The organism is Marinomonas sp. 63XJN7_9_ISO-PGPR-S23-217 (assembly GCF_056173515.1).
Genome location: NZ_CM149678.1, coordinates 2,006,544 through 2,063,058, shown reverse-complemented (window position 1 = coordinate 2,063,058; position 56,515 = coordinate 2,006,544). Strand labels below are relative to the sequence as shown.

Here is a 56,515-nt window from a genome sequence, read left to right as displayed (position 1 = left end):
GATCGACCACCACCAAAGCGCTCAGGACGACGGTGAAACGCAAGATGCAAGGCTCCAGCAAAGGCGTGCTTCATGGGACCACCCCAGCCCATGCCGAAGAGCAACTCTCCTAAACCAACGATGACGCCTACACTCAGAATCAATGTCAGTAGTACACCGCCAAACCCTTCTGGTAGCACACCTGCCACAGGCAGAGTTAACACAATAAAGGTGAGCGCAAAGGTAATCAGGCTCTTAGGCAAACGCATCCAAGGGCCTTTGGATAAACGCGAAGGCGGATTCAAACGACGCTTGAAAACAAAAAATGCGCCACAAAGCATAAGCACCAAAGCGCCCAACAGTAGCCATGCGACAATTTTTTGCTCTACGTGAAAAACATACACCGCAATGACAAGCACCATAGACAACACAAAGCCGCCCGCTGTCGCAACGTGTGTTCTAGACATGTACTTGTCACGTTCAACAACATGGTGCAAATCGTTAAGGTAACGCCCTGGCATCGCCATCAGGCCAGCAATGAAATTCACTTTTTCAGGCTGCCCTGCGCGCCATAGGCTGATACGGCGCAAGGCACCGATAACGCCAAGTGCCAGAAGCACAACAATCAGAATAGAAGGTAACCAGTCGATAACCATCTTTCACCCTCATCTAGTAAAAGCGGGGGCAGCTTTGCTGCCCCTTGGGTTCAGTTTCAGTTGGTTTAGTTGAGTACGGCTAAACGTTAAAGGTCTTTGCACAAGCGCAGCGCATCATACATGGCGGCGTGTGTGTTGCGTTGAGATACGCAATCCCCCAAACGCCACAAGATCATGCCATCGACTTGTTCAGACAACACGGGCTGAGGCTTAATATCAAACAATGCTTCAACATCAATCTGCCCCTTGTTGTAAGACGCTTCTTTCAGAGCGTAGTACAGCTCTTCATTAGGACGAGTACCGTTCTCAATCACTATTTGATCTACCACGCGCTCTTCTTGCTGACCGGTATATTCGTTCTCAAGTACGGCCACTAAGCTGCTGCCTTCGCGATACACTTTTTCAAGGATCATGTCAGATGTCATGATCACTTCTTTCTCGTATAACGAGCGGTAGTAAGTTGGGAAGGTCGTACCACCGATACCCACACCGGGTTTGATATCATCAGTGACCAGCTCAACCAAAGACCCTTTAGACGCCAAGTAATCCGCCGCCGACATACCCGTGAATTCACAAATAGTGTCGTAAATTAAAACGTTTTTACCGGGTTCGACTTTGCCACTTAGAATGTCCCAAGAAGACACACAAAGACCTTCGGCTGCACCCCACTCTGGGTTTTGCTCAACAAACGGACGACCGCCTGTTGCAAGAATACAGACATCTGGCTTGAACTCTTTAATCAGCTCTTCATCAGCTGAAGTGCCAAGACGCACATCCACACCTAGACGATCCAGCTCCATCACCAACCAACGCGTAATACCTGCAATCTGGTCACGCTGTGGCGCTTTAGAAGCCAAGGTGATTTGACCGCCTAACTCTTCAGCACGCTCAAGTAATGTCACCTTGTGTCCACGTTCTGCCGCAACACGTGCCGCCTCCATACCGCCAGGGCCACCACCGACAACAAGGATATTGCGGATAGGACCGTCAGTCTTCTCGATAATATGAGGCAACCCCATGTACTCACGAGAGGTCGCTGCGTTTTGGATACACAGAACATCAAGACCTTGGTATTGACGATCGATACAGTAGTTTGCCCCCACACATTGACGAATTTGGTCAACCTGATCCATTTTGATCTTCGCGATAAAGTGAGGGTCAGCAATGTGAGCACGTGTCATACCGACAAAATCCACATAACCCGCTTCGATAATACGCTTCGCTTGGTTAGGGTCTTTAATGTTTTGCGCGTGAATAACAGGCACACTCACGACTTCTTTAATGCCCGCTGCCAAATGTAAGAATGGCTCGGGGGGATAGCTCATATTGGGAATAACGTTTGCTAAGGTGTTGTGTGTATCACAACCAGACCCCACCACACCGAAGTAGTCGATAAGACCCGTGTCGTCGTAGTACTTAGCAATTTGCTTCATGTCTTCGTGATTTAGACCATCTGGGTGGAACTCATCCCCCGTGATACGCATACCCACAACAAAATCTGGGCCGACTTCATCACGAACCGCTTTCGCCACTTCAAGACCGAATTTCATACGACCTTCAAATGTGCCGCCCCATTCGTCAGTACGCTTATTCACACGAGGCGACCAGAATTGGTCAACTAAATGTTGGTGAACGGCAGATAATTCAACACCGTCCAAACCACCTTCTTTAGCACGACGTGCCGCTTGCACAAAGTCACCCACAATACGCCAGATTTCTTCCACTTCGATGGTTTTACAGGTTGCACGGTGAACGGGCTCACGAATACCGGATGGCGACATTAAGTTCGGCCAGTTTTCGCCGTCCCAACGGGAACGCCGTCCCATGTGAGTAATCTGAATCATAATCTTGCCGCCGTGCTTGTGCACCGCATCCGCAAGATTTTGGAAATGAGGAATAATACGATCCGTCGATAAGTTGACGGAGCTCCACCAACTTTGAGGGCTATCAATAGACACCACACTGGAACCACCACAAATACACAAGCCACAACCGCCTTTGGCTTTTTCTTCGTAATATTTCACATAACGGTCTGTCGTCATGCCGCCATCAGTCGCATATACCTCCGCGTGAGCCGTACTGACAATACGGTTACGTATGGTCAATTTGTTGATGTTTAATGGCTCAAATAACGCATCATACTGGGACATAACAAGACCCCCGTCCTTATAAAAAATACCAAACTAAAAATCTAAAAAAACACAAGAAAGCGCTCCCTGGTTTTGCGAGCGCATTGGCTGTGAAAATTTACAGAGGAGACACTTCAAAATACCCTACATCGCAGCCTTCTTCTGCGGCGCTTTGTGTTTGGATCGCTTGAGTGCGAATCGTCAACCCCTGACTTTTAGCCACTTGATCTAACGCACCAGCAAACCAGCCAGTAAACATGTAATCCACCTTGCGGTTGACCTTTTTACCGTGGATTTTTTCGTAGTGATAAACAAAAGCGGAATTTTCTAAACGCACTTTTGCAGTGCCTTTTTCAACATCTAACGCCTCTGTGATAAAAAAGCCCCAGCCACGTTGAGATAAGCGTTTCAAATAGTGATGCCACACTTCATCACCCGTAAAACCATGGCACTCGGCTTCTTGTTCACACCAAAAATAGGCGGATTTGTAACCAGCTTTATAGAGGATCTCAGCGTAACGATCAGCACCAATCTCATCCTCTATTCCCATATGGTTATTAACAAAAAAGTGACGTGGCACATACAGCATAGGCAAAGCGTCTGTTGTCCAAACACCGGTTTCATCGTCTACTTGGATGGGCATTTCAGGGGCATGTGAACTCATTTTACTTCCTCATTAAACGGTCTATTTTTTGTAACTTGTCATATCTAACTGAGTTTCGGCGGGTAGCGTGACTATTCGCCCCAGACTTCGCGCAGCAAGTTCACCCAGTTCTCACCCATGATTTTGCAAACTTGGCGCTCACTAAAACCATGTTTTAACAAGGCTTCCGTCAAATTTGGAAACTCACCAACCGTACGAATGCCTTTTGGATTAATGATCTCACCAAAACGTGTCAACCGACGGGCATAGCCCTTGTCATGGGTAAGGTATTCAAAAAAGTCTTCGCCATGGCCTTGAGTAAAATCTGTACCAATGCCAATCGCATCTTCCCCTACGATGTTGTAGATGTATTGAATGGCTTCGACATAATCGTCAACCGTGGCATTCACCCCCGCTTTTAAAAACGGTGTAAACATCGTCACCCCAACAAACCCGCCATTATCGGCAATAAACTTAAGTTCTTCGTCGGAGCGATTGCGTGGGTGTTCTTTCAGACCAGAAGGTAAGCAATGAGAGTAAGCAACCGGCTTTTTAGACTCGATAATGACTTCTTTAGCGGTGTTTGGACCAACATGTGATAAATCACACAGCATGCCGACACGATTCATCTCAGCCACAATTTCGCGACCAAAGCCAGAGAGCCCCCCATCACGCTCGTAGCAGCCAGTACCTACTAGGTTTTGTGTGTTGTAGCACATCTGCACAATGCCCACGCCAAGATCTTTAAAAATCTGCACGTAGCCGATTTGGTCCTCAAAAGCGTTAGCATTTTGAAAACCCATCATCACGCCTGTTTTGCCTTCTTCTTTAGCGCGGTAAATGTCTTTGGTTGTGTAAACCTTGGTCAGCAAATCACTGTTGGTATCAATCAGCTGATTCATCTGGGCAATATTACGTACCGTACCTTCAAAGTTTTCCCAAAAGCACACAGTACAATTAGCGGCCGTCAACTTGCCCTTTGCCATGTCTTCGAACAACTCACGATTCCAATTCGCACAAATCAAACCATCGATCACAATAGCGTTATCATGTAATTCTGCTGCGTTCATTGTTTTTCCTTACCTCTCGGTGTGGGGCTTTTAATCTAGTTATAAGCAATGAACTCAGTGTAATTTCTCGGTTGGTGGGATAGATGGCTGGAAACGACTATAGGTAGACTAAAAGCGACGAATCGCGACAGCCCCCCCTTTCACCCCAATGGGCATCACACATTCCCTCCCTTTATCTTTTTTAAGAGGAAGGTTATGCTTTTTTCTAGGCTACAATCTATGTCTTTTGAAATAAGAGCGTTGCAGCTGAACCCGCAAAATGCGTAAATTTTATGCTATCGCGCTTTTATTTTTACTAAAACATTCTTAGGATAAGCATTCGTTGAAGTAAGATGCTAGGGCATTTCTTGAAATGCATTAAAAATCAGCTACAGACAAGGAGAAAGGAATTAATGTCGAAGACTTATTCATGGCACCAGAAGATTTATTTAGATTAGGCAATGCAACAGGCCCAAGGCTAGATAATATTCGACGGCCAAAGGATGTAGATACAACTGAAATCAACGGTATTCTTGTTGTTATTGCAAATGGTAAAGGTATTTCCCTGTCGACTAAAGACCGTATTGAATCAACACCAATGTCTGGATGGGTTTGGAAAATACCTAAAGGAACATCTGTTCCTGTTGGCCTTAAACTTCTAAATGACCGACCAGGACATTACAGCATAGCCCCAACATCTAATATTCCCTTAGACGAATTCAAAGGACTACTATCAAAATTGGCCCTAAAATGCCAAAAAGTATTTAAAAAGCAGATTGTATTATGACATATATTAAAGAACTTACTATTTCCCTATGCGACTGGGAAACAAGAATTATTCTTGAGTCTATTAACCAAGAAGCCTCGCGCCTAAAGTATATTTGCGAACACTCGAAAGACGAAGATGAAGCAGCAGACGCAGGAAATGATTATTTAGAGGTTATTGGGTTCAAAGAAAGGCTAGAAAAACAAGCAGTAGAGCTGTTTGGCCAACAAATAAAAGATTTTAGCAGAGAAGTTTTATGATTATTCACTCATAGAAACTCCATCTCCATCGACAGACCGCTATAACAAAATACCGTATGTTAGCGTTCTGCCTAAGTAGTACAAAACTAATAGGCTCATGCTACTAAATAAAGGCCGCCAATTACTTGGCGGCCTATCTGGTCGTCCCTGAATAATTTTCAACCTATTGAAATGCAATGTATTTTGTATAATGCTAAGGACTAAAATCTCGCCAATAATGGCGCTTTAGCCCTAAAAAGTTGCAGAATCAGTGAGTTTTTATGAAGCCTCGTCAAACAAAGCAAGATCCGCAGAAGGATTTATTCCGGCCTCAGCTAATCGATATTATTAACCCCAACCATGCACTCGTTCGGTTGGCTAAAGTGCTGGATTGGGATCGGTTGGATACCGAATTGGGGACGCATTTCGCGACGGTTGGCGCAGCGGCTCTGCCGACTCGCTTGATGGTAGGGCTACTGTATTTACAGCATTTGTATAATTTGTCTGATGAAATGGTCTTAGAGCAATGGCTTGAATCGCCTTACTACCAATACTTTTGCGGCGAAACCTTTTTTCAACATGACTTCCCGTGCCATCCAACCAGTCTTGTTAAATGGCGAAAACGGTTAGGAGAAGAAGGATGTGAATGGCTGCTTACTCAGACAATACAAGCGGGGCTAAAGCTAAAAGTGATCAAGTCTGCGAGTCTAAAGCGTGTGATTGTTGATACCACGGTACAAGAAAAAAACATCACCTTCCCAACCGATGCCAAACTCTACAACAAGGCACGACAGCAACTCACTCAAGTGGCAAAAGACCTCGCTATCACACTAAGACAAACCTATGACAAAGCCTGCCATGAGTTAATGCCAAAGATTGGACGCTATGGGCATGCCAAACAATACAAACGAATGAGAAAGGCGATTAAGCAAGTCAAAGGCTTCTTAGGGCGGGTATTGCGGGACATTGATCGGCAAGTAAAGCGACAAGGATTAACACTTACCCAAAAGCAAGAAGACATTCTCAACCAAGCTTATCGATTACTAAAACAAACGCGTCAGAGTAAAAACAAACTCTACAGCCTGCATGAACCCAATGTGGACTGTATCTCCAAAGGCAAAGCGCATAAACGCTATGAGTTTGGTGTGAAAGCCAGCATAGCTGTGACGGCTAAAGAATCCTTTATTGTGGGCGCAAGAAGCTATCCTAGTAATCCGTATGATGGGCATACCTTGAAAGACCAACTTCAACAAGTGGAAACCCTGACAGGAAAAAAACCGGAAACCTGTTTTGTTGACCGAGGATATAAAGGATCGGGCGTGGAAGACATTAAAGTCTTGGTTACAGGTCAAAAACGCGGTGTACCCAAGAAAGAGAAACGCTGGATGGGAAGACGAAACAGTGTAGAACCTATCATCGGTCATTTAAAATCCGATGGTAAACTCAGACGGTGCTTCTTAAAAGGCATACTAGGCGATGCGATGAACGTGATCTTAAGTGCCTGTGGCCAGAACCTACGTAAGCTACTGAAGTGGCTTTATTGCTCCCCATATTTTGGGGCATTTTTAAGGCGATTATGGTTGAAAATAATTTTTCCAACGGAAAATTCTAAAAATAGCATGGCGCTTCTTGCTTGAAGCGCCATTATTCAGGGGCGACTAAGTAAAAGATCTTTTTCAACGAGAAACGTGTGTCCGAGGTTTTATACAACTCGCTTTAGAGGTGTGAAAAGATATTCTTAACCGACTCTGAAACGCCACAAGATCACACAACTTTGCTTCATCAACATATTTCTTTGAGAAGATCAGGATGCAGTTGATTATAGGTTGGGGTAAAAGAAAAAGTAGCATTTAAAGGAATTAAAAAAAATTTTCACACCCCAATTATACTATTTATACACCAACGAACTCTTTATAGGTAAAATCAACCAGAGGTGTAAATTTAATACCGGTTAAACTGTGGGTATTGTAGGCATTAACAAATGCATCATTACAATAAAACTCCGCACCTCCTAGCTTACTCTTAAAAATAGCTTTTTTATCTACATCATCACTTTTAAAAACAATGCTTTTATAGCCAACAGGAAGCCCATCAAAATAATCCCTTTCACTTAAAATCAAATCTTCTTCACCAAACACAAGAGGATTGAAAAGGTATTTTAAGTCTCCTTCAACATTAATTTTCAAAAACTCACCATACAAAGAAAGTAATTTGAATAATGTATCATGTGCTTTTTCGCTAAAAACAATCAGACCAGCAAGAATATTAATATCAAAGTTGGCCTCCTTAGCATCTAGCAAATAGTTAAAGTGCATCGCCTCAGGCCAAACCTCAGATAAAGTATTATTTTCATGATGTATATTCATCAAATAATGTAATGGATTGATACCACTTCTCATTTTGGGTTTGATTTTTTCCGCGACTTTAAAATAGTCAAAGTCAATTATATCACATACATTTTCATAGTTTCTTGGAACGTAAATCAAAAATCACCATCCTAAGCCTTATTTTTAGGCATCATTACATTCTGTGGCATTGTTCCCATTTTAATCTTTAATTTAACTTGTCTCAACAAATTCACATATTGGGTTTTATTAACTTGAACTCTTAATGTATCCGATATCCACAACTCATAGTTATGTCTATGTAGACGTCGATGGGAAATAGTATCAGCCGTTGCCCAATCAAAATCTTTACCCTTCTCAGTACCATATAACCACACCCCATTCATAGGATCATTGATCCCTATTCCATGAGCATGTAATTGTAAGCGAGCTCTAAGCAGAGGCATTGCTACGAAACGACCTTTTCCTGGAATTATATGATGAGCTTCATGCTTAACTGTCGGCTTAGGCTCTCCAATCGCAGTCAAAAATCTAGCAAGTTTAGTAGTTGGATGGTGATTTTCTTTAAATAAAGTTTCTTCATCCGATAATTCGTTAGCAGCTCTGTACGCGTCTAAAGATTCTTGTATCACAGTAATAGACTCCAACCTCTTACGCTCTTTTTCAAGATGATTATAGTCTTGATTTAATCTATTAATGACTTCTGCATCTTTCGAACCTTTCAGTTTTGCTTTTTTGTCATAAAAAGCTTTGGCTTTTAGCTCATAATTGTAAATAGCCATTTCTAGAGGAGTAGGATTAGATGGGCGATCAGGTTGAGGATAGATAGTGAATGGTTGCAAAGTAATCTCCTCAAGATAGCAGTTTACCAGCTAGTCCTTCCGTTCAAACTCAGTGGCTTAGAACCGCCAGTCTACTCCACCCTGATGAATTAAGTCCCTTCCACAAGAGGCCAGAATGGGACGATTCTTTTGGTTACAATCAATGATTTTGAAACGCCATAGCATCTCGCCAAACAGCGGCGTTGCCACATTTAGGCCGCCTTCTCTATAATGTTTGCTATTCCAACAATCCATGCAGTTTTACAAGGCGGTATTAGATGCAGGTTATGTCGTTTTTTTCTAAGGTGATACTGGTGGTGATGTTGGTCGCCATCTCAGGTTGCAGTTCATCTCCAACAGGGCGTAAGCAGTTTGCGGTGTTACCTGATAGCGAGATGAATAAAATGGGAGTAGCATCTTTTTCATCTATGAAACAAGAAACACCAGCTTCTTCTAATGCAAAACTCAACCAAGAAGTGCAGTGCGTTGCAGACACCATCATTGCAGTTTTACCCGCCCCGTACCGCAATCAAAAATGGGAAGTGGTATTATTTAACGATAAGCAGGTTAATGCATTTGCCTTACCGGGTTATAAAATTGGGGTATACACAGGGCTACTGAAAGTTGCGAAAAACCCATCCCAATTAGCTGCAGTCATTGGTCATGAGATCGGCCATGTGATAGCAAGACACAGTAATGAACGAGTATCAACACAACTCGTCACGAGCCAATTATTATCCTTAGGCTATCAAGTCAGTGGTGAAGAATCCGCCGAGAAAACAGCACTTTTCCAAGCCTTAGGTATTGGGGCGCAAATCGGTATCATTTTGCCGTTTAGCCGAACACAAGAATCAGAAGCGGATTTACTCGGCTTACAATACATGGCAAAAGCGGGGTTTGATCCGAGAGAAAGCGTTAAATTATGGCAAAACATGAGTAAAGGCAGTACCAGTCAAACACCTGAATTATTATCGACCCACCCTGCCAATGCTTCTCGTATTCAACACTTACGAAACAATATGCCTAACAACCTCGCCATTTATGAAGCCTTGGTCGCGAAACATAAACAGGCGCAATGCAGCGCATAGAAAAGGCCGCCAATTGCTTGGCGGCCTATCTGGTTTCGCTGGTCATAATACGCCCCTTTTATCTACCTTGTTTGGCTTTCAAAAACGACACCAGTTCGTTTTCCTTGATGACCTCTATCTGCTTACCCCGCCGGATAGAGAGGCTCGCTGTTTTGGCTTCTTGCGCGCCAATGATAATGATATTGGGGATTTTCAGCTCAAAGCCGCGTTTAATTTTACGACCAACAGAATGCTCACCAAACTCACATAAAACGTTGATATCTTGTTGCTCTAGGTTGACGCGTATTTGATTAGCGTAGTCTAAGACGGAATCATCCACTGTCACTAATGCAACGGGTTGTGGATGCACCCATTCAGGCAATACACCTTGCGACACTTCTAGCAGTATGCCGATCCATCGTTCTATCGAGCCATATACTGCTTGGTGCAAAATAATGGGGCGTTCCACTTCGCCTTGGTCATTATTGAATTCTAGGGCAAAGCGCTCTGGCAAATTGAAGTCCAATTGGACCGTTCCACATTGCCAAATTCTTCCCATGGCGTCTTGTAATGCTAGCTCTATTTTCGGCCCATAAAACGCCCCCTCACCGACTTGGATTTCATAGGGTACCTTTTCTGCCTGACAAGCCGACTTAAGTATCTCCTCCGCGCGGCGCCAAGTCGCCTCATCACCTAGAGCCTGCTCTGGTTGAGTGGAGATCTTCACCTCTAAGGCTTGATAACCGTAGTCGTTATAAATTTGTTTAGCGCGCTTAAGAAATAAGCATATTTCTTGTTTAGCCTGAGACCAAGCACAAAAAACATGGGCATCGTCTTGAGTAAACTGTCGTAAACGTAGGCTACCATTTAACGACCCAGACGATTCATTACGATGCACTAAACCAAATTCAAACAGCCTAAGTGGTAAATCTCGGTAGCTGTGTACACCTCGTTTATACATCAGTATATGAGCAGGACAAGACATCGGTTTCAACGCATATTCTTGATCACCGTTTTGCTCGCCACCAAAGAACATATCGTCTGCATACATAGCCATATGACCTGAAACCTGCCACAGGGACTTTTTCATAAGCTGAGGCGTACGCACTTCTTTAAAACCATATTGGCGATAACAGCGTCGCATAGTAAGCGTTCATTCTACGCCGTTATTTCATCCCATCTTTTTGCACTCTAAACTGGACTCCGTTTTCATCTCATCACCGATAACGGAGTCCAACCCATGACCAAACCCTATACCCGTCGTTCTTCTTCTGAATGGCAACAAATCATTGACGATCAAGCCGAGTCTGGCTTATCCGCCCCTCAATACTGCGAACAGCATCAGGTGAGTTACGCCAGTTTTAGTAAATGGCGTCAGCATTTTTCGGGAACTAAAGCCTCGCCAGATTCTAGTCACTCAGACTTTATCGATCTCAGTCAGGTGCCCACTCTCTCAGGTACTGGACGTTGGAACATTACCTTGTGTTTAGGTGATGGTGTTGAGCTTCGATTGAGTCGTGACTGATGTTCCTGCCCGATCCCAATGCTAAAATTTGGTTGCATACCCAACCCACAGATATGCGTAAATCCTATCGTGGCTTATTAGGGCTGATCAAACAACACCTCAAAGAAAACCCACTCATCGGGTATTTTGTCTTCATTAACCGGCGCAAAACCCAGATGAAAATCCTCTATTTTGACACCTCTGGTTATTGCATTTGGTGTAAACGACTGTCGCAGGGGCAGTTCAATTATGCGTCATCAGAAAACGCTAAACACGCCCTAAGTGTGATTGAATTGCAGCACCTCTTAGCGGGCATAAAAGTCGAAAAATATCGTCAATTTAAACGCTACAAGCGAGCATCATGACAAGTTGGATGGTATAATCCAACCCCATGAATGACGCCACTTACCGACCTATTTTACCCTTCAAAAACATCGACTTGCTTCACACGAATGAGGTCGAAAAACTGCGTGCTGAAAACGAAGCTATGTCTTCAAGAATCCGCCAATACGAAGCGGAAGTGCACATGCTAAAGCGTGAGTTATTTGGGCCGAAAAGCGAACGTCGTACCTTACTCACACCAGATCAACAAGCCCTCGCTGATATCGTGGGTCCGATGTCAGCCGAACCAACCCGCGTAGAAGAAGAGTCTATCGTTGAGAAGGACAAACCTGAGTCTGCCAATGTTCGTGGCAAAGCGCCCAAGTTTCGTAAAGGCAATGAAATTAACATCACCGGATTGCGTTTTGATGAGTCTATACCGGTTCGTGAAAAGGTTATCTTAGCGGACGAATTACAAGGCCCCAATGCGCACGAATACGAAGAAGTCGGCTTCAAAGACGTCAGCCGCATCGTACAAAAAACCAGTGCCTATGAAGTCGTCATCACCAAACGTCAGGTGGTGAAGCACAAAACCAGTAAACAGCTCATTACCGCGCCACAGCCGGATCTGATTTTTGACAGTTCCCTCGCGGATGTGAGTTTTATCGTTGGCTTACTGGTTAATAAGTTCTTGTATCACTTACCCCTTTATCGTCAACACCAACAGCTTAGCGCTTCCGGCATCACCCTCAGTCGTGCAACGCTCACAAACCTCACCAAACGCGGGATCGAACTGTTACGACCCATTGTGGTAGAGCAACTGATTAGTGTGCTGGACAGCAAGGTACTGGCCATGGATGAGACACCGATAAAAGCCACCCGCCAGCCTGGGGTAGGCAACCAACCCGGCAAAATGAAGCAAGCGTATTTTTGGCCCATCTATGGCGAGCAGGACGAAGTGGTGTTTACCTTCTCCCAAAGCCGTGGCATGAAACACATCCAAGACTTACTGGATCATGTTTGGCAGGGTACCTTACTGACCGATGGTTATGCCGCTTACAGTCGTTACGAAGCCACCTCACCGGAGGTCACTCATGCTCAGTGTTGGGTGCACATGCGTCGTCAGCTACTGAAAGCCGAAATGGAAGAAACCGAGGCCGTCACCCACGCGCTGAACCTGATTGCCGCCTTGTACCAGTACGAAAGCCATATCAAACAGAAAGGTTGGTCAGATGAGAAAAAACAAGATTACCGAGTGCAACACAGTAAGCCCTTAGTGGATCAATTTTTTGCCTTCTGCGAAGAACAAACCCAACGGGCTGACCTATTACCAGACGATACCTGGATGAAAGCGTTGAACTACACCTTAAAGCGCAAACGCCAACTGATGGTCTTTTTGGAAAATCCAAACGTTGCCATGGACACCAACCACCTAGAGCGAGAGATAAGACCCATCCCAATGGGTAAGAAGAATTGGCTCTTCTGTTGGACAGAACTGGGCGCCGAACATGTCGGCATCATCCAAAGCTTGATCAGCACCTGCAAGCTGCACGACATCGACCCCAACGTCTACCTGACGGATGTCCTACAACGAGTCAGCCAGCATCCAGCCAAAGACATCGCGGACTTAACACCAATACGATGGAAGCAACTGTTCGCAGACAACCCGTTGAAATCGCCCTTACTCTGAGTCAGTGGCTATCAATGATAGCCCTAGAATGAACGCTTACGCTTTAACAGGCGAACTTCCGCTTCATATTGGCGGATAGTGACAGACATGGCCTCGACTTCGGCACGTAACTTATCGACCTCATTCGTGTGAAGCAAGTCGATGTTTTTAAACGGTAAAATAGGTCGATAAGAGGCATCATTCATAGGGTTGGATTATACCATCCAACTTGTCATGATGCTCGCTTGTAGCGTTTAAATTGACGATATTTTTCGACTTTTATACCCGCCAACAGATGCTGTAATTCCAGTGTACTGAGGGCGTATTTATCGTTCGCTGATTCTTGGTAATGGAACTGACCTTGAGCCAAGCGTTTGCACCAAATGCAGTAACCCGAGGTGTCAAAATAGAGAATTTTCATCTGCGTTTTGCGTCGATTAATGAACACAAAATACCCGATGAGTGGGTTCTCTTTGAGGTGTTGTTTGATCAGCCCTAATAAGCCACGATAGGATTTACGCATATCAGTGGGTTGGGTATGCAACCAAATTTTAGCATTGGGATCGGGCAGGAACATCAGTCACGACTCAATCGAAGCTCAACACCATCGCCTAAACACAAGGTAATGTTCCAACGTCCAGTACCTGAGAGAGTGGGCACCTGACTGAGATCGATAAAGTCTGAGTGACTAGAATCTGGCGATGCTTTAGTTCCCGAAAAATGCTGACGCCATTTACTAAAACTGGCGTAACTCACCTGATGCTGTTCGCAGTATTGAGGGGCGGATAAGCCAGACTTGGTTTGATCATTAATGATTTGTTGCCATTCAGAGGAAGAGCGGCGGATATAAGGCTTGGTCATGGGTTGGACTCCGTTATCGGTGATGAGATGAAAACGGAGTCCAGTTTAGAGTGCGAAAAGATGGGATGAAATAACGGCGTAGAATGAACGCTTACGTCGCATATGTTCTTGTATCTTTTGGAACAAATGCCAGCCATTCGGGTGCCAAAAAAGCATTCCGGGGGCTTGCTGTTCTGAGTGAAATAGATCGAGCTGTTCTGCTAGTTCGCGATGAGTTTTCATTTCTTTCTCCTAATGAAAGACATTGAGTGAAAAACTCTGAGCGAATAACAAGAAATAGACATTAAAAAAGCCCTCTGGCAATTCGCTCAGAGGGCTTTTTTAATCAAACAGCAACTACCCTCCAAACAACCTTGTGGTCGTGGTGGTAGCGGTGTTGCCTTTGAAAAAACAAAATAATCGGTTCATAACCAATATTTTTATCACTTAAACGTCATGATGACAACAACTAAAAATAAATGGTACCGATCCGTCTAGAAGCTCAGCCCGAGTTCCTTTAACGCTAACTCACATTGCTCTGCATTTTTAAATTGTATGGCTGACATACCAACCGCTTCAGCCCCTTCTACGTTATAGGACATATCATCGATAAAAACGGTTTCAGAGGCTGTTAAGTCATATTGACACAACAATAACTGGTAAATTTCTGCTTGAGGCTTCATAACACCAATATTAGCTGATACAACGACACCATCAAATTCTGACCAAAAATCATAAGTCGACTGTAGATACTCCACCGTCTTAACCACATTATCGGTGAGTGCGTAAACACCATAGCCTGCCGCTTTCACACGTTTCAGCAAATCGACGGATCCAAACAACAAAATCTGGGAGTGTTTGACATAATAAAACAGTCGCTCACACTCTAACTCAGACAACCCCATGGACGCCTGATATTGATGCTTGTTCTGCTTCAGTCACTAGTCCTTTATTCAGGTCCGCCCAGATACGACTATGGAAAAGGTCTTTTGCATACTGCTCCAGATCTTCCATGTCACCGAAAGTCAACCTTACTACCTCGATAGGAGACCAACGAACCATCACATTGCCTATATCAAACACGACGTTCTTAACGTTGCCTAGTTGCATCTATTCACCTTCGTCATATTGGCACAGCCGTATAGCAGCCCATCATAGAAAAACCAATCTTACTGAGGATTTTATCGAGACGTTATGTCAAAAAAATGACTTTTTATTTTCTTTAAACCATCGACTATTCACCGTGAGTACTAATGTCACTTTAGAATAAAATTTTGTACCAGCATGACGAATGGAATACTCTTTAATCTAAATCGCATTCTCTTGATATTCATATAAATCGTTCATTTTTTATAATTATTAATTTTTGCGCATATCAGTCTATTTTATAACGCTGAATTTAAGGTTAGCTCTTGTATATCGATTATACCCACTTCCCTGTTAAGTAAACGTTTATATTTAATTAATTCGTCTTTAGGGATAACGGGGACTTCGATGCCTTGATAGCATAATGGTATTGATTTAGAAAAATCTATTTCCAACCTGTGCCACGAGCCATCGACGGCAGATTGAATTTGAGTCTCCTGAGATAAGCCAATTTCTATTTTTTGTGAATGATAGATTAGCTGAAAATACTCTAAATCCCAGCCATATTCAGTGTAGCGCATTAAAGGCTTTGCAAGATATGAAGAAACCCTAGTTAACAGTTTGTTGGCGTCTGAATTACGGATATACAAGTCAATATCGGCAACCTCTCGACTGCCGCCGTGAATGGTTGCCGCCAAACCTCCAACAATCTGGTAGTCGATACCTTCTGACTACAATATTCCCTTAAGCCAACTCAAAACGTTTTTCACTCTATCACTTATCTAGAGACCTTATTCATCTGATGGTAAAAACGTCTGATATACAAACTGGCTAAAGCCCTCAGTTAGCTTTTTTGTATGCCAACCATTGAAAAGTGATGACTTGCAATATTGAAACCTTCACGTAAATAAAACTTATGTGCGGGAAAACGCTGAACACCAGAATCTAAGTGAATTTGTCCACAACCATTTTCCAAAGCATAGGATTTGAACCAATCCATTAAAAACTTACCCACACCACGGGAACGAAACTCAGTGTTGGTAACCAAATCTTCGATGTAAATATGTTTACCCCACGCGAGTTTTTCACCAACGCTGAACCCAGCGACAGCCAACACACCCTCTGATGATTTAACATAGACGACTTGATAGCCATTCGATTGCTGTTTGTCGATTTGAGCAGACAAAGAATCGACATTATAAGTCGTACGAAGTTGTAACAACACTTCCAGTACGGATGCATAATCAGAGTTTTTCTCTAAAAGTTGGACTTCCACTTTTTCTCCCTTTAACAGCTAGATGGAATAAATGAGTATGTTAACGGCTCAATAACACAGGCTCGTATGATTCAACATATCATACTTTTCTTGAATGCAAGAAAGTGGATTTGGGCGTTTTGAACACTAATAAGATGCCCATCACAGTCGTTACAGACTACTCAGCGATAAATTGCCATGGGGCAAACGTGTTTATTCATAAGGCCAAAGCTTGTTATACAGGTAGTCTGAGACCTTTGCACGATGTCACGAGCGACGCCAAGACGCGGCAAAAACAGACGAGAAAGCGGAGTTTATAGCGATAAATGAGCATTTTGAGTCTGTTTTTAACAAAGTATTGGCAAGCACAGTAGTCGTGCAAAAGTCTCAGTCTATATCTTACCAATGACCTTAACGAGTATCAGTTGAACAAATCACCGCTTCATACATCAAGTAACAAGAGAGTATTAGAAGCGCCAATAGGTTCGAGATAATACGATAAGAACGGGGAAAATCTCCAAACGACCAAAGATCATCGCAACACACATCAACCATTTTGCTGGATCTGTCAAACCACCAAAACCAGATGCCGTCTCACCATAGCCAAACCCCATATTATTGATACAGGCAGCGACTGTGCCAAATGCAGTGGGTAAGTCGTACCCCATTGCGACTAATCCCCATATAAAGGCGCAAGAAAAGAAAATAAAGAGAAAGAACAACCCCCATACCGACTGAATTACCCTATCGGAGACAGAGTCACCCCCAACCTTGATTTGATAAACAGCATTTGGATGGATCAACTGATCGATTTCTCTTGAACCTTGGCGGTACAGGAGGAGAAAACGCATTGCCTTGATACCACCACAAGTAGAGCCAACACAACCGCCAAAAAAACTCGCCCCCATAAGTAGCAACACAACTTGAGCAGGCCAATGGGGGAAATTCGCCGCCCCTAGTCCATTATCCGTCATAATGGACACAGCTTGGAAAAACCCATGAACAAGCGAGTCTTTAGCATCAAACGTGCCTGTTCGGTACAACTCAAGACACACAATACTGACTATAATAAATAAGACTAAAATAAAAAAACGGACTTCCGAATTTTTAAAAATAGGCTTAAAGCTGCGATTCAAAATAACGATATAATAAAGAGAAAAGTTAAGTGCCGCTAAAATGGAAAACACGCCGCCCACTATCTCAATCGGTGCGCTATGATAATATCCTAAACTGTCGTCATGGGTAGAGAATCCCCCCAGAGACACTGTCGATAAACTATGACACAAGGCATCAAACCAGTTCATCCCTGCAGCGTAATAGGACAATCCACACAATACAGCCATTGCTGTATAAATCACCCATAAGTTACGAGCGGTATCAGCCAGCCTAGGTGTCAATTTCTCCTCTTTCATAGGGCCAGGCATTTCAGACTGATAAAGCTTTGCTCCCCCTATCCCCAGAAACGGCATGACGGCAACCGCTAAAACGATGATCCCTAGTCCACCAAGAAAGTTGAGTTGAGCACGATAATACAAAATGGACTTAGGCAAAGTATCAATGTGACTAAGAACAGACGCCCCTGTCGTTGTAATGCCTGAGATCCCTTCAAAAAGAGCATCCGTCATTGACAGACCAAGACGACGATCAAGGTACAAGGGCAAGGTACTAATGATAGAAAAGCTAACCCAGAAAATAACAGCAACCATAAAGCCATCTCGGGTTCTTAGGTTCTTATCACCACCATCCGTTGCTTTCCAGCCTATCAAACCAATCGAAAAAGCAATAGCAAACGTAATCAAAAAAGCATGTAGCTCATTTTCTCCGTAGATAAAGCTGATAAGAATGGGAACCAGCATAGAGAGACTATAAAGAAGCACCAAAAAACTGCACAAATGCAATATTGTGCTAAACCTAGAACTATTTCCCATCTACAAACCTGCTCCTGTGAGCCTTTACATTAGTGCGAGCTATAATAAATTTTTAAGGCATAAAATATCTAGAAAAAGAACGAGAATAGCCGTAAAAAAACCGTAAAAAATACCGATAAAGACCTGAGTAAAACGTTAACTCGACTAAAAACACCAAATCCCCCCGCCCTAGCCCCTTGAAGAAAGGGACAGCGACAGCCATCAGTCACCAAGGTCAACGCCTTTTTCGATTCAAACACATCATAAGGTCAGCTGGCCTAAAAGATGTTCGTCCCCTGAGTGCTCCGCTGATCACAATGGCTCCCTGACTATTGCATATTCCGCTGATTCCGGACACCGGTACCGTTTTAATCCGGACACCTTTTTCTCTTCATTTTCTCAGTCTCTAGTTTTACTCCATGTGTCCGGATTGCGCCAGTTTTCTCATCGATTCTCCTCCTAGTTCTATGCGGTGACTGTTGTGGATTAAACGGTCCAGTAAAGCGTCCGCAACCGTGGCATTGCCTATCATGTTGTACCACTCTTTCACTGGCAGTTGACTGATCATGATCGTGCTGCTGGTTTGGTAACGATCTTCTAAAAGCTCTAATAAATGGCCTGCATGATCGGCACTGAGTTTTTCCATCCCCCAGTCATCGAGTATCAGCAGCTGCTTTTTGGCGAGGGCGGCAAGTTGTTTTTGATAGGTGCCGTCTAAGCGGCCAAGGCTGAGGTCATCCAGCAGTCGACTCAGGCGCAGATAGCGAACGCTATAAAGTTGCTCGCACGCCTGTGAGGCAAGGGCGCAGGCAACATAGGTTTTGCCCGCGCCCGTTGGGCCTGTGATGAGGATATTTTGATGCTTTTGCAGGTAACCTCCTGTCAACAGTTCTCCTAGTTGGATGCGCTTTAGTCCACGCCCTTCTTTGTAGAGTAGTTGGCTGGCGCTGGCTTCTACGCGCAGTTTTGCTTGTCGTTTGAGCCGTTCGATTTTGCCATGATTTCTGCCTAGCAGCTCACTGTCAAGGAGCAGTGTGAGACGTTGCTCGAAGTCCAGTTCTCCATAGGTGGTTAACTGTTCTCGTTGTTGTTCTAACGCGGTAACGGCATGACTCAGTCGCAGCATTTTGAGTTGTTCAGTCAGGTGATTCATGTTGTTCTCCTAGTGGTAGCAGTGTGGCCCGCGAACATTGCTGTGCGGGGTGTCGGGTGTCGAGTCAGAAGGAAGAGACAGTGTGCCTTCCCGATGATGATCGAGCAGATTTCGGATAAAGCGCAGAGAAGGTTTGTTGACCAGTAAGGCATCCTGACAGGCTTGCTCTAGGCGGACATCCCCATGTTTGCGCGCGAGACTCAGTATGCCAAGACAGCGACGAGTGGCTTGGGCTGGATGGGCTTTGGACAGGATCTGTTGTTTGATGACGTTTTCGGTGGCGACACCAATCTGCTTGCTCCATCCGATTAAGCGTTCTGGTGACCATTTTTGATGTTGATGATGGCTCGGCATATGTTCCATGTGGGTGCTCAGACCATAGTCTTTTCGGCTGATTGGGTGAGACGAGACGGGCTGACCTTGATGGAAGATTTGTATGATCTGCGACGTCGCTTCCAGCGTCACATATTGACCCACAAGCTGATGCGGTACCGAGTAATAATGCTTTGCGTACTCAATGTGGTAATCCGGTCCCACTTTGGCGCGTTTATGTTCTGTGTAGACATACTTCTGCATCGGTAACGGTTTCAACGCGGGTTTATCGAGGGTGTCAAAAAGGGCTTGGCGACTCACGCCAATCTTTTGCATCGGCCGTTGGTTCAGAGCGTTCATCAGCTCTCGAACCGCATTATTCAGCTCTCTTAGGGTATGGAAGGTGCGATGACGAAGGCGCATCATGATCCAGCGTTCGACAATCAGAACCGCATTTTCGGCCTTGGCTTTGTCTTTGGGTTTATAGGGACGAGCCGGCATAATGGCGGTTTGATAGTGATGCGCTAACTGACGATAACTGTCGTTGAGTTTCGGCTCATAACGATCTGTTTTTGTCACGGCAGCTTTTAAGTTGTCTGGCACCAATAAAGCGGGAACGCCACCGAAGTGTTCAAACGCATTGGCGTGACACTGTAGCCAATGCTCCAGCTTTTGACTTTCGCTGGCTTCAACGTAGGTGTAGTTAGACGCTCCCAGTGTGGCGACAAACACTTGTGAGTGGCGAACGTCGCCCGTTTCCGGATTGACGATCGGGATAGTCGGTCCGCAATAATCAATGAATAACTTGTCACCTGCGGTATGGAGTTGACGCATACTGCGTTTTTGTGTGGCGAGCCAACGACGGAAGTACTCGCAGAACTGGCTGTAGCCATAAGTGCGCTCTTGGTGCTCGGCAACATATTCTTCCCACAACAATTGCTTCGTCGCCCCTTTGCGCTTGAGTTCGATAAAAAAGTACGCAAAGTCCGGCATCACTTTCAGGCGATTAGCCGGTTTTTCTTGATACAGCGCTTTAGACAGATCGGTATCGGAAACGTCACTGGCAAGGGGCCAATAATAGTCACTTTGTTTGAAACGAGTCAGGACATCGGACACGGTAGAGCGGCCGACATTCAAACAAGAAGCAATCTGCCGCGTGGATAAATGGCACTCATGTTTGAGACGCAAAATCTCTTTAATATTGGTCATTGAGGTTCTCTTTCTGGTCATGATCACTTCCTGGCAACGTATTAGGTGTAACCAAGTGTAGTGAGCGATTGATTTAAAAGAGAAAACGAAGGGATTCCGGTGAATCCGGACAGGGTTTACGCTAATCCGGACAGGGATTCCGGGGAAAGCCAAAAAGTGTCCGGTTTAGAGCGTAATAGGTGTCCGGATAAAAACGGAATGGGTGTCCGAGTTATATCGGAATGGGTGTCCGGATTGCTCCGGTATATGCAACTATTTCAGATTTTCCACCATTTGTATTAAAATACTATGAAAAATCAACATATTAAGTGATATTTCGTTCACAGTAATGAGCATTTTATTTGCCAAAGTAAAAATAGCCTGTATCTTTACACTGCTTTTTAGATCTCTCAGCAAGTGCTGGTAGCGATTAGGGTAGGTTTTAATGAATATAGTGTTTCTTGGAACGTCATCCGGTGTTCCTACTAAAACTAGGAATGTGACGGGCATCGCCGTTCGTGAAGGCAAAGGAAGTGGTTGGTATCTTATCGATTGCGGGGAAGGAACATAGCATCAAATTCTGCATACCAATTTGTCGGCCAACTCCTTGCAAGCCATCTTTATCACCCATATTCATGGTGATCACTGCTATGGTCTACCGGGCATTCTCGCAAGCGCGGGAATGAGTGGCCGAAAAGAGCCTTTGAAGATTATTGCACCAAGTGGCGTGAAAGAATGGGTCGAGGCCACGCAACGGCATACCCAGTTATATTTGCCGTTTGCATTAGAGTTCATAGGCTCAGATGATTTACCGTCTGTCGATTTCAGAAACGTACGAGTGGAGACAGAAGCGCTTTCCCATAGAGTACCATCTTATGCCTATAGCTTTACTGAGAAAGATATCAACCCTAGTTTGGACGTTGAGAAGTTGGCGTTACATGGCATCCCTAGAGGCCCACTTTGGGGACAATTAAAAAAGGGGCAGGATATTGAGCATAATGGCAAATTGCTCAGCAGTAACGACTACCTGCTATACGATAAGCACCCACGCAAAATGATTATTGCAGGAGATAATGACCAGCCTGAACGGCTATCGCAATTTAGTCACGGGGCAAACGTGCTTGTTCATGAAGCCACTTATACAAAGGAAATCGCCGAAAAAGCGGGAAATAGCTATGGTCATAGTTATGCTGAGCAGGTAGCGGAATTTGCTCAGCGTACCAATATTCCTAATTTAGTGCTGACACACTTTAGCCCGCGCTACCAATCCAACCCCAACGCCTCCCCCTCCATAGAGGATATTTACCAAGAAGCCAAAGCTTGTTACTCAGGTAAGCTATATCTTGCCAATGACCTTGACGAGTACCAGCTGAACAAATCAGGTGAGTTAAAAAAGGTTTAGGGAAAGCCATGTAACCAATCTATATACGCTTACCCTACCCCCAAGCTGAGATAATTTGAGGCAAAGTAAAATTCATTCAGCCTACTGGTTTGTTATATCCGTCGCCCCGTCGAAATAAAATGCACCCAGTCCATTCGATTTCTTTTTTTCGATTCATTCACGGCTTTCTGATAATCGTAAGGAACTCTAATGTTTTGAACAGACCATTTAGAAGCAATATTTTCGACAATAGAGTACGAGGCATAATGAGAGAAATTTTCCATAGAATGCACGACAGGCTCTTGATCAGTATACGCTTGCAGTCCAACACTGCCAGGATTAACAATCGTTTGGCCACTGCTAAGGTTTACCGCTCTGGGAAGGTGAGTGTGGCCGCAACATACAAGATTAGACGCTTGCCCATCAAGCAAACGTAGTATCTCTTCATCTGAACGAAGCAGAGCATACCCTTTGCTTACATCTTCCAGCAAATAAACTAAATCGCTTTTAGGCGTTCCATGACAAAAATAGATGTCTTCATTCACCTGCATATCAAAAGGCAAAGACTTCATCCAATTTAGAGGCTCTGGCCCCAAGTCTTGCAAAATAAACTGCATTGTTGGGTTTTCTGCAATTTCATCCTGAGTGGATTCATAGATTTGGCGGTCTTGATTGCCGGAAATGGTAAGAAAATCATGCTCCATTAAAAGTTCATAAGTAAATTTTGGCGCAATGGGACCATAAAAAATATCGCCGAGATTGGCTTTGAGGTCTACGGAGCGCTTCTTTACATCTTTGATGACGGCATCCAAGGCAAATACGTTGCTATGAATGTCTGATAAAACGGCAATTCTCATTTACACCTCTGAGAGTACACACCCAAATAAGGGGCAAGTTAATTAGTAGGCTATATTACCTACCCGAAAAACAATCATACTGGTCTTTTTCCTCGACGGAAAAAACTGCTCAATGGTCTTAAGATACAGTTCGGGTTCATTGCCGTGCCATTTTAGACCTTGACACATCATGTAGACCACTTCGCCGCTTTTTCTACATTGATATGCAACACCACATGAAGGTGATTACTCATTACCGCATAGGCACAAACATCGATAGCAAAGACACTGGCTAAGAATAACAAACGCTCTTCAACCCAGCCACGTCGGTGGCTCAAAGCTTGCATCAGACCGGATCTTCTCCACACAAAAACGCCCTACGAACACAACGAGAGACACAGTGATAGTAAGACGTATCTTGTAAACTAACTTACTGGCTCTAGGCATGATAAAGCCTCTCTTACATAAGAAATGCACTGGTTAAATACACAACACTGAGAAAAATCGTCAAACTTGAAAACCGCCAAGTATCTCTCGGTAAACGATGGATAGCGGAAATTTATGAAGGGGAGCTCTACGAATCTCTGGCGTAAGCGTTCATTCTAGGGAGTCATTGACAGCCACTGACTCAGAGTAAGGGCGATTTCAACGGGTTGTCTGCGAACAGTTGCTTCCATCGTATTGGTGTTAAGTCCGCGATGTCTTTGGCTGGATGCTGGCTGACTCGTTGTAGGACATCCGTCAGGTAGACGTTGGGGTCGATGTCGTGCAGCTTGCAGGTGCTGATCAAGCTTTGGATGATGCCGACATGTTCGGCGCCCAGTTCTGTCCAACAGAGTCGAGTCAGCAAGGGGGAGTTTCGCCCCCAAGCTGCTCACAGAACCGTACGTGACAGTCTCCCGTCATACGGCTCTTGGTCGCACATTTGATGCACGAAGTAATTCCCAATGAGCAAAAAGCGTTGGCATGCTTTTACGTACTTGATCAAGCTTGCGCTCCGCTTCTCGCGTACCGATTTTCAGCTTGCACCTTGCCCATTTAATCAATCTTGATTGAAAAACAGACCAGAGACGATAGCTAAAATGTCGATACCAGAACTTGCCATAGTAGTATATCCAACCTCTTAGCGAGGCATTGTACCTCTGTGCAAGTTCTTTCAATGTGGCTCCAGATGATCGATGTATTCGCCACGACGTAATCGTTTTAGTGATTCGTTTCATGGCGCTCATTGAGGCACCCGCAGCACATTTTCTGAACAAACAACCGTCTTTTCGCCTAAGCGTTCTAACCTTAAAGTCATAGCCTAGGAACGTGAAGACTTTCTTTACATTATGGCGTGGAAACGTATCTATGTAGACCACATTCGATTTGCTCTCATTGATACTCAATCCCACTTCTTCCATTCGTCGTTGGATCGCTTCCTTTAACTTCACCGCCTCTGACATTCGACTGCAATGACATACTATGTCGTCTGCATACCGTTCAAACGGTACATAACACCAATGTTTGTCCATCCATTGATCAAAGGCATAGTGAAGAAATAGGTTCGCCAAAATGGGCGAGATAACGCCGCCTTGTGGCGTACCACGCGCACTCTGGGTTAGGGTATTAGCTTTGCTTGAGTCCGTCACGGGGGCTTCCATCCACCTACGACAGTACAATATTACCCAACGTGGCATATCGTGGTGTTCTAACGCTTTCACCACCAGATCATGGCTAACGTGGTCAAAGAAGGCCTTAATATCTACCTCTAATACCCAGCTTTTAAAGCGACAGTTACGCTCACATTGCGTTAACGCCATATGTGCTGATCGATTGGGACGATAACCAAATGAGCTATGATGAAATAGCTTATCTAGTCGCGTTTCCAAATAAATCTTGACTGCCCCTTGTGCGATACGATCACTGATTGTTGGAATACCCAGTATTCTGTCTGAACCATCCGCTTTAGGAATTCGCTTTTCACGAACCGGTGGCGGTAGGTAACTACCAGAACACAAACGATTCCATATCTTATAAAGATTACGGTCTCTGTTGCGATCAAATTGCGTCATTGTTTGGCCATCACAACCCGGCGTACCTTTATTGCGCTTGACCGATTTATACGATTGCCACACGAGAGACTTGGGAATCTCAAATGCTTTGCCTTGCATTAAAACGTCATCCTCTTAAAAAAAAAGTTGTGTTCTAACCAATTCGGCGACCCAGACCCCTTCGCTCCAGCGCCATTACAGCGCATTCGACACTACTACGAGTCTGTCCGTCCCTACTCTATGATACGTGCTAGCAGTAGGTTCTCACGTTCCCTAAGCTGGCCTGTCTGGAAGTCTCGCTGCCTTAACACCGGATGCCATGTAGTCAGTAATCAGGTATCCACTACACTTATCAGGGGGTGGCTGTACAACCCCTTTTTGACATCACCTAAGATTTCGATGCTTCTTCTAACAGTTCACTTTCGTTCGACTCTTCCAGGCTCACATGACGGTAGTATTTCCGCCTTTTCCTGAGTCGCTCACTACCGAAGACCTTAATCAACAGCAGCATCAGGTAGTTTGATCAGTGCGCCTGAACATCCTGATCGGAGGACCTTCCTCCATCCAACTTAGAGCATGGATTCATTATGCTGCAATCTGTTCTACTTCATAATGTCTCCTTCGTGACACACAGAGCCAATTCTTCTTACCCATTGGGATGGGTCTTATCTCTCGCTCTAGGTGGTTGGTGTCCATGGCAACGTTTGGATTTTCCAAAAAGACCATCAGTTGGCGTTTGCGCTTTAAGGTGTAGTTCAACGCTTTCATCCAGGTATCGTCTGGTAATAGGTCAGCCCGTTGGGTTTGTTCTTCGCAGAAGGCAAAAAATTGATCCACTAAGGGCTTACTGTGTTGCACTCGGTAATCTTGTTTTTTCTCATCTGACCAACCTTTCTGTTTGATATGGCTTTCGTACTGGTACAAGGCGGCAATCAGGTTCAGCGCGTGGGTGACGGCCTCGGTTTCTTCCATTTCGGCTTTCAGTAGCTGACGACGCATGTGCACCCAACACTGAGCATGAGTGACCTCCGGTGAGGTGGCTTCGTAACGACTGTAAGCGGCATAACCATCGGTCAGTAAGGTACCCTGCCAAACATGATCCAGTAAGTCTTGGATGTGTTTCATGCCACGGCTTTGGGAGAAGGTAAACACCACTTCGTCCTGCTCGCCATAGATGGGCCAAAAATACGCTTGCTTCATTTTGCCGGGTTGGTTGCCTACCCCAGGCTGGCGGGTGGCTTTTATCGGTGTCTCATCCATGGCCAGTACCTTGCTGTCCAGCACACTAATCAGTTGCTCTACCACAATGGGTCGTAACAGTTCGATCCCGCGTTTGGTGAGGTTTGTGAGCGTTGCACGACTGAGGGTGATGCCGGAAGCGCTAAGCTGTTGGTGTTGACGATAAAGGGGTAAGTGATACAAGAACTTATTAACCAGTAAGCCAACGATAAAACTCACATCCGCGAGGGAACTGTCAAAAATCAGATCCGGCTGTGGCGCGGTAATGAGCTGTTTACTGGTTTTGTGCTTCACCACCTGACGTTTGGTGATGACGACTTCATAGGCACTGGTTTTTTGTACGATGCGGCTGACGTCTTTGAAGCCGACTTCTTCGTATTCGTGCGCATTGGGGCCTTGTAATTCGTCCGCTAAGATAACCTTTTCACGAACCGGTATAGACTCATCAAAACGCAATCCGGTGATGTTAATTTCATTGCCTTTACGAAACTTGGGCGCTTTGCCACGAACATTGGCAGACTCAGGTTTGTCCTTCTCAACGATAGACTCTTCTTCTACGCGGGTTGGTTCGGCTGACATCGGACCCACGATATCAGCGAGGGCTTGTTGATCTGGTGTGAGTAAGGTACGACGTTCGCTTTTCGGCCCAAATAACTCACGCTTTAGCATGTGCACTTCCGCTTCGTATTGGCGGATTCTTGAAGACATAGCTTCGTTTTCAGCACGCAGTTTTTCGACCTCATTCGTGTGAAGCAAGTCGATGTTTTTGAAGGGTAAAATAGGTCGGTAAGTGGCGTCATTCATGGGGTTGGATTATACCATCCAACTTGTCATGATGCTCGCTTGTAGCGTTTAAATTGACGATATTTTTCGACTTTTATGCCCGCTAAGAGGTGCTGCAATTCAATCACACTTAGGGCGTGTTTAGCGTTTTCTGATGACGCATAATTGAACTGCCCCTGCGACAGTCGTTTACACCAAATGCAATAACCAGAGGTGTCAAAATAGAGGATTTTCATCTGGGTTTTGCGCCGGTTAATGAAGACAAAATACCCGATGAGTGGGTTTTCTTTGAGGTGTTGTTTGATCAGCCCTAATAAGCCACGATAGGATTTACGCATATCTGTGGGTTGGGTATGCAACCAAATTTTAGCATTGGGATCGGGCAGGAACATCAGTCACGATTCAATCGAAGCTCAACACCATCACCTAAACACAAGGTAATGTTCCAACGTCCAGTACCTGAGAGAGTGGGCACCTGACTGAGATCGATAAAGTCTGAGTGACTAGAATCTGGCGAGGCTTTAGTTCCCGAAAAATGCTGACGCCATTTACTAAAACTGGCGTAACTCACCTGATGCTGTTCGCAGTATTGAGGGGCGGATAAGCCAGACTCGGCTTGATCGTCAATGATTTGTTGCCATTCAGAAGAAGAACGACGGGTATAGGGTTTGGTCATGGGTTGGACTCCGTTATCGGTTATGAGATGAAAACGGAGTCCAGTTTAGAGTGCGAAAAGATGGGATGAAATAACGGCGTAGAATGAACGCTTACTCTCTGGCGGCAGTTCAACTCGCCAAGCTTTTGGTGACTCGCCAATTAAATAGGCCAAGGCCTCAAACTCCTTTATGAAGGCACCACTCAATCCCGGAACTTTTGATTCGTAAAAAACCACTGAATTCTAGGAATTCGGCTTCCGCTGCTGGGTGAAACGAATAGTTCATTTGATCAGTGCTCTAGCCTTTCTCATAACACCTTCACCGGGAACGGCCTGAACTGAGCCATCATCAAGCTCTTCGCCTCTTCGTCGGGCCTCAAGCAACCAATCTGACTTAAGCTCCTCTTCTGACGAAGACTCCAGACTCATTAACAGTCGCTGAATCAATAGAACTCGCTCCTTTTTAGGGAGGTGTAGCGCCTCGTCTTCAATTTTCTGGAGATTCATGAAAAAAACCTCTCGTTCTTCTATGACTCAATTTTGACACAGATGAGTACCTAGTAACCAATAAAGCCAGAGTCGTTGATTTTAAGAGTTTCGTATGAACAGAAATCAACGACACCAGCTGACTTATAGGTGGCACAGGCTGACTTATGGGCGACCCTATTGAGTTCAGTTTGATATTCGGATGGATTATTCCAAACCGGACGCATTTCGTAGATATAAACAGACTGGTTTTCTAAACGCCAACCCAGATCTAATTGATTCCTAATTTGAATAGGAGGTCTTTTCTTTTCTAAAAAGGCGTCACCTGCCTTTTTCATTTTGTGAATTTCGAACTCGCTTAACGCCATAAAACTTGATTCTTCTCCTGTGATATAGCGCAAAGAACAGTTGAAAAATATATGGCTTTACATTTTGGCAAACAAAATTCGTGACTTATATTTTTTCAATTGATTCGTATTTTTATACATCATTTACTCTAACTTCAATAACTTGCGTTTTTGCTTTTAAGTACTCATATGCCGCTTTAGCTTTCTTTATGAAAGCGATATCTCTAGATAAAACATAATCTAAAAAACTTCCTATTGATGCATGCCCCGCATCACTCGTAGCAGCAATAAATCTTTTGTGCTTTTTCATTTTTGAGTCTGGATAATACCCAATGACATTAAGTACGTTATATATTGACATTACTTTTTCAAAGAAGAACATCTCACGCTTGTAGATAGGATTAATACTAATTCCATAGAACTGTTCAATGGTAAAATTTGACTCAGAATATCCGCTACAGTCTTTATGTGTCGCCCATATTTTTTCAAGTACATTCGGCGGCTCTATGTTATTCAGTTGTAAAGGACCAATACCTGTACTTTCCCTGTACTCATTAATACCAGAATAGTTGCTCTCATCAGATATGTGTTTATGCAATTCTTGAGAAGATTGCTTAATCGCCTCATCATATGATTTCTTCAGTTCCACCGTATAAGCTGCCACATATTCACTAATTTCTGGAATATCTTTCTGAATTTCTTCATTATTTATCAATCCCTTAATATGAGTCATTAAGTTGTCAAACGCATCAATCTGCTCATTATTAATATCATCAAACGAATCCTCACTCCTACCGCCATAAAATTTCAGCATAGATTGAGATGTCGACTTTTCTAGATATTCATAAATCGGTTCAATATTTTGACAGTAATCTTTAAATGCATTGGCAGAACTTATAACTCGAATAAGAGCATCACCTGTCATTTCAAACTTGGGAGTAAGAACAAGCCTTATATGCATAGCCTCTAGATCATCTAGAACCTGCAAGTACAACGAACCATTTACACCTGTTCTTTTAATTTCTTTCAAGGTTTCGTCTGAGTACACGACCTGAAACTCTTGCTTAAGATCTTCTTTGAAGGTTAGTGATGGGTTTTTAACTAATAAATCCAAAATATTGTGATCGAGGTAAGCTGTCGGTTTCCCTTGATAGATAGGATTCAAATTATCCACAAAGCCTCCTCGTGATGTAGCAACGCCGCCATAAGTTGCAGCTTTGGAGTTGTTTGGTTTGTGGTAGCTTAGCGTTAAACCACAAAACGAACAACGGAAAAGACGTCAATCTTGATGGCTTTATTATACACTTTGACTGCTGATAATAGTCAAAGCTCTCTTATTAATTTCAGCAAGGAGTAAAATTCCTTTAACCAGATTCGCTGATGCTGCATTAACCTGATTTAAAAACATATTCGCTACTGGCTCAAAGGCCATTAAAGTTTTCAAATCAGCTTCTTTCTCTCGCTTCGAGTGACCTTTACTACCGTACAGTAATAGTTCGATTATTTCTCTATTAGTATAGTTTTTCCCGAAGAAATCTATTCCATTAGGGGAATCTAGATAATTGTTGATTTGGGTTCGAACAGCTTCGAATTCCGTACGATGGGAAGAAAAATCATTACTATCAGCATATATTTTGGAAATATTACGGATCGATATTCTGTCATTGTTCTGTAGGAACATACGCAACGTTAAAAATGCCGCGTCGACAGACTCCCCCTCTGCGCCAACTAAAACAACCTCATAAGCCCCTTCCGCGCTGCACTCAAAGAGAACGCCTGAGTCCTCTTGTAGCATCGCTTTGGCAAAGCTCGAATTCCCCAATAATTCAGCCTTTTCATTGAACAATAGAACATCATTAACAGAATTATCAGTCATTGTAATTATGATCCTACATTGGTGCGTAGTAAGTGAGTATAACGTTTAATAGTGCGCATGAGCGTTTATCCAATAAATCGACGTCCGTATTATTCTAGTACTAGCCATTTAGATGAATTTAGCTAACACCATGATTTATATAAAGTTATATATCATAATAAGCGTTCAGGCTTCGACCAAAACAAGCACACTTGTTTTGCCTAATAACCGAGCATCAGGAGGGGGAGAAATATGTGGCTTTCGTCTTCCTAGACGCAATCCTTACACTCTAATCTATTTTCAAATAAGAGACCAGCGGGGTCAAAGCCCTTTTCGTGAAAGCACATCAGAATAGTTAGTTTGGATGACGGTAATCAAGCCGTAGAAGCGGCTTCGACGCAACGAAGTTGCGCGACCTTATGGTGTTTCAGAGTCAGTTAAAAATGCCCTGTCCCTATCCTCAAAACTACTCTATGCCTTGATGAGGCTCTGCATTGACAACATGATGTCTCCATGAGGAAACGAGGCGCTGCCCTTAAAAGCGAATTTTTGGTTACTTTTTGGGCGCTTGCAAAAAGTTACCCGCTCAGCAGAGCGGAACTGAACTCGCCAAAACCAAGCTAATCAGAGGAATACCATCAAATCGGCAACACCAAATAATCCCATCCTAGCCCCTTAAAAAAGGGGAAGGAACAAATCCATTACAAGTATCGCCCTTCCAAGTGCTTTCTAAAATACGCCGTCGGTCTTGCACTAAAAATAACCTATACCGTTAACGTAATCGCGCTAGGTGTTTGTAATGTATTTGTGCCCTATTACTGTCTATTAAAATCTGGAAAATCCATTTTTATCAACTTTGACTGACTAAAAATTGATCGTCTAAGTGCTATTCTTTAGCTAAAACAGATTTAACCCAATCTGCAAACACTAGAAATGACGGTTTTAAATGCTTATTTTGAGGATAAACGAGAGATAAAGACATAACCGGAGATTGATACTGATCAAGGACTCTTATCAATGTACCGTTGTCGATGTAGGGTTGTGCCAAATAGCTTGCGATACGAATTAAACCTAAGCCCTGCAAGCCGCAGTTGATATAGGTATCAGTATCATTGACCGTCAGCGCTTCCCGCATTTGAATTTTAACGTTCTCTTCATTATCAAGAAAATGCCAATTAATCGCACGGCCCGTGTTTTGGCTTAGATAGCCTATTGAGTAATGGTTAGTTAAATCGTCTAAATCCTTTGGTTTTCCAAAACGTTTTATATAGGCGGGCGCTGCAACAACCACCCAGGATGAAACGGTGAGTGGTCGCGCAACAAGTGATGTTGAGTCTTCAATTTCACCAGATCGAATGACACAATCATAGCCATCATGAAATAAGTCGACATTTTGGTCGCTGGTGCAAAGTAACAGTTCAATATCTGGATATTGATGAATGAACTGGCTAATCACGGGGAGTATAGAATGGTGAGCTAATGACGTGGGGATGCTTACTTTGAGCCTGCCTTTCGGCTTTCCTGCTTTATTTGGGAAGTTTGATTCGATCGCTGCAATTTCTGCTAGTATATGTCGGCATTGCACCGCATAGTTCTCCCCATCGGGTGTCACACTTAACTTACGTGTGGTGCGTTGCAACAGCCTTACACCTAAATAGTCTTCCATCTCTTTTATTATCCTTGAAACAGTCGACTTAGGCATACTAAGAGCCTCAGCCGCCTTCCCAAAATGACTAGCTTCGACTACTTGGACAAATACTTTCATGCCCTCTAAGCGATCCATAAACCCTCTATTATTCCAAATTCAAGAACAGTTTAACCAAAATTTAGCTATTATCACTTATAATAATCTAAATTACACTCTCAATCTGAGATAATAAGCAGAGAGTAAAGATTTTATGAATCACAATATAAATGTAAAAGACATACTTGTTATAGGTGCGGGTCAACTAGGTCTAGCCGTTCTTAATGCCTTACAACCACGAGTATCTGCACTAGGTGGAGACGTAACGGTTTTAGTTTCACCAGATTCACTTGAGCATGGTACGACCCCAACCGATGAGTCATTAAAAAGGTTCTCTGATCAGGGTGTGAAGTTTAAGAGTTTTGATTTAGCGAATATTAATCATCAAGCGTTAGTTGCCTTTTTTGCCGATTTTAACACAATTATCAATTGTACTGGCTTTGTTGCCGGCCTTGGTACTCAAAAGAAAATTACACAGGCGGTTCTTGAGGCTAATGTTGCACGCTATTTTCCGTGGCAATTTGGTGTAGATTATGACGTAGTAGGTATAGGAAGTGGTCAACCAGTTTTCGATGAACAATATGAAGTAAGAGCGATGCTGCGACAACAAAAGAACACTGAGTGGGTAATTGTCTCAACTGGCATGTTTACCAGTTTTCTGTTTGAACCCGCTTTGGATGTGGTGAACCTCGAACAAGGCTATATCAATGCGCTGGGCAGTTGGGAGAATAAGGTAACGGTCACCGCCCCCGAAGACATTGGTCAGTTAACCACAGAAATATTGTTAGAGTCGCCACGAATCATTAATGAAGTGGTATTTGTTGCCGGAGATACCCTGAGTTATGGCGAATTAGCAGAGATCGTTGATAACACCACTAATAAGCGTATTAAGCGACATGTGTTCAATTTAGACTGGTTGCAAAGTGAGCTTGCTAAAAACCCTGACGATCAAATGCTACGGTACCGCACCGCTTTTGCACTCGGTGATGGTATGTGGTGGAACATCGATAAAACTTACAATTTTAAAAAAGGCATTGAAACTAAAAATACTAAAAATTGGTTAATAGAAAAATTGGCATAATTATCTATTAGCCATTAGTCGCCGTGATCAGTGAATAATGATCACGGCTTTATAGTATGGTCAGCAGCTTTGGCCTGATTCATTGATGATATAATTGGAAACACATGTTAGCAACTAGAGAGGAAGGTTCACCTCTTGAGGGCCGCTTCGTTACAAATAACGCCCTTCTAGATGTTTTCTAAAATGCGCTGCATTTAATACTTCCCCTGTGGCGCGTTTAACTAGTTCATCCGTGGTATGAAGCGAAGCTTGTGACCAAATATTGTCGCTTAACCATTGGAAAATTGGGCTTAAGTCACCATTTTGGATAACGGCGTCAAAGTCGACGTTTTGTATCATGGTGGCTTTGTATTGCGCAGCATACATAGCGCCTAGCGTATAAGACGGGAAGTAACCAAATGCGCCATCTGTCCAGTGGATGTCTTGCATGCAGCCGTTTTTGTAGTTGTCTTTGGTGGAGATGCCAAGGGACGCTTTCATCTTCTCATCCCACAGTGCTGGCACATCTGTGTGTTCTATCACGCCATTGATCAAGTCGCGTTCGATTTCGTAACGCATGATCACATGTGCTGGGTAGGTGAGTTCGTCCGCATCAATGCGAATAAAGCCTTTTTCTACTTGGGTGTAGATTTTATAAAGATTTTCTTCGTCGAATACAGGATCTTGCTGTGCATTAAACGCCTGTTTAGACAAACACGATAAGTGGTGAATAAAGGGTTTGCTGCGACCAATCTGCATTTCGAAGAAAAGCGACTGAGATTCATGAACGCCCATGGAACGGGCTTCGCCCACTGGCAATCCAGCAAAGGCTTTTGGCAAGCCTTGTTCGTAGCGGGCGTGGCCTGTTTCGTGAACGATGCCCATCAAGGCTTGCACGAAGTCTTTTTCATCATAACGGGTGGTAATGCGCACGTCCGTTGGCACGCCACCGCAAAATGGGTGAACGCTTTGGTCGAGTCGGCCACGGTTAAAGTCGAATTTCAGCAGCTTCATCACTTCTAAGCCAAGGGCTTTTTGTGTCTCAGTGGAAAAGGTGCCAGATGGCAAAAGGATGGATTCTGACTTCTGCTTTTCTAACACGGTTTCGATTAAGTCTGGCAACCAGGTTTTCACGTCAGTAAATAAAGTATTCAGCGACGCCGTTGTGGTGCCTGGCTCGTATTTGTCGAGCATGGCATCGTATGGTGTAAGACCGAGCGCTGCGCCACGAATCTTGGCTTCTTCACGGGATAGAGCGACAACTTCTTTCCAGTTTTTCTCAAAACCTTGCCAATCATTTTCTTGACGCTGCGTACGCCACGCATGTTCGCATGTAGAACCCGCGATGGACTGTGCTTGTACTAACTCCTCAGGAACGATGGTCGCTTGCTGCCATTGGCGTTTCATCTCGCGTAGGCTGGCTTGTTGCTCAACGCTTAACGATTCTTGCTCCGCGTTGCCAAACCAATCTTCTAACTGTGGCTGAGTGGATAAACGATGAATATGAACGGATAACTCTGCCATGGCGTTTGAGCGTGCTTCGCTGCCGCCCGAGGGCATGTTCGCGGCGGCATCCCAGCCAAGCATGGCTTGAGCATGATTAAAGTGACTGAGTGTTTGGTAATGTGACGTTAACTTATCGTAATTTGACATGGTTTCGATCTCTCATTGCTCAAGCGTCGTTACTGCTTTGAATACGTTCTGGTCCGTTTCTAAACTAATTTCTAACTTACTAATTAAATTCCATAACTCATTGGCAACAGGCCCTAGGACCTGCCCTTTTACTTTCATCACATAACTTCTTACTTCAATCTGTGTTTTTGTATCGGCAAGTTCGATAGGAACCAATTTGCCATTTTTAATATCATCTTTCACCATAAAGTATGGCAAGCGTCCCCAGCCGATACCACTTAAACACAAGGTACGTTTACTATAGAAATCATTCACGTACCATTTCCTTTGGCCTTTTTGAACATCTAATTCGACATTTTTAGTCAAACTCCCCGAGTCCTGCACAACAATCTGATATTCATCCCTTAACTGAGAAGAGTCCGTTAATTGTGGATGCCTTGCTAACATTTTAGGGGCAGCAACATTAATAATACTTTGAGTGCATATATGTTTCGTCACCAATTTAAAACCAGCCAAAAAACCGGCTTCTGATGCAGAGATAGCGAGTTCAGCTCTCTCATTCACAACGGCATCAATCCCGCCCGTTATGAATTCTTGCTTTAAAATAATCTGCGTTAGAGGAAACGCCTTTTGAATGCTGTCAAAGATGGGCACCAGCCTTTCTAAATCAAACATGGCGTCCACGGCGATCACGACCTTCGCTTCGTAGCCTGTTTTGAAGTGATTCGCCATTTGACTAAGCTGATTACCCTGATCGAGCACCATCAGTGCTTTTTGATAAATCAACTCCCCCTGTTGAGTAAGTTTTAACTTATACCCAGATCGATCTAATAATGAAATACCAAGAGCAGACTCTAATTGCTGTAAGCCTTTACTGATGGCTGGCTGCGTTTTAAAAAGTCGATTGCTAGCGCCTTGTATTGATCCCTCTTGGATCACTGCTTTTAGCATTTTTAACTGCTCTAATGTCATGAATGACTCTCCATTATTTTTTATGGCAAGCGCTACGATTAACCCGATAGTTTCAAATGAAACATAACAATAAGTTATGATCTTATTGAAATACAGTCAATTTTAATTAAATAGGCTTTCTTTATACTAGCGAAAATTAACTAACTAAGAGCAAAAGGTGACTTATGACTAACTTTAAAAAATACGGATTATGGGCCGTTATGATACTAACCGCATTAGGTTTTTTGGCCGCTGGTACAGGCAAATTAATGGGTGTACCTATGATGCACAAATCCTTTGAGCTACTCGGATTACCGGATGCGGTTTGTTACTTTGTCGGTGCCTGTGAAATCGCTGGCGCAATCGGCATATTCATTAAACGTCTTAGCTCATTGGCCGCTGCAGGCTTAGCGATCATTATGGTGGGTGCGATGTACTTCCATCTTAATTTCGAGCCACAGGGCTTCCCATTTGCTGCGGCGCTGTTCATCTTTTCCGTCATCATTTTCTTTGCTCACAAGAAAGACAGCATCTTGTTTGCTAACAAGCAAACCGCTCAATTGTCTTAGTACCAGAGACCTTACCGCGATAAGAGATTGCCTTATGGGCAGTCTCTTATGTGCTAACAATCATTAAATAGCCCGATCTAATGTAGATGCTCTTATGACGGATATGAATAAGTACACTAAATTGATGCCTGTTTTATACCTACCTCATGGCGGTGGTCCTATGCCCCTTTTAGGCGAACCAGGACATAGGGATTTAATCGGTTTTTTAAAAAATATCTCTACCGAACTTCCAACACCCAAAGCCATTTTAATGATTAGTGGCCACTGGGAAAGTCACGTCGCGGCGATATCTTCTTCATCAAACCCTCAAATGCTCTACGATTACATGGGCTTTCCAAAAGAGTGCTATCAATACCAGTATCCTGCTGCAGGAAACCCGCCTCTGGCTCAACAGATTGCAAGGTTACTCAACGACCACAAAATTGATTGTATTTTAGATGAAAACCGTGGCTATGATCATGGCACTTTCGTGCCACTAATGCTGATGTATCCAAAGGCCAATATTCCCGTTGTGCAATTGTCGCTATTGCGCTCTCTGGATCCTGAGAAACATATTGCATTAGGGCAAGCCATTGCATCATTACGCGAACAAGGCATTCTAATTATTGGTTCAGGTATGTCCTTTCACGAACGAGATGGAAGCTATGAACACAGCGCACAATTTGATGATTGGTTAACCGTAACATTGGTTCATACCCATTCTCAAAAAGCGATGCAACGTTTAGTGAATTGGGCGTCTGCCCCAGCGGCACGAGATTGTCATCGAAGAGAAGATCATTTACTACCAATGCATGTTTGTTTTGGGGCCGCGATGGACACAACCAAGCATGCTGAAAAAATTTATGCAGGACTGTTATTTGGCAAGCGGATTGCGGGATTCTTGTGGCGTTAGTTGTTTTGTAGAAATGACTTTTACAGCATTCTCTCTCATCCAACGCATAACATAGACTTTTGAGACCTTATAACTAGAGGATACCATTATGAACGATCAAGCTTCTCGGCCAAACAAGGTATGCAAGCACGAACCCGGGGTTATTGTGCCAGTCATTAATCGTAATAAGTGCGAAGGCAAAGCAGACTGTGAAGTGGTTTGTCCTAAAGACGTTTTCATTATGGATATATTGCCTAAGTCTGAGCGCTCAACACTTTCTTTTGTAGGGAAACTAAAAGGGGCGGTCCATGGCTGGAAGCAAGCTTTTATGCCAAACATAGATGCCTGTGAGGGATGTGGATTATGTGTTTCCGCCTGCCCTGAAAACGCTATTACACTTAAGAAACGGTAACCTTATAAAGCTTGGTTAAACAATCCTCCACAAAAAAGTCGTTCAGTTGAACGACTTTTTTGTGGAGATGATATCTCTTTTGTTATTTACAACCACAGCCAGTGTGTTCGTCGCTCAGTGCTTGCCAGTTTTTCAATTTACTGGTGCCGCCGATGCCTGAGTTGAAGCTGTTGGTTGGGTCGGTTTTTTGGTAAAACTCACGCAACGCGGGTTTCGCAACGTATTCGTGGCCGACGTTGTGCTCGGCTGGGTATTCCGCGCCACGAGCATCGTAACTGGATAGAATTTGCTTCTTCACCGCTTTCGCATCAACGCCTTTTTTCATAATGTAGTTTTGGTGCATGACGTGGCAAAAGAAGTGACCGTAGTACATTTTTACGGCGACTTTGTCTTCGATGTCTTGTGGTAGCTCTTCGAACCAATCGCGTTCATTACGCGGGAATGCCACGTCTATGGTCATGATGGAACCAAGATCCTTGCCATTCATCACATGATAACGACTCAATGCGCCTCCCGTCACAAAGCGATGAAGGATGGCTTGATCGGCTTCTCGCTTGGTACACGCAAAGTAACCGCCTTCGTTATCATTAAAGAAGTTGTCTAAATAGGCTTGCGCTTCATCGACACCGTCGTTACTGGTTTCGACAATCCAGTGATGTTCGTATTTTTCACGAAAATCTTCCATGCGCTTTGGCAGATGATTGGGAAAAAGCTGACTCATATACTGCATCATGATGTCGGAAAATTTGGTCGGCATGAACTTAAATTTGCCAGCCCATCTATCAACAGTACGCTTTAAAGCAAACATTTTTGGAATGTATTTGGTGCCAAGTTTGTCGATCACCAAGTAGCTGTCTTTGCCGTATTTTTTACTGATGTCGTAGCTGCTGTTATGCATGTATTCGCCAGACACAGGTAGATTTTTAAAGGTCGACAGCATGTCGCGGCGCATTTGTTCCATCACCGCAGGATCATTGGTGCCAATGTAGAAGACTTGGTACTTTTCTGGAATAGGAAAGGTATCGATGCGCACGGCAAAGACAGCCAGTTTGCCTGCACAACCGGAAGCCTCGTACAAACGTCGTGGATCATTGTTAAAACGTGATGGCGTCTCGGCATCGACGTCCCGAATACGCTCATGATATTCGTTATCAGAACCGCGTTTGTCTGGGAATTGAATGTCTTTTTCTTGATAAGTTTTGTTTTGCAAATTTGTGAGAATGTCTTCTGGATCGCTTCCCAACTCAATGCCTAAGTTGTTCACCAATTGCAGTTCGCCATCGCCGTTCACTTGAGCAAACAACGACATTTCGGTATAAGCGGGACCACGCTGAACCAGTGCGCCACCTGAGTTATTACACACCCCGCCAACAATAGACGCGCCAATGCAAGAAGAACCAATTACTGAGTGAGGTTCCCGGCCGTATGGTTTAAGCGTGTCTTCCAAGCCAAATAATGTACTACCGGCTAACCCTATGATTTGTTTACCTTGATCGATAAGCTGAATGTCATCGATGCGCATGGTGCTGATAATAACAATAGGACGATCATAATCCGTGCCGTTAGGAGTTGAACCGCCCGTTAGCCCTGTATTGGCCGCTTGCATAATGACGATTACGTCAGCCTTCACACAGGCTTGCAAACACCGCCAAATTTCAACCAAACTACCGGGACGAACAACGGCATAAGCCTTGCCGCCACCAAGGCGAAAGCCTTGACTATAGGGTTTTGTCTTGTCTTCATCGGTTAAAGTGTATTGATTTCCTACGATGGCCTTTAACTCAGCGGCCAGATCTGAACTGCGGGGTGCTGTCATAAGAATAAGTTCGCAACCTATTGAGAGAAAGAAACAAGTATACTCGACTTAACGACGAGTAAAAAACACCCAACAGATAAAAAGCCTTGAAGGTAAAATAAAGAAAGCCAGAAAATCACCAAAAAGTGCGTTTTTTAGGATAAATGGCTGTTCCCTGGTTTTACTATGTTCTCTACTTTCCCTAGCCCTATTCTATGTTGCTCATTGCCGCAATACCCTTTTAAGATAATACGGTCACCATCCTCTACAAAGGTGCGCTGTTCACCATTGCTCAATGTTATGGGCTCTTTTCCCCCTGCGGTTAGTTCTAAAAGCGAGCCGGATTCTTCACGAGCTGGGCCCGATTGTGTACCGCTACCTAGCAGATCTCCCGGCTTTAAATCACAACCATTAATAGTATGGTGAGCAACCATTTGAGCAATGGTCCAATAGGACTCTTTAAAATTACTGGTTGAAAGACGCTCTGCAGGCTGGTTATTCAAACGCATTTTTTCCGTTTCGATCCAGACCTCTAGTTTAATATCAATCGCACCCTGGGTACGGTTGGTTGCCGAATCAAGGTAATCAAGCGGTTGAGGATCGTTCGCCTCTCGCGTCCAATGGCAACGATAAGGAGCCAGTGCCGCCATGGGCACAATCCAAGGGCTTAGGCTAGAAAAAAAGCTTTTCGATAAAAAAGGCCCTAACGGTTGGTATTCCCAAGCTTGAATATCTCGCGCTGACCAATCATTAAACATGGACACGCCAAACACATGCTGCTCCGCCTCATCAATAGCGATGGGCTCACCTAGCGAATTGCCTGTACCAATAAAAAAGCCCAGTTCTAACTCATAATCAAGACGCTGACAGAGGCCCAGTGCAGGACGGTCAGATTCTGGTACCTTTAACTGCCCTGCTGGCCGCTTAAAGGCCTCCCCTGAGATACGAATGGAAGACGCACGCCCATGATAGGCAACTGGCACCCATTTATAGTTTGGCAACAACGGATTATCGGGGCGAAACAAGGCTCCTACTCGCGAAGCATGGTGTACAGAGGTATAAAAATCCGAGTAATCACCAATTTGACAGGGAAGATGAAACACCACATCGGCCTGAGGTATGAAGCAGGGCTCTACCACTTCTTTGTATTCAATGTAACTGAATAACGCGGTTAATCGCTGCCGCAGTGCGCCCCATTGATCACTCCCTAATCCCATTAATGGATTGAGTGTACTTTGCCTAACCGACTCTCGTAACGGTGGGCTTAGGTCATCAAATAATCCCGCTTCTTCAAGCATGCGAAGGTTCACTACTTGATCACCCAGCCCCACACCGATTGAATGGCCTTGTTCCTTAGCGGAAAAGACGGCATAAGGCAGATTCGCTAATGGAAACTCACAACCTGGCGCGTTGGCACTAGCCAACCAACTTTTCAGTTTTTTCATACTCTCTCAATACCTCCTTTTAACCGCTCCAAAGCTTGGCCTTTATTATTATGCTTGGTTCCCAACAACCCCACGGGCCACTTGATCCCGTTCAATTGACTCAAACAAGGCCTTAAAGTTACCTTCGCCAAAGCCATCGTCCCCTTTGCGTTGGATAAACTCAAAAAAGACAGGACCGAGCTGATTCGTTGAGAATATTTGCAGCAATAAACGTGGAGCGGTTTCTGTTGTACCATCGAGTAAAATACCACGACTTTTTAGCTCATTTACCGCTTCACCATGACCGGGTAAGCGCTCTTCAAGCATCTCGTAATAGGTATCTGGCGGGGCGGTCATCAGCTCAATACCACTGGCACGCAGTGAGTCGACACTGGCGAATAAGTCTTCTGTTCGCAGGGCGATATGTTGAATTCCTTCCCCATTGAATGACATAAGAAACTCTTCAATTTGTCCCGTACCATTGGACGCCTCTTCATTCAACGGAATACGAATTTTGCCATCCGGCGCCGTCATGGCCCGTGAGGTTAGACCGGTATATTCGCCTTTGATATCAAAGTATCGAATCTCCCGAAAGTTAAACAAGGACTCATAAAAATGACTCCAATGTGCCATACGGCCTTTATAGACATTATGAGTTAGGTGATCGATCTCATAAAAACCGTGACCTTTAGGGTAACGATCCACCCCTGGAAGGAACTCGAAATCAATATCATAGATTGATGTTCCCTCTTCGTAGCGGTCAATCAGATAGATAGGGGCGCCACCAATACCTTTAATAGCAGGCAACCTAAGTTCCATGGGGCCAGTCGGAATATCCATTGGCTTAGCCCCTTTCGAGAGCACATAACGATAGGCTTCATGGGAGTTTCTTACCCGAAACGCCATACCTGATGCCGCATTACCATGCTCTTGACCAAAATAGTAAGCTTCACTGCCTTTTTCTTTATTTAAGATAAAGTTGATGCCACCTTGACGGTAAAGCGCCACGTCTTTCGAACGGTGTGTTGCGACCAATTCAAACCCTAAGAGACAAAACACCTCTGCGATTTTGTCTGGATTAGGGCCAGAAAACTCAACAAACTCAAAACCATTCAAACCAACTGGGTTATCAAACAGATCTGTCATTTTTGCATTCCTATTTAAGTATTTGAATTATGGTGCTTCATGCAGTGCAAATAGTGTGTTCAGATCTTTACAGGGGGCGGCATCGCCATGCCACGAACACTTCGTGACCAGTGTAGCGCGATAGATAGTGATAGGCGACCACCAGCAGGGTTAATCATGATGGCTATCCAATAGACTAGCAGGCTGAATAGATTCCCAGCATTCCACATAGTCTTTTTGTCGTTCTGGGGTATTGGCAGCAAATGTTGTGATACGTTGTGGGGCACTCGTTTCAAACATAAAGGCAAGCGTACCCTCTAATTTGTTTGGTGCCAATGACGATGTGGACGCCTTAGTATAAGCCTCATGATCAGGCCCATGGGGGGCCCCCGCATTATGCAGACTGGCGCCACCTGGGAGAAAGCCATTCGGCTTCGCATCATATACCCCATAAATTAGCCCCATAAACTCGGACATAACATTACGATGATACCAAGGCGGCCTAAAGGTATTGTCCGCCACTAACCAGCGGTTACCAAATACCACTACATCAATATTCGCCACGCCTGCTCGTAAGCCAGGTGAACTCAATACGGTAAAGATAGAAGGATCAGGATGATCATAGCTGATGGAGCCTAGCGTGTTAAAGCGCCTCAAATCATAGCGATAAGGCGCGTGATTTCCATGCCAACCTAAAACATCGAATGGGGAATGATCAAGGGTAAACTCACGAAAGTCTCCTTCTCGTTTTTCCATCACCCATGTCTTTATAGGTTGTTCAATATAGTTCGCCACGGGGTATTCAAAGTCTCGTTCATTCGCTAGACCATTGGCCCCGATAGCACCACGATTAGGTAATTCAAAAGGGGTTCCATAATTTTCTAACAAATACAGTTGGGTCGTCTGTTCACAAATAAACTCGACAAAAGCAGAACACGGAACAACTGCGAGATGACCAACCTCAACTTCTAATATGCCAAATTCGGTACGCAAGGTTATCGCTGCACTGATCGGCATCACAAGCATTTCGGCATCATGGTTTTGAAAGACAGGTTGCTGTTCTGGATTCAGAGTAGCAATGCTCGCGGACATGCCCGTTTGAGATCTAGCCCCTCCCGCAACGGTCAAGGTACGTACCGATTGTACCCAATGCCCTGCAGCGTCGGCTAATGGGCACCATCTAAGGGGATCAAACGCAATGTGTGTATTACTTTCATCGGCTTGGGATACCCAGTTTGTTACCTCCACCCGCTTTCCATCAGAACGATGGGCAACGCTTGGTCGGATGCGATACAGCCAACTGCGTAAATTATGCCCTTGGCCTGCCGTAAAAGACGAACCACTAATCTGCTCCGCATACAAACCAAATGGACAACGCTGAGGACTGTTCTGCCCAACTGGCAGCACACCAGATAGTGCCTCAGTTGAATGATGATTTCTAAAGCCGCTGAGATAGAACATAACTGAGCTCAACATAGCGAATGAAAAACCATAAAATCATTTCAAATGAAATGAGTCAAGCAGTTTTTCATTACTCTTCTTAAGGAGAAGTTCATAGAAACCCTATACAATGCACAACAATATTTTATCGTTAGACTCTCTGTTTGCGTGTTAGAAGGTAGGACATGTTTGATCTAAATAGCTTTATTCCATATCGCCTTAATCAGGCGGCCCAACAGACCTCTGAAGCCTTGGCGCGCAAATACAGAAAACAACTTGGCTTAAGCATTCCTGAATGGCGTGTTCTGACGCATCTAGGCCGCCATGATAAGCTTTCTGTCAGAGATTTAGAAAAGTCCATTGGTTTAGCCAGAGTCGCCGCCTCACGTGCCGGAAGCAATCTTTGTAACAAGGGGTGGGTCAAAAAAATCGTCAACGAACAAGATCGCCGTTTGGTAGAATTTTCCCTCACCGACGTGGGCCGAGAAAATTACGAGCGCGTGACTCTTCTTGCAGAGTCGACTGAAGCGCTACTGCTAAAATCACTCGCTGAGCCTGATCGGAAAAAATTACTGGAGTTACTGGATAAAATTGAAGAAAGCGCCAGACAAATAATTTGATAGAGTGTTTTGGAATCAGATTAAGTCGAAGTTAAAACATCATTTTCATTGCTAACAAAAATGACTGAGCCTTATTTGCTCAAAGGAAAATTGCTCAGTTAAGCCGCTAATTGTTAACTGAATAAATGAGAAAATCCGATATCAGCAAAGATATCGGATTTTCTATGAGGATTCAGTTCAGCCTTCTAGACCTTAATAACATGCTTAATGTCGCAGTTCTCAGACCTTGTACTCATACATTTAAAGGCCGTATCAAAGCCAATAGGCAAGCGCCTAAGCAACAACATTGATACGCTGCCCAATAGATTGCCCACTCAAGTTACGAGTAGGCGAGCTTGCTTGAACCTTACTAACATTGTGATCATCACTGTCACCATCACGCTCTGGGGCTGAGGTTGACTCGTTAACTTCTTGCGCAGAATAATGGGCTTTCGGGGTACTCACTGTACTCATAGATGATGAGCTCATGTTTGAACTAACATTCATTGTTTCTCCTCCAGTCTATTAAGCTATAAAATTAATAGCTGAATAGACGTTAACATTCCTTTCTGAAGCGAATCTTAACAATAAAAAAGAATGTTAGTTCAACCCTAAACGTTTACCCACCAAACACAACCGTCCGCTTACCATTCAAAAACACACGTTTTTCGATGTGACATTTCACCGCATTAAACAAAGTAACACGTTCGATATCTTGACCTTTTGCCACCAGATCTTCCACGTAGTGAGCGTGATTCACGACTTGGATACCTTGGGTGATGATCGGTCCTTCATCTAAATCGTTGTTCACGTAATGAGCTGTAGCCCCTACCATCTTCACCCCTTTTTCCCACGCTTGGTGATAGGGGCGAGCCCCCTTAAAACCAGGTAATAGAGAATGGTGAATATTAATCGCCCGGCCATCCAAGTATTCACACATGTCAGGAGACAATACTTGCATATAGCGGGCAAGAACCACCAGCTCAGTATCGTATTGCTCGATCAAACTCTTTACTTTTGCTTCTTGTTCTAGCTTGGTTTCCGCTGTGATGGGCAAATGGTAATACGGGATGCGATGCCATTTAGCGAGTTCTTCTAAATCCGGGTGATTTGAGATAATCACCGTCACATCAATGTTCAATTGCCCAGTTCGAAAACGGTAGAGCAAATCGTTCAAACAATGGTCATATTTTGAAACCATAATCGCCACTCGAGGACGATGGTTTGGCTCAGTCAGCGCCCATTCCATGTTGAACTCTTGCGCACGAGCCGAAAACTCCTGCTCGAACACACTGGCACTAAACCCTTCTTTTTTAGGCAAAAACTCAACACGAATAAAAAATCGCCCTGATTCTCTATCATCAAAGGAGTGAATTTCATCTACATAATGACCAGATTCCGCCATATAGCGGGTAACCACGTCAACCGTACCAATAATACTTGGGCAGCTCGCGGTAAAAATCCAAGGGGCGATTTTTGTTGTCATAAGAGTCTCTCAGATAAAAAGTGTTAAATACGACCAAAGTTTGACATCAGGCCTCGATCACAAGGCCATATTCCATGCTGGCATCTTGAAGCCACAACCAGATATAGTCCGCGAAGCTACGTCTTATAATGAGTTCAAATGCATTGTCGCCGGTGCGGCGCAACATCATTGCGCCACTTTTGGCAAACACACTGGACACCACCTTGCCAATCGGGAAAACACTCGGGTGAACATCAATTGGCGTTGATTTTTTCAGTACATCAACCACATTGTCGCCAGAGAGTTGCAAGATAGTGTAACCACTACTCACATTCACTAAGGAATAATGCCCTGAGACAGAGGTTTGAAAATCGCTTTCCAATTGAAACGCCACCGTTGCAGGTACGACGATAAACCATTCATCAGGCGATACCCAACGTACACTGATATCGCCTTTTTCACCCGCTTTCTCCACACTGGTCAGTGGTGTCGTTGGTAAAGCTACACCCAGTACGCTTTCGATTTCTGCCAATTGAGCCTCATCAGGCTTGGCCCGTAGGATCAATAAACCTTGCAGCAACTTTTCTTTAAGATGCACTCCGCCTTGGCCTTGCCCACGACTTGCCAGCGTCTCTAAATCCGCATGGTGTAATGGACTTTCTCCAACGATATCGGCTGGGATTTGATTCATCACCATTTTGCCTTTCGTCGCCTCTACTTTTTCATTAAGCATTGCATCAGACATTTTGGCGTTCCCCCTTTGGATCTAAAAATACTGGGCTGCATATTTCCGCTTCGACAACACGACCATCAACCAAGGGGTAATAGACTTTTTGCCCCATTTTATCGTGGCCGCCTTTCACAAATCCCATAGCGACAGAGCGACCTAGATTGGCACTCCAATAACTGGATGACACATGTCCTACCATCGGCATAGGAATAGACGCTTTCGGGTCGAATACCCCCTGTGCACCTTCTGGTAGCACCACATTTGGATCTGTGGTCTTTAAACCCACTAATTGCTTGCGATCTTTTCTGACACAGTCTTCACGCTGCATGCCACGTTTGCCGATAAAGCTAAACGGTTTTTGCATGGACACCGCCCAAGGCATACCCAAATCAAACGGGTGCACTGAGCCATCGGTATCTTGACCAGCAATAATAAAGCCTTTCTCCGCACGCAAGATGTGCATGGTTTCCGTACCGTAAGGCGTTAAGTTGAACTGTTTTCCTTGTTCAAACAAAGCTTTCCAAACGTGCATACCGTAATTAGCTTGTACGTTGATCTCGAAGGACAGCTCCCCGGTGAAGGAGATACGGAACACTCGAGCTGGTACACCAGCAACGGTCATGGCTTTCCAATCCATAAAGGACATGCTTTCTTTGGACACATCCCCATCCGTCAGGGTTTCTAATAAGCGACGGCTGTTCGGTCCAGAAATGGTCATGGTCGCCCAATGATCCGTTACACTGGTAAAATATACTTCCAGTTCTGGCCATTCTGTTTGATGGTAAAGCTCTAGCCACGACAACACATGGGCCGCCCCACCGGTTGTGGTTGTCATTAAGAAATGATTTTCCGCTAAGCAAGAGGTCACCCCGTCATCAAAGACCATACCATCTTCGCCACACATCAAACCGTAACGACATTTGCCCACCGCCAATTTCGCCCAAGCATTGGTATACACACGGCCTAAGAACTCACGAGCGTCTTTACCTTGAATGTCAATTTTCCCCAGCGTAGACGCATCCAAGATACCCACCGACTCACGAGTTGCTAAGCACTCTCGATTCAGCGCTTCTTGCATGGTTTCCCCCGCTTTTGGGTAATACCAAGGGCGTTTCCACTGACCAACGTCTTCAAACTTCGCACCATGCTCCATATGCCATTGATGCATGGCGGTATAACGTTTTGGATCAAACAACTCACCACAATCACGTCCAGCAATGGCACCAAAGGTCACCGGGGTGTAATTCGGACGGAAGATTGTTGTCCCCGTTTCGGGAATGGATTGCTTCAAATATTTCGCCGCAATCGCCATGCCGTTGATATTGCCCAGCTTACCTTGATCGGTACCAAACCCCATCGCGGTGTAGCGCTTAACGTGCTCGATGGATTCAAACCCTTCTCGACAAGCCAACTCAATACCCGCAGCGGTCACATCATTTTGCAAATCGACAAATTGCTTAGGCGCTTTGTGAGTCGGTTTTGGATGCGGAATATGAAACAAGGCCATAGGCTCAGCCTCATTCAAGGTTTCCGTTTCGGGAACACTCACATCGGCTGTTTTCATCGTCAATTTTTCTAACGCCGATTGCGCGGCATTCATACCTTGCTCAAGTGCCGCAGCCGTTGAGTAAGCGCCATTAATCGCGCCCGCTGTTAATTGCTGTTGCTGACTTGGTCCAGGCAAAAAGCCAACCACCTCATCATTCCACACGGGTCTTGAGCCAGTATGGCAAGATAAATGAATAACAGGGCTCCAGCCGCCAGAGCTGGCAACGGTATCGGCTTTTACTTCAATCACCGCCCCCTCTACTTGGTCGCCCGCCTCATTAAGCTTGGCAATAGAGACGCCAGTGACACGTTTGCTGCCTTGTACATCCACCACACCAGAGCCGAGCATCACTGTCATACCACGCTCACGAGCGGCTTCGACCAAAGTGCCTTTGGGGTTCTTACGGGTATCAACAATCGCTACCACATTGTGACCTGCGTCATGCCAATCTAACGCCGCACGATAGGCATTATCATTGGTGGTCATCAGAACCAAGTCCTTACCTGGTACCACACCGTAACGCTGAATATAGGTGGATACGGCATTGGCAACCATGCAGCCTGGTACATCATTATTGCCATAGACTAAAGGACGCTCATGTGCCCCCGTCGCTAAGACAACCCACTTGGCGCGTACACGATGCAAACGCTGACAAATTTGTCCATTGGGCGCTTTGTCAAAAGACTGATCTGTTAGGTGTTGATGAATGGTCAAAAAGTTGTGATCGTGATAACCATTCACCGTCGCATGGGTTAGCAGTTGCACATTATCAAAGCGGGCTAACTCTTTGACGACGTCGTCGACCCATTCTGTTGCGGGCTTATTGCCAATGCTTTCTTTACTGCTTAATAAGCTGCCGCCAAATTCGTTTTGCTCATCCGCTAAAATCACTCGTGCGCCGCCACGAGCCGCCGTCAACGCCGCCATCAGCCCGGCAGGGCCACCACCCACCACCAACACATCGCAATGTTGGTTCATGTTGTCGTATCGGTCAGGGTCGTTTTCTTTTGGCGAACGACCTAGACCTGCGGCCTTACGAATATAAGATTCGTAAGTTTCCCACATGGATTTTGGGTACATAAAGGTTTTGTAGTAAAACCCTGGTGGCATCATCTTTCCACCAAGTTTGCCCACCCAACTCATTAAATCATTCTCAACGTTGGGCCAACCATTGGTCACTTTACACACTAAACCATCATACAAGGCTTGTTGAGTCGCACGCACGTTAGGAATTTGTGTGGCTTCAGTGGCGCCCAATTGCATAATCGCGTTGGGCTCCTCTGCCCCTGCGGCCACAATGCCACGTGGTCGGCTGTATTTAAAACTACGTCCGATAATGTCCACGCCATTGGCCAGCAAAGCGGAGGCCAAAGTATCGCCTTCGTAGCCTTTGTACTGTTTGTCGTTAAAAGTAAAGGTGATCGGTTTAGATCGATCAATACGACCGCCAGTGGAAAGTCGACGCGTCTCTTTATGTGTCTGTTGAGCCATGAATAAATCCTCTACTCAGCAACAACACTTGGTTGTTCACCAAGCTTGTAGACTTCTTTGATTTCGTAGGTTTGCGTATTACGCGTCATATTAAAGAACTTACGACAGCCTGCCGCATGCACCCATAATTCATGGTGCAGCCCTCGTGGGTTACGACGAAAATACAAAAACTCTCCCCATTCTTTGTCTGAGCACGCATCCGGGTCTTTAGGCCGTTCTATATGGGCTTGACCTACAGGGTGAAATTCTTCTTCATCGCGACTTTCGCCACAATGAGGACAATAAATATGCAACATGGAACTTTCTCCTTTCCAGCCAACCTTTCTTTGCCAGAATGTCCTACTAGAATAAAAACGTAAAATCTAGCGCTAGTGAGCCACACCAGCTGCGCCGTGTTCGTCAACCAAGGACCCATCGTGAAAACGAAACATAGAAAACGGCTTCGCTAATGGGTGCATTTCTCCCTTCGCCAACGACGCAGCAAACACATTGCCTGACCCTGGCGTGGCTTTAAAACCACCCGTTCCCCAGCCACAGTTAAAAAACAGATTTTTGACGGGCGTTTCACTGATAATAGGACAAGCATCCGGCGTCGTATCAACGATACCGCCCCACTGACGGTTCATGCGCACTCGGCTGAATATTGGGAACATTTCGACAATCGCTTGGATCGTATGCTCAATGGTGCTGTAAGATCCTCGCTGGCCGTAACCGTTATAACCATCGATCCCCGCGCCAATTACCAAATCCCCTTTATCGGATTGTGATGCGTAACCATGTACTTGGTTAGACATGACCACGGTATCAAGAATTGGTTTGATCGGCTCAGACACTAAGGCTTGTAATGGATGCGACTCCAACGGCAATTCAAAGCCTGCCATCTTCGCTAGCACACTGGAATTCCCTGCGACCACACACCCCACACGATCGGCCTTAATATCGCCATAACGTTTGGTTCTCACCCCGACGACTGTATCGTCTTCAATGATCAGATCTTCCACTTCGGTTTGTTGGATCAAATCCACACCGTGAGCATCGGCTCCACGGGCAAAGCCCCATGCCACCGCATCGTGACGTGCAATCCCAGCTCGCGGTTGCCAAGATGCGCCAAGCACTGGATAGCGAGCGTTCTCAGAGCAATCTAGTGCAGGGACAATTTCTTTGACCTGTTTAGCATCCAACACCTCTCCATCGATACCGTTTAAACGGTTGGCATTGACACGTCGTTCAATATCACGCATATCCTGCAAAGTATGACCCAGATTCAAACAACCACGTTGAGAAAACATGACGTTGTAGTTCAAATCCTGAGACAAGCCTTCCCAGAGTTTCATGGCGTGCTCGTATAAATGTGCTGCCTCATCCCACAAGTAGTTGGAACGCACAATGGTGGTATTACGAGCCGTATTACCGCCCCCCAAGAACCCCTTCTCGATCACCGCGACGTTGGTCACACCAAACTGTTTAGCAAGGTAATAGGCCGTCGCCAAACCATGACCGCCACCGCCAACGATGATCACATCGTATTTCTTTTTCGGGGTTGGGTTACGCCAAACTCGTTGCCAATTTTCATGATGACTGAAACTATGCTTCAGCAACGCAAAGCCTGAATAATGCTGCATTTGGTCAGTTCCCTATATAGACAAAAACCTACTGATGACAGCCACGATGATACGGGCTGTGATTTACAGAATTATGCTTGGAAACGTCCACACCATGACGATTTACGACAGAGGGGATGGCGGCTTTGGGTAAGCCCATCGCTCTAAGGGCTGAGCTGTTTTTGATCTACCTCAAAACGCCCCACCTTTTATATAAAAAATCAAATCACACCGAAAAATCTGCACACATTTATTTGCAAACAAATGCTTGCAATCTTATAGTCCTGCAAAGCGTCGCTCAATCAGGCTACAGCCATGCCGCCTATCAAACCTGAATTAACAAATGAAAAACGCACTTTCTCTCGGATTGTACCGGATACCATCGCGCTTAAAGCTCTGGCCCATCCTGTGCGGCTGAGTATTTTAGGGATACTACGCATTAATGGTCCGACGACCGCTTCTTTGCTGGCAGAACGCCTAGGGCAGAACAGTTGATTAAAAAGCTCGATGGCCTCCTGCTGGAGGCGCTAGAAAATGCGCCAAAGCCTTATGAAAATGCGGCAAAAAATTGGCTGCCATTTTCCATGATGGTGCATACCTTCCCCTATCCCGGCCATCTTCCTTATCGCAACGAGGACGAGGCGTTATGAGGAAACAAATCAGTTTCTATGCTCTGCTAATAGCCGAGGCTTTTTCAATTTCCGGTACCATGCTCTCGTCGATGGCTATTCCTTGGTTGGTGTTAACCATCACAGGCAGCCCGGTGCTAACGGGGCTAGTCGCCATGACGGAAATGATTCCTTATGTCATTGCCAAAGTGCTGGGGGGGCCTTTGATTGACCGGATCGGGGCAAAAAAAATTGCCGTTTTCTGCGACACCTTCTCTGTCATGATCATAGCATTGATCCCCCTGCTCCATTGGATGGATAAGCTCAGCATGCCAATACTGTTTCCTGTGGTGTTTCTGATGGGATTGCTTCGCGGACCAGCCGATGCGGCCAAAAGCTCGCTAGTTCCAGATATTGCCGAACTGACAAAAATGCCTCTCGAACGACTTACTGGTATGGCTGGAGCCATTCAGCGACTCGCATCAACCATTGGTACCGCTGGAGCAGGAGCGTTAATTGCCTTAATGGGACCAAGTCAGGCTCTTGCTATTAATGCCATTGCCTTCATCTTTAGCACCCTAATTATCGCCATTGGCATTCCTTTGATTTCTCCCGCCAAACACATCCAGACAGAGGGAAAAATTACTTCTTATGTTAAAGAGTTATTGGAAGGCTGGCATTTCTTGCGTAAAGATGTGGTTCTGGTCAGCATTGTCCTCATGGTGGCTGCTACCAACTTGCTGGACCAAGCCTTTTTCGTGGTGATGATGCCAGTGTGGGCTAAAACAAACGCCTACGGCACTGAAATGTTAGGAATAGTACTGGCTGCTTTTTCCGGTTCATCAGTACTGGGCTCCATTATCGCTAGCTTTATCGGGAGTCGTATGCCTAGGTTACCCGTGTACGTTATCGCTTTTTTACTCACGGGATTTCCTCGTTTTTTGGTATTTGCTCTTAGTGCCCCGCTGCCAACGGTTTTTATAACGTTATCAATCGCTGGATTGGCTGCGGGCTTTATCAACCCGATATTATTTACCGTGCTATTCGAGAGAACCCCGAAAGCTATGACAGGTCGGGTGATGTCTATTTTTCAGGCCGCCTGTTTTGCCCTGTTACCATTTGGTGGATTACTTGGCGGCACATTAGTCAGCTTCAGTGGGCTTTCCAACACTTTTATGGCTATCGGAGTAATCTATCTGATACTGACGCTATCACCCTTAACAATAAAAGGGTTTCGTGATTTTGGTAAACGAAAAATCAACGATTTTGAGGTGTCTTAGCCTTTGCGTTTTACCGTAGTTAAATTCATTTTAGATCTCAACAATAACCAACATACTTAGTTTAGATAAGAGAATCAGCCAATATAAGCCACGGACACTGAAAGATATGTTGCTAGCAAACTTTTGACCAGCTCTCAAACTCCCTTATTATCTAAGTGATGGCGCTTCACTTTTAAAACCGCCTTATTCAGAGGCGACTATGTAATCAGCTTTTGCATTGCTATATTGGTCGTTTTATATCCGTTTGACTTGTATAAGTTATATGCCGCTGTGTTATTTTCAAACACATGCAACCCGATCTTTTTAATAATTTACTAGCGTACCCTTTTACGCCTAAATTCTGCATATACAAAAATTAGACAAGGAGAAACCATTTTTATACCTATACGGAATCAAAACTATAAAGCTCTTTGTGCATCATCGATTATTTCATTAATAATCTCTGACACGCTTTGCCTTTTCTTAATACACTCTACTGTCTGCCCTGCCCAATGAGGCATGGCCTCAATATGCCCAGAAATGCCTTTGTGGAGTTCTACTGCAGCATATTTTGGAATGTTTCTTATGTCACCCGTAATAGGATCACAGGATGTACCCACATAGTCACCTTCAAACGCCATAGCGGATTCAAGAGAAGAACGAAGCACTCGGTGTGGTGCGTCTGGCCAACCGATAGAAAATTTGTCGGTGTACACTGTATCGGTAGCATTAGCCTGAATTAATGCTTCGACATAATCAGGATGGGCCTCGGTTTCATAAGCGGCTAAGAAGCGCGTACCGCATCGAACACCAGCCGCGCCAGCTGACAACACGGCAGCAAGAGATTCTCCCGAACCAACGCCACCACCAGCAAGAACAGGGATATTTACAGCACCGATCACTTGATCGAGCAAGGCGAATATATCAATCGTGCCACGGACGTGCCCACCCGCCTCAATGGACTGTACCGTGATAAAATCACAGCCCGCCTCTTCGGCCAATAGTGCTTCTTCTAATGAGCCCACTTGCCAACTGGTGATGGCTCCTGCTTTTTTGGCGACATCAACTAGCTTTTTATCTGGCTTACCCCAGAAAAAATCCACCACATCCAACAATCCAGCAGCAACTTCCACCGTTTCGATATCAATCGGCTGATACAAGAGAAAATTCGCCCCAACCTTTTTGGATGTCAGAGCATAGGTTTCTTGAACGATCTTTTCTATCACTTCCCCACTGTAGCCCGTTAACGACAGCATGCCTAAACCACCCCCATTGGCAACCGCTGAGGCTAAACTTGGTGTAGAAGTACCTTTCCCCATTGGGGATTGTTGAATGGGGACATCACAACCCACCAAATGAGTAAATTCTGTTTTTATCATACTGAGCTCCTTTTGGCTGGATAGTGAAGAGACTAAACGTTATACAAAACGCTTTGTTAGATTCGCCACTCTATGAGCAAGAAATTCTGCCGATAATAAATCTTGGGGGTGGACGGTGCCATTTGTGGATTGAGCAACGACGCCTAGTTGGCAACCAAGTCGGTTCACATCCATTGTTTCGCCATAAGAAGCATCTAAACCGACCCAAAGCATACCGTGCTGGCTAGAAAGCGTAGAAAAATATTGCAAAGTATTCGTTTGATCGCCATTTAGACCAGTTCCAGAGGTAATGCCTGCGGCCAGTTTTCCGGATAAGCTCTGATTCGTCCAAAAAACACTCGTTGCATCAGCAAAGGCTTTGAATTGAGCGGATGCATTTCCCATATAGGTTGGAGAACCAAAGATAACGGCGCGGCATAAAGACAGCTCATCTAGAACAGACGCCTTAATAAATCGGCCTTCGATAATGTCAGTCCCCTGAATGCAGTATGAGAATGTACTCAACCCTGCCAATTCAATTGCTCTTTGCGCCGCTGACATTAGCGTTGCCGTTATGTCCGTTTTAGAAAAATAGATTAACGCAACATCCGCCACATTGAATTCCCCCCTAGAAATACTACTTAATCAAATCATTCATCCTGTCGACTACGATATAACGCCGCATGTTCAAGACAATACTCACCAGATAACTCTGCCATGATCTGAGCTCCTTGCAGCATTGCTGGTAGTTTGCCATAGGCCCAGACGCTTATCTCCTCACCTGACTCTTGGCAAATCACAGGAATACAGACTTTCCGATACCCATCTGGAAAGGTAATTCTTTCCAACGTATCCATTTCAGTTAAGACCTCTTCCGCCACCTCAAAAACTTGCCCTTTGATGGGGGAGCCTTCGCCAGGCTGTAAAACAAGCCAAGGTGAAAAGCGTTCACCGACTAAATAGAGCGGGTACCGTTCTTTGGTTGCAAAGTCGCCTCGGTAACGAATGCCTTTATTTGTTTTAAAGTTCGGAAACCCTTCTTTTAAGGTTCCAAATACAAAGACCTTGTACACAAAACATATTCCTTATTCACGGGGTCGTCATTATCATACCCTGTCGGTTAGTTTTTCCACCCACTTTGCTCGCCAATCTGGTGCGCGGTAGTTTTCCGGCCAAAATTCGGTTTGTTTGGCAATGAGCCCAGTTTCTATGTCGACGGTATGGAAGGTAATTGCTCTATCAGTTCGAGTACCGTCTGAGACAGTCACATCGGTAACAACGTGGCGCTCTTCAACGACGATACTGTTTAGTTGAAAAGTCCATATCCCGTTAGCAGGATAGTGGCTATTGATATTGGCAAAGTTTTCTCGCCCTAAAATGACCTCATTGCTCTGCGGCCATTCACAACGAAAATTGTCCGCTAAATATTGGCTAGCGGCAAAGAAATCGTTGCTTCTCATGGCCTGCCAATACGCTAGAACAATTTGTTTCGCTTCCATAGCAACCTTTACCTCAAGCTTTTTTTTCATTTACGCCCCCTGTCGTTAAGGCGCTTTATTTGCTGTCATGACTCGGTTCAATAGGGATCAATTTGGTGCGGACAACACCAAATACAGCAAGACAAGCCCCCAGCAATGCAATCACTGACAAAATTAATCGGTAATGCACATCATCAATAAAAAAATTCAAGAGACTTGGGATGAGTATTAATGCATAGCCCGCAAATTTGAATTTCATTGTTGCGGGGTCAATTGTCAACCATTGATCGCAATGTGGACATTGCACTTCAATTCTTTTTCCACCTTTTTGAATATTTTTAAAGGCTTTGTTTTTGCTAGCAGTATTGCAAGATGGGCATTTCATTTGGGCTTCCTTAGTGTCTTAGTAATGGACAAAACAAATCGCCCCATTCGTTTATCGACCATAAATAATATTACGATTGACTCTATATACTTCCTCAAAATTGACTAAAAATGCATATAAAACCCATTACTAAACTTACAAAACCGCTTTTTACTTTCATAAAAAGCCCCAGATCTTCCGCCGAGCCAGAAGATTGGTAGACTTCGCTGCACAATAAAACAAACAGAAAAATAAAGAGAGTCCTCCATGATCTTAACCGATGCTACGACGGCACAATCAAGTATTCGTGCGCAAAAAATCGTGTTTGCCCTAGTCGGCGCCGTTATCCTTATCACCACTTACTTAGGTAAAATGCCTTCCGGTATCATTGGTGCGATGGGCATTATGGCTGTAGTCGGCTTTATTCTAAACTATATTGGGGACCG

63 protein-coding genes and 2 pseudogenes (2 of these 65 only partly in view) are annotated in these 56,515 nt (G+C 44.6%); 18 read left to right on the top strand and 47 right to left on the bottom strand.

All coding sequences use genetic code 11. The features are described 5' to 3' along the window. The 4 genes from AC0VYI_RS09725 to AC0VYI_RS09710 form a co-directional block, all read right to left on the bottom strand. Positions 1-635, bottom strand: partial view of a (Fe-S)-binding protein gene (locus AC0VYI_RS09725; protein WP_475448987.1) — the start only. The gene continues 1,279 nt to the left of window position 1, outside the view; 635 of the gene's 1,914 nt are visible here — the first part of the coding sequence; its start codon is at positions 633-635; its stop codon lies off the left edge, out of view. Positions 636-721: 86 nt separating this feature from the next. Next, positions 722-2,785 carry a dimethylglycine demethylation protein DgcA gene (gene dgcA, locus AC0VYI_RS09720; protein ID WP_475448985.1) on the bottom strand — a complete coding sequence of 688 codons (2,064 nt, stop codon included), beginning with the start codon at positions 2,783-2,785 and terminating at the stop codon, positions 722-724. A 97-nt stretch (positions 2,786-2,882) separates the two neighbouring features. Then, complete coding sequence (locus AC0VYI_RS09715; protein ID WP_475448983.1) at positions 2,883-3,428, bottom strand: DUF5943 domain-containing protein; 546 nt, start codon at positions 3,426-3,428, stop codon at positions 2,883-2,885. Between the two features lie 71 nt (positions 3,429-3,499). Beyond that, the gene (locus AC0VYI_RS09710; protein WP_199478513.1) at positions 3,500-4,477 is read right to left on the bottom strand and encodes a dipeptidase; all 978 of its coding nucleotides are present in this window, start codon (positions 4,475-4,477) and stop codon (positions 3,500-3,502) included. A gap of 409 nt (positions 4,478-4,886) precedes the next feature. On the opposite strand from AC0VYI_RS09710, the gene AC0VYI_RS09705 reads away from it, so the two are divergent. The 3 genes from AC0VYI_RS09705 (at position 4,887) to AC0VYI_RS09695 (ending at position 7,098) form a co-directional block, all read left to right on the top strand. Beyond that, positions 4,887-5,243: a Tse2 family ADP-ribosyltransferase toxin gene (locus AC0VYI_RS09705; protein WP_475448981.1), complete on the top strand. Its 357-nt coding sequence runs from the start codon at positions 4,887-4,889 to the stop codon at positions 5,241-5,243. Then, complete coding sequence (locus AC0VYI_RS09700; RefSeq protein ID WP_475448979.1) at positions 5,240-5,482, top strand: hypothetical protein; 243 nt, start codon at positions 5,240-5,242, stop codon at positions 5,480-5,482. Before AC0VYI_RS09705 ends, AC0VYI_RS09700 begins: the two co-directional genes overlap by 4 nt. A 260-nt stretch (positions 5,483-5,742) precedes the next feature. Next, positions 5,743-7,098 carry an IS5 family transposase gene (locus AC0VYI_RS09695; protein WP_475447843.1) on the top strand — a complete coding sequence of 452 codons (1,356 nt, stop codon included), beginning with the start codon at positions 5,743-5,745 and terminating at the stop codon, positions 7,096-7,098. 255 nt (positions 7,099-7,353) lie between these two features. Here the strand turns inward: AC0VYI_RS09695 and AC0VYI_RS09690 are convergent, their stop codons facing one another. Both AC0VYI_RS09690 and AC0VYI_RS09685 read right to left on the bottom strand, forming a co-directional pair. Further along, positions 7,354-7,947, bottom strand: a complete 594-nt coding sequence (locus AC0VYI_RS09690) for an imm11 family protein (RefSeq protein WP_475448977.1) — start codon at positions 7,945-7,947, stop codon at positions 7,354-7,356. Between the two features lie 11 nt (positions 7,948-7,958). Further along, complete coding sequence (locus tag AC0VYI_RS09685) at positions 7,959-8,648, bottom strand: AHH domain-containing protein (protein WP_475448975.1); 690 nt, start codon at positions 8,646-8,648, stop codon at positions 7,959-7,961. Between the two features lie 266 nt (positions 8,649-8,914). On the opposite strand from AC0VYI_RS09685, the gene AC0VYI_RS09680 reads away from it, so the two are divergent. Then, positions 8,915-9,715 carry a M48 family metallopeptidase gene (locus AC0VYI_RS09680; RefSeq protein ID WP_475448973.1) on the top strand — a complete coding sequence of 267 codons (801 nt, stop codon included), beginning with the start codon at positions 8,915-8,917 and terminating at the stop codon, positions 9,713-9,715. Between the two features lie 58 nt (positions 9,716-9,773). Here the strand turns inward: AC0VYI_RS09680 and thrS are convergent, their stop codons facing one another. Continuing rightward, on the bottom strand, positions 9,774-10,838 hold the full coding sequence (gene thrS / locus AC0VYI_RS09675; RefSeq protein WP_475448972.1) for a threonine--tRNA ligase: 1,065 nt from the start codon (positions 10,836-10,838) through the stop codon (positions 9,774-9,776). A gap of 96 nt (positions 10,839-10,934) precedes the next feature. On the opposite strand from thrS, the gene tnpA (AC0VYI_RS09670) reads away from it, so the two are divergent. Genes tnpA (AC0VYI_RS09670) through tnpC (AC0VYI_RS09660) form a run of 3 tightly spaced genes read left to right on the top strand, consistent with a single transcriptional unit; the run spans position 10,935 to position 13,209 of the window. Continuing rightward, positions 10,935-11,219, top strand: a complete 285-nt coding sequence (gene tnpA / locus AC0VYI_RS09670; RefSeq protein WP_475443557.1) for an IS66 family insertion sequence element accessory protein TnpA — start codon at positions 10,935-10,937, stop codon at positions 11,217-11,219. Next, positions 11,219-11,563 carry an IS66 family insertion sequence element accessory protein TnpB gene (gene tnpB, locus AC0VYI_RS09665; protein WP_067021190.1) on the top strand — a complete coding sequence of 115 codons (345 nt, stop codon included), beginning with the start codon at positions 11,219-11,221 and terminating at the stop codon, positions 11,561-11,563. The genes tnpA (AC0VYI_RS09670) and tnpB (AC0VYI_RS09665) overlap by 1 nt, the downstream gene beginning before the upstream one ends. A gap of 26 nt (positions 11,564-11,589) precedes the next feature. After that, entirely contained in the window at positions 11,590-13,209 is a 1,620-nt protein-coding gene (gene tnpC, locus AC0VYI_RS09660; protein ID WP_475443559.1) for an IS66 family transposase, read from the top strand. A 23-nt stretch (positions 13,210-13,232) separates the two neighbouring features. Here tnpC (AC0VYI_RS09660) and AC0VYI_RS09655 read toward each other — a convergent pair whose 3' ends face one another. The 11 genes from AC0VYI_RS09655 to istA all read right to left on the bottom strand — a co-directional run bounded on the left by AC0VYI_RS09655 (position 13,233) and on the right by istA (position 20,971). Next, the gene (locus AC0VYI_RS09655) at positions 13,233-13,394 is read right to left on the bottom strand and encodes a hypothetical protein (RefSeq protein WP_475443561.1); all 162 of its coding nucleotides are present in this window, start codon (positions 13,392-13,394) and stop codon (positions 13,233-13,235) included. A gap of 26 nt (positions 13,395-13,420) precedes the next feature. Further along, positions 13,421-13,765 (bottom strand): IS66 family insertion sequence element accessory protein TnpB, encoded by a 345-nt coding sequence (tnpB, locus tag AC0VYI_RS09650; RefSeq protein WP_475444461.1) that lies wholly within the window; start codon positions 13,763-13,765, stop codon positions 13,421-13,423. Then, positions 13,765-14,049 (bottom strand): IS66 family insertion sequence element accessory protein TnpA, encoded by a 285-nt coding sequence (gene tnpA, locus AC0VYI_RS09645; protein ID WP_475443565.1) that lies wholly within the window; start codon positions 14,047-14,049, stop codon positions 13,765-13,767. The genes tnpB (AC0VYI_RS09650) and tnpA (AC0VYI_RS09645) overlap by 1 nt, the downstream gene beginning before the upstream one ends. A 45-nt stretch (positions 14,050-14,094) precedes the next feature. Next, positions 14,095-14,271, bottom strand: a complete 177-nt coding sequence (locus AC0VYI_RS09640) for a hypothetical protein (RefSeq protein ID WP_475448969.1) — start codon at positions 14,269-14,271, stop codon at positions 14,095-14,097. Positions 14,272-14,522: 251 nt separating this feature from the next. Next, entirely contained in the window at positions 14,523-14,927 is a 405-nt protein-coding gene (locus AC0VYI_RS09635) for an HAD family hydrolase (RefSeq protein WP_475448967.1), read from the bottom strand. Then, positions 14,920-15,138 carry a hypothetical protein gene (locus AC0VYI_RS09630; RefSeq protein ID WP_475448965.1) on the bottom strand — a complete coding sequence of 73 codons (219 nt, stop codon included), beginning with the start codon at positions 15,136-15,138 and terminating at the stop codon, positions 14,920-14,922. Before AC0VYI_RS09630 ends, AC0VYI_RS09635 begins: the two co-directional genes overlap by 8 nt. Positions 15,139-15,413: 275 nt before the next feature. Beyond that, positions 15,414-15,812 (bottom strand): MazG-related protein, encoded by a 399-nt coding sequence (locus tag AC0VYI_RS09625; protein ID WP_475448963.1) that lies wholly within the window; start codon positions 15,810-15,812, stop codon positions 15,414-15,416. A 146-nt stretch (positions 15,813-15,958) separates the two neighbouring features. Beyond that, positions 15,959-16,390: a GNAT family N-acetyltransferase gene (locus AC0VYI_RS09620; RefSeq protein WP_475448961.1), complete on the bottom strand. Its 432-nt coding sequence runs from the start codon at positions 16,388-16,390 to the stop codon at positions 15,959-15,961. 446 nt (positions 16,391-16,836) lie between these two features. Further along, positions 16,837-18,225, bottom strand: coding sequence for a TrkH family potassium uptake protein (locus tag AC0VYI_RS09615; RefSeq protein ID WP_233407711.1), 1,389 nt, complete (start codon positions 18,223-18,225; stop codon positions 16,837-16,839). A gap of 463 nt (positions 18,226-18,688) precedes the next feature. Then, positions 18,689-19,429, bottom strand: a complete 741-nt coding sequence (gene istB / locus AC0VYI_RS09610; protein ID WP_475443432.1) for an IS21-like element helper ATPase IstB — start codon at positions 19,427-19,429, stop codon at positions 18,689-18,691. 9 nt (positions 19,430-19,438) lie between these two features. Then, the gene (gene istA, locus AC0VYI_RS09605) at positions 19,439-20,971 is read right to left on the bottom strand and encodes an IS21 family transposase (RefSeq protein ID WP_475443430.1); all 1,533 of its coding nucleotides are present in this window, start codon (positions 20,969-20,971) and stop codon (positions 19,439-19,441) included. Positions 20,972-21,374: 403 nt separating this feature from the next. On the opposite strand from istA, the gene AC0VYI_RS09600 reads away from it, so the two are divergent. After that, a complete protein-coding gene (locus tag AC0VYI_RS09600) occupies positions 21,375-21,500 on the top strand; it encodes a hypothetical protein (protein ID WP_475448959.1) in 126 nt (41 codons plus the stop codon). 21 nt (positions 21,501-21,521) lie between these two features. Beyond that, complete coding sequence (locus AC0VYI_RS09595) at positions 21,522-22,331, top strand: MBL fold metallo-hydrolase (RefSeq protein ID WP_475448957.1); 810 nt, start codon at positions 21,522-21,524, stop codon at positions 22,329-22,331. Between the two features lie 92 nt (positions 22,332-22,423). On the opposite strand, the gene AC0VYI_RS09590 is transcribed toward AC0VYI_RS09595, so the two are convergent. The 12 genes and pseudogenes from AC0VYI_RS09590 to AC0VYI_RS09535 form a co-directional block, all read right to left on the bottom strand. Further along, the gene (locus AC0VYI_RS09590; RefSeq protein ID WP_475448955.1) at positions 22,424-23,167 is read right to left on the bottom strand and encodes a metallophosphoesterase family protein; all 744 of its coding nucleotides are present in this window, start codon (positions 23,165-23,167) and stop codon (positions 22,424-22,426) included. 173 nt (positions 23,168-23,340) lie between these two features. Further along, a pseudogene (locus AC0VYI_RS09585) lies at positions 23,341-23,576 on the bottom strand (transposase); the annotation flags it as partial. 198 nt (positions 23,577-23,774) lie between these two features. Continuing rightward, positions 23,775-23,981, bottom strand: a pseudogene (locus AC0VYI_RS09580) (transposase domain-containing protein); the annotation flags it as partial. 67 nt (positions 23,982-24,048) lie between these two features. Then, positions 24,049-25,299: a group II intron reverse transcriptase/maturase gene (gene ltrA, locus AC0VYI_RS09575; protein WP_475444583.1), complete on the bottom strand. Its 1,251-nt coding sequence runs from the start codon at positions 25,297-25,299 to the stop codon at positions 24,049-24,051. Between the two features lie 465 nt (positions 25,300-25,764). Further along, positions 25,765-27,222: an IS66 family transposase gene (gene tnpC, locus AC0VYI_RS09570; protein WP_475448953.1), complete on the bottom strand. Its 1,458-nt coding sequence runs from the start codon at positions 27,220-27,222 to the stop codon at positions 25,765-25,767. Positions 27,223-27,248: 26 nt separating this feature from the next. Continuing rightward, positions 27,249-27,593 carry an IS66 family insertion sequence element accessory protein TnpB gene (tnpB, locus tag AC0VYI_RS09565; protein ID WP_067021190.1) on the bottom strand — a complete coding sequence of 115 codons (345 nt, stop codon included), beginning with the start codon at positions 27,591-27,593 and terminating at the stop codon, positions 27,249-27,251. Continuing rightward, the gene (gene tnpA, locus AC0VYI_RS09560) at positions 27,593-27,877 is read right to left on the bottom strand and encodes an IS66 family insertion sequence element accessory protein TnpA (RefSeq protein WP_475444519.1); all 285 of its coding nucleotides are present in this window, start codon (positions 27,875-27,877) and stop codon (positions 27,593-27,595) included. The genes tnpB (AC0VYI_RS09565) and tnpA (AC0VYI_RS09560) overlap by 1 nt, the downstream gene beginning before the upstream one ends. A gap of 261 nt (positions 27,878-28,138) precedes the next feature. Then, positions 28,139-28,363 carry an addiction module protein gene (locus AC0VYI_RS09555; protein WP_475448951.1) on the bottom strand — a complete coding sequence of 75 codons (225 nt, stop codon included), beginning with the start codon at positions 28,361-28,363 and terminating at the stop codon, positions 28,139-28,141. Positions 28,364-28,413: 50 nt separating this feature from the next. Next, positions 28,414-28,710: a DUF3024 domain-containing protein gene (locus tag AC0VYI_RS09550; RefSeq protein WP_475448949.1), complete on the bottom strand. Its 297-nt coding sequence runs from the start codon at positions 28,708-28,710 to the stop codon at positions 28,414-28,416. Positions 28,711-28,822: 112 nt separating this feature from the next. Continuing rightward, positions 28,823-29,863, bottom strand: coding sequence for a hypothetical protein (locus tag AC0VYI_RS09545; RefSeq protein WP_475448947.1), 1,041 nt, complete (start codon positions 29,861-29,863; stop codon positions 28,823-28,825). A 123-nt stretch (positions 29,864-29,986) separates the two neighbouring features. Next, positions 29,987-30,565: a hypothetical protein gene (locus AC0VYI_RS09540; protein WP_475448946.1), complete on the bottom strand. Its 579-nt coding sequence runs from the start codon at positions 30,563-30,565 to the stop codon at positions 29,987-29,989. Between the two features lie 865 nt (positions 30,566-31,430). Further along, a complete protein-coding gene (locus AC0VYI_RS09535; RefSeq protein WP_475448945.1) occupies positions 31,431-32,327 on the bottom strand; it encodes a LysR family transcriptional regulator in 897 nt (298 codons plus the stop codon). A gap of 115 nt (positions 32,328-32,442) precedes the next feature. On the opposite strand from AC0VYI_RS09535, the gene AC0VYI_RS09530 reads away from it, so the two are divergent. Continuing rightward, a complete protein-coding gene (locus AC0VYI_RS09530; protein ID WP_475448944.1) occupies positions 32,443-33,369 on the top strand; it encodes an aromatic alcohol reductase in 927 nt (308 codons plus the stop codon). A 150-nt stretch (positions 33,370-33,519) separates the two neighbouring features. Here the strand turns inward: AC0VYI_RS09530 and AC0VYI_RS09525 are convergent, their stop codons facing one another. Next, entirely contained in the window at positions 33,520-35,001 is a 1,482-nt protein-coding gene (locus AC0VYI_RS09525; RefSeq protein ID WP_475448942.1) for a carboxypeptidase M32, read from the bottom strand. A 12-nt stretch (positions 35,002-35,013) separates the two neighbouring features. Further along, positions 35,014-35,952, bottom strand: a complete 939-nt coding sequence (locus tag AC0VYI_RS09520) for a LysR family transcriptional regulator (RefSeq protein WP_475448941.1) — start codon at positions 35,950-35,952, stop codon at positions 35,014-35,016. A 164-nt stretch (positions 35,953-36,116) separates the two neighbouring features. On the opposite strand from AC0VYI_RS09520, the gene AC0VYI_RS09515 reads away from it, so the two are divergent. The 3 genes from AC0VYI_RS09515 (at position 36,117) to AC0VYI_RS09505 (ending at position 37,783) form a co-directional block, all read left to right on the top strand. Beyond that, positions 36,117-36,500 carry a DoxX family protein gene (locus AC0VYI_RS09515; RefSeq protein WP_475448939.1) on the top strand — a complete coding sequence of 128 codons (384 nt, stop codon included), beginning with the start codon at positions 36,117-36,119 and terminating at the stop codon, positions 36,498-36,500. 94 nt (positions 36,501-36,594) lie between these two features. Further along, positions 36,595-37,392: a DODA-type extradiol aromatic ring-opening family dioxygenase gene (locus AC0VYI_RS09510; protein WP_475448938.1), complete on the top strand. Its 798-nt coding sequence runs from the start codon at positions 36,595-36,597 to the stop codon at positions 37,390-37,392. Positions 37,393-37,480: 88 nt separating this feature from the next. Continuing rightward, on the top strand, positions 37,481-37,783 hold the full coding sequence (locus AC0VYI_RS09505; RefSeq protein WP_475448936.1) for a 4Fe-4S dicluster domain-containing protein: 303 nt from the start codon (positions 37,481-37,483) through the stop codon (positions 37,781-37,783). 82 nt (positions 37,784-37,865) lie between these two features. On the opposite strand, the gene dld is transcribed toward AC0VYI_RS09505, so the two are convergent. The 4 genes from dld to hmgA all read right to left on the bottom strand — a co-directional run bounded on the left by dld (position 37,866) and on the right by hmgA (position 43,588). Then, positions 37,866-39,599: a D-lactate dehydrogenase gene (gene dld, locus AC0VYI_RS09500; RefSeq protein ID WP_475448934.1), complete on the bottom strand. Its 1,734-nt coding sequence runs from the start codon at positions 39,597-39,599 to the stop codon at positions 37,866-37,868. 134 nt (positions 39,600-39,733) lie between these two features. After that, a complete protein-coding gene (gene fahA / locus AC0VYI_RS09495; protein ID WP_475448933.1) occupies positions 39,734-41,023 on the bottom strand; it encodes a fumarylacetoacetase in 1,290 nt (429 codons plus the stop codon). Between the two features lie 48 nt (positions 41,024-41,071). Beyond that, on the bottom strand, positions 41,072-42,148 hold the full coding sequence (gene hppD / locus AC0VYI_RS09490; protein WP_475448931.1) for a 4-hydroxyphenylpyruvate dioxygenase: 1,077 nt from the start codon (positions 42,146-42,148) through the stop codon (positions 41,072-41,074). 150 nt (positions 42,149-42,298) lie between these two features. Beyond that, entirely contained in the window at positions 42,299-43,588 is a 1,290-nt protein-coding gene (gene hmgA / locus AC0VYI_RS09485) for a homogentisate 1,2-dioxygenase (RefSeq protein ID WP_475448929.1), read from the bottom strand. 164 nt (positions 43,589-43,752) lie between these two features. Here hmgA and AC0VYI_RS09480 point away from each other — a divergent pair, with 164 nt between their 5' ends. Then, the gene (locus AC0VYI_RS09480; RefSeq protein ID WP_475448928.1) at positions 43,753-44,187 is read left to right on the top strand and encodes a MarR family winged helix-turn-helix transcriptional regulator; all 435 of its coding nucleotides are present in this window, start codon (positions 43,753-43,755) and stop codon (positions 44,185-44,187) included. Positions 44,188-44,460: 273 nt separating this feature from the next. On the opposite strand, the gene AC0VYI_RS09475 is transcribed toward AC0VYI_RS09480, so the two are convergent. From AC0VYI_RS09475 to AC0VYI_RS09450, 6 genes are all read right to left on the bottom strand, one after another. Beyond that, on the bottom strand, positions 44,461-44,673 hold the full coding sequence (locus AC0VYI_RS09475; RefSeq protein ID WP_475431975.1) for a hypothetical protein: 213 nt from the start codon (positions 44,671-44,673) through the stop codon (positions 44,461-44,463). Positions 44,674-44,785: 112 nt separating this feature from the next. After that, positions 44,786-45,652 (bottom strand): formyltetrahydrofolate deformylase, encoded by an 867-nt coding sequence (gene purU, locus AC0VYI_RS09470; RefSeq protein ID WP_199476050.1) that lies wholly within the window; start codon positions 45,650-45,652, stop codon positions 44,786-44,788. 46 nt (positions 45,653-45,698) lie between these two features. Continuing rightward, a complete protein-coding gene (locus AC0VYI_RS09465) occupies positions 45,699-46,376 on the bottom strand; it encodes a sarcosine oxidase subunit gamma (RefSeq protein WP_475448925.1) in 678 nt (225 codons plus the stop codon). Then, positions 46,369-49,401 carry a sarcosine oxidase subunit alpha gene (locus tag AC0VYI_RS09460; RefSeq protein ID WP_475448924.1) on the bottom strand — a complete coding sequence of 1,011 codons (3,033 nt, stop codon included), beginning with the start codon at positions 49,399-49,401 and terminating at the stop codon, positions 46,369-46,371. The genes AC0VYI_RS09465 and AC0VYI_RS09460 overlap by 8 nt, the downstream gene beginning before the upstream one ends. Before the next feature lie 11 nt (positions 49,402-49,412). Continuing rightward, positions 49,413-49,697, bottom strand: a complete 285-nt coding sequence (locus tag AC0VYI_RS09455) for a sarcosine oxidase subunit delta (protein WP_199476047.1) — start codon at positions 49,695-49,697, stop codon at positions 49,413-49,415. 72 nt (positions 49,698-49,769) lie between these two features. Then, on the bottom strand, positions 49,770-51,023 hold the full coding sequence (locus AC0VYI_RS09450; protein WP_199476046.1) for a sarcosine oxidase subunit beta family protein: 1,254 nt from the start codon (positions 51,021-51,023) through the stop codon (positions 49,770-49,772). Between the two features lie 294 nt (positions 51,024-51,317). On the opposite strand from AC0VYI_RS09450, the gene AC0VYI_RS09445 reads away from it, so the two are divergent. The 3 genes from AC0VYI_RS09445 to AC0VYI_RS09435 are packed head-to-tail and all read left to right on the top strand — an operon-like array spanning position 51,318 to position 52,890. Then, the gene (locus AC0VYI_RS09445) at positions 51,318-51,497 is read left to right on the top strand and encodes a winged helix-turn-helix domain-containing protein (RefSeq protein ID WP_475448922.1); all 180 of its coding nucleotides are present in this window, start codon (positions 51,318-51,320) and stop codon (positions 51,495-51,497) included. Further along, entirely contained in the window at positions 51,494-51,652 is a 159-nt protein-coding gene (locus AC0VYI_RS09440) for a hypothetical protein (protein ID WP_475448921.1), read from the top strand. Before AC0VYI_RS09445 ends, AC0VYI_RS09440 begins: the two co-directional genes overlap by 4 nt. Then, positions 51,649-52,890, top strand: a complete 1,242-nt coding sequence (locus AC0VYI_RS09435) for an MFS transporter (protein ID WP_475448919.1) — start codon at positions 51,649-51,651, stop codon at positions 52,888-52,890. Before AC0VYI_RS09440 ends, AC0VYI_RS09435 begins: the two co-directional genes overlap by 4 nt. 398 nt (positions 52,891-53,288) lie before the next feature. Here the strand turns inward: AC0VYI_RS09435 and AC0VYI_RS09430 are convergent, their stop codons facing one another. From AC0VYI_RS09430 to AC0VYI_RS09410, 5 genes are read right to left on the bottom strand one after another with little or no spacing between them, the layout of a single operon-like run. Then, positions 53,289-54,248, bottom strand: coding sequence for an NAD(P)H-dependent flavin oxidoreductase (locus tag AC0VYI_RS09430; protein WP_475448918.1), 960 nt, complete (start codon positions 54,246-54,248; stop codon positions 53,289-53,291). A gap of 39 nt (positions 54,249-54,287) precedes the next feature. Next, the gene (locus tag AC0VYI_RS09425; protein WP_475448916.1) at positions 54,288-54,842 is read right to left on the bottom strand and encodes a flavodoxin family protein; all 555 of its coding nucleotides are present in this window, start codon (positions 54,840-54,842) and stop codon (positions 54,288-54,290) included. A 35-nt stretch (positions 54,843-54,877) separates the two neighbouring features. Beyond that, the gene (locus tag AC0VYI_RS09420; protein WP_067016306.1) at positions 54,878-55,300 is read right to left on the bottom strand and encodes a gamma-glutamylcyclotransferase family protein; all 423 of its coding nucleotides are present in this window, start codon (positions 55,298-55,300) and stop codon (positions 54,878-54,880) included. Between the two features lie 33 nt (positions 55,301-55,333). Continuing rightward, on the bottom strand, positions 55,334-55,756 hold the full coding sequence (locus tag AC0VYI_RS09415) for a nuclear transport factor 2 family protein (protein WP_475448915.1): 423 nt from the start codon (positions 55,754-55,756) through the stop codon (positions 55,334-55,336). A gap of 25 nt (positions 55,757-55,781) precedes the next feature. Further along, positions 55,782-56,090, bottom strand: a complete 309-nt coding sequence (locus AC0VYI_RS09410; protein WP_199476041.1) for a hypothetical protein — start codon at positions 56,088-56,090, stop codon at positions 55,782-55,784. Positions 56,091-56,336: 246 nt separating this feature from the next. Between AC0VYI_RS09410 and AC0VYI_RS09405 the strand changes: the two genes are divergently transcribed. Then, positions 56,337-56,515, top strand: partial view of a 2-hydroxycarboxylate transporter family protein gene (locus AC0VYI_RS09405; protein WP_475448913.1) — the 5' end (the start) only. The gene runs 1,114 nt beyond the window's last position; only the first 179 of its 1,293 coding nucleotides appear in the window; its start codon is at positions 56,337-56,339; the stop codon falls past the right edge of the window.

Bases quoted from the DNA above. Each gene is read 5' to 3' on its own strand.
- dgcA (WP_475448985.1), bottom strand. From the start codon at position 2,785: ATGTCCCAGTATGATGCGTTATTTGAGCCATTAAACATCAACAAATTG.
- AC0VYI_RS09715 (WP_475448983.1), bottom strand. From the start codon at position 3,428: ATGAGTTCACATGCCCCTGAAATGCCCATCCAAGTAGACGATGAAACC.
- AC0VYI_RS09710 (WP_199478513.1), bottom strand. From the start codon at position 4,477: ATGAACGCAGCAGAATTACATGATAACGCTATTGTGATCGATGGTTTG.
- AC0VYI_RS09705 (WP_475448981.1), top strand. From the start codon at position 4,887: ATGGCACCAGAAGATTTATTTAGATTAGGCAATGCAACAGGCCCAAGG.
- AC0VYI_RS09700 (WP_475448979.1), top strand. From the start codon at position 5,240: ATGACATATATTAAAGAACTTACTATTTCCCTATGCGACTGGGAAACA.
- AC0VYI_RS09695 (WP_475447843.1), top strand. From the start codon at position 5,743: ATGAAGCCTCGTCAAACAAAGCAAGATCCGCAGAAGGATTTATTCCGG.
- AC0VYI_RS09680 (WP_475448973.1), top strand. From the start codon at position 8,915: ATGTCGTTTTTTTCTAAGGTGATACTGGTGGTGATGTTGGTCGCCATC.
- thrS (WP_475448972.1), bottom strand. From the start codon at position 10,838: ATGCGACGCTGTTATCGCCAATATGGTTTTAAAGAAGTGCGTACGCCT.
- tnpA (WP_475443557.1), top strand. From the start codon at position 10,935: ATGACCAAACCCTATACCCGTCGTTCTTCTTCTGAATGGCAACAAATC.
- tnpB (WP_067021190.1), top strand. From the start codon at position 11,219: ATGTTCCTGCCCGATCCCAATGCTAAAATTTGGTTGCATACCCAACCC.
- tnpC (WP_475443559.1), top strand. From the start codon at position 11,590: ATGAATGACGCCACTTACCGACCTATTTTACCCTTCAAAAACATCGAC.
- AC0VYI_RS09655 (WP_475443561.1), bottom strand. From the start codon at position 13,394: ATGAATGATGCCTCTTATCGACCTATTTTACCGTTTAAAAACATCGAC.
- tnpB (WP_475444461.1), bottom strand. From the start codon at position 13,765: ATGTTCCTGCCCGATCCCAATGCTAAAATTTGGTTGCATACCCAACCC.
- tnpA (WP_475443565.1), bottom strand. From the start codon at position 14,049: ATGACCAAGCCTTATATCCGCCGCTCTTCCTCTGAATGGCAACAAATC.
- AC0VYI_RS09640 (WP_475448969.1), bottom strand. From the start codon at position 14,271: ATGAAAACTCATCGCGAACTAGCAGAACAGCTCGATCTATTTCACTCA.
- AC0VYI_RS09630 (WP_475448965.1), bottom strand. From the start codon at position 15,138: ATGCAACTAGGCAACGTTAAGAACGTCGTGTTTGATATAGGCAATGTG.
- AC0VYI_RS09615 (WP_233407711.1), bottom strand. From the start codon at position 18,225: ATGCTGGTTCCCATTCTTATCAGCTTTATCTACGGAGAAAATGAGCTA.
- istB (WP_475443432.1), bottom strand. From the start codon at position 19,429: ATGAATCACCTGACTGAACAACTCAAAATGCTGCGACTGAGTCATGCC.
- istA (WP_475443430.1), bottom strand. From the start codon at position 20,971: ATGACCAGAAAGAGAACCTCAATGACCAATATTAAAGAGATTTTGCGT.
- AC0VYI_RS09600 (WP_475448959.1), top strand. From the start codon at position 21,375: ATGAATATAGTGTTTCTTGGAACGTCATCCGGTGTTCCTACTAAAACT.
- AC0VYI_RS09590 (WP_475448955.1), bottom strand. From the start codon at position 23,167: ATGAGAATTGCCGTTTTATCAGACATTCATAGCAACGTATTTGCCTTG.
- ltrA (WP_475444583.1), bottom strand. From the start codon at position 25,299: ATGCAAGGCAAAGCATTTGAGATTCCCAAGTCTCTCGTGTGGCAATCG.
- tnpC (WP_475448953.1), bottom strand. From the start codon at position 27,222: ATGAATGACGCCACTTACCGACCTATTTTACCCTTCAAAAACATCGAC.
- tnpB (WP_067021190.1), bottom strand. From the start codon at position 27,593: ATGTTCCTGCCCGATCCCAATGCTAAAATTTGGTTGCATACCCAACCC.
- tnpA (WP_475444519.1), bottom strand. From the start codon at position 27,877: ATGACCAAACCCTATACCCGTCGTTCTTCTTCTGAATGGCAACAAATC.
- AC0VYI_RS09555 (WP_475448951.1), bottom strand. From the start codon at position 28,363: ATGAATCTCCAGAAAATTGAAGACGAGGCGCTACACCTCCCTAAAAAG.
- AC0VYI_RS09550 (WP_475448949.1), bottom strand. From the start codon at position 28,710: ATGGCGTTAAGCGAGTTCGAAATTCACAAAATGAAAAAGGCAGGTGAC.
- AC0VYI_RS09540 (WP_475448946.1), bottom strand. From the start codon at position 30,565: ATGACTGATAATTCTGTTAATGATGTTCTATTGTTCAATGAAAAGGCT.
- AC0VYI_RS09535 (WP_475448945.1), bottom strand. From the start codon at position 32,327: ATGGATCGCTTAGAGGGCATGAAAGTATTTGTCCAAGTAGTCGAAGCT.
- AC0VYI_RS09530 (WP_475448944.1), top strand. From the start codon at position 32,443: ATGAATCACAATATAAATGTAAAAGACATACTTGTTATAGGTGCGGGT.
- AC0VYI_RS09525 (WP_475448942.1), bottom strand. From the start codon at position 35,001: ATGTCAAATTACGATAAGTTAACGTCACATTACCAAACACTCAGTCAC.
- AC0VYI_RS09520 (WP_475448941.1), bottom strand. From the start codon at position 35,952: ATGACATTAGAGCAGTTAAAAATGCTAAAAGCAGTGATCCAAGAGGGA.
- AC0VYI_RS09515 (WP_475448939.1), top strand. From the start codon at position 36,117: ATGACTAACTTTAAAAAATACGGATTATGGGCCGTTATGATACTAACC.
- AC0VYI_RS09510 (WP_475448938.1), top strand. From the start codon at position 36,595: ATGACGGATATGAATAAGTACACTAAATTGATGCCTGTTTTATACCTA.
- AC0VYI_RS09505 (WP_475448936.1), top strand. From the start codon at position 37,481: ATGAACGATCAAGCTTCTCGGCCAAACAAGGTATGCAAGCACGAACCC.
- dld (WP_475448934.1), bottom strand. From the start codon at position 39,599: ATGACAGCACCCCGCAGTTCAGATCTGGCCGCTGAGTTAAAGGCCATC.
- fahA (WP_475448933.1), bottom strand. From the start codon at position 41,023: ATGAAAAAACTGAAAAGTTGGTTGGCTAGTGCCAACGCGCCAGGTTGT.
- hppD (WP_475448931.1), bottom strand. From the start codon at position 42,148: ATGACAGATCTGTTTGATAACCCAGTTGGTTTGAATGGTTTTGAGTTT.
- hmgA (WP_475448929.1), bottom strand. From the start codon at position 43,588: ATGTTCTATCTCAGCGGCTTTAGAAATCATCATTCAACTGAGGCACTA.
- AC0VYI_RS09480 (WP_475448928.1), top strand. From the start codon at position 43,753: ATGTTTGATCTAAATAGCTTTATTCCATATCGCCTTAATCAGGCGGCC.
- AC0VYI_RS09475 (WP_475431975.1), bottom strand. From the start codon at position 44,673: ATGAATGTTAGTTCAAACATGAGCTCATCATCTATGAGTACAGTGAGT.
- purU (WP_199476050.1), bottom strand. From the start codon at position 45,652: ATGACAACAAAAATCGCCCCTTGGATTTTTACCGCGAGCTGCCCAAGT.
- AC0VYI_RS09465 (WP_475448925.1), bottom strand. From the start codon at position 46,376: ATGTCTGATGCAATGCTTAATGAAAAAGTAGAGGCGACGAAAGGCAAA.
- AC0VYI_RS09460 (WP_475448924.1), bottom strand. From the start codon at position 49,401: ATGGCTCAACAGACACATAAAGAGACGCGTCGACTTTCCACTGGCGGT.
- AC0VYI_RS09455 (WP_199476047.1), bottom strand. From the start codon at position 49,697: ATGTTGCATATTTATTGTCCTCATTGTGGCGAAAGTCGCGATGAAGAA.
- AC0VYI_RS09450 (WP_199476046.1), bottom strand. From the start codon at position 51,023: ATGCAGCATTATTCAGGCTTTGCGTTGCTGAAGCATAGTTTCAGTCAT.
- AC0VYI_RS09445 (WP_475448922.1), top strand. From the start codon at position 51,318: ATGCCGCCTATCAAACCTGAATTAACAAATGAAAAACGCACTTTCTCT.
- AC0VYI_RS09435 (WP_475448919.1), top strand. From the start codon at position 51,649: ATGAGGAAACAAATCAGTTTCTATGCTCTGCTAATAGCCGAGGCTTTT.
- AC0VYI_RS09430 (WP_475448918.1), bottom strand. From the start codon at position 54,248: ATGATAAAAACAGAATTTACTCATTTGGTGGGTTGTGATGTCCCCATT.
- AC0VYI_RS09415 (WP_475448915.1), bottom strand. From the start codon at position 55,756: ATGAAAAAAAAGCTTGAGGTAAAGGTTGCTATGGAAGCGAAACAAATT.
- AC0VYI_RS09410 (WP_199476041.1), bottom strand. From the start codon at position 56,090: ATGAAATGCCCATCTTGCAATACTGCTAGCAAAAACAAAGCCTTTAAA.